This window comes from Mesorhizobium sp. M0060, assembly GCF_040323155.1.
Classification (GTDB): domain Bacteria; phylum Pseudomonadota; class Alphaproteobacteria; order Rhizobiales; family Rhizobiaceae; genus Mesorhizobium.
Window position 1 is genome coordinate 55,181 of the sequence record NZ_JAMYUP010000014.1, and the last position, 57,269, is coordinate 112,449.

Genomic DNA, 57,269 nt, shown 5'->3' on the forward strand with positions numbered 1-57,269 from the left:
CTCGCCGACCGCGCCGAGGAGGACCGGATTTCGGCAAGATTGCTGGAGGCCGAGAAGCGCAACCTTGCGGTCTACGGCTTCGGCATCAAGGGATTTACGCTGTCGATGATCGAGACGGCGATCGAGGTCACCGAAGGCCAGGTGCCGGCCTCAACCATCGCCGAAATTCTCGCCGCGGGCCGCGAGATGCTCAGCCATCCGATCGAGCCGCTTCCCCATGCGCGCGAAACCGTGGAAAAGCTGGCCGGCGCCTACCGCCTGGTGCTGATCACCAAGGGCGACCTGTTCGACCAGGAACGCAAGCTCGCGCAATCCGGACTGGGCGAGCTGTTTCATGCGGTCGAAATCGTCAGCGACAAGAGCGCTGCCACCTATAGCCGCATCTTCAGCCGCCACGGCGATGGCCCGGAAAAGAGCATGATGGTCGGCAACTCGCTCAAATCGGACGTCGTGCCGGCCATCGAAGCGGGCAGTTGGGGCATCCACGTGCCGCATGAGCTGACCTGGGTGCTGGAACATGTCGAGCCGCCGGTCACGGCACCACGCTTTCGCCAGATAGCCAATCTCGGTGAACTGCCAGGCCTGATCGAGCGTATCGGCGAGATTGATTGATCAGGTCTGCAGTCGACGCGTCGCGGTAAGAGGTCAGTTGCGGCCGAGCCCGACCAGCCGGTCGATCACCGGCTGCAGCCGTTCGGTGGTGATCGGCTTGACGACCACCGCATCGATGACGCTCGACAGGCCCAGGGTCTCCGGAGTGCCGGTCTTGACTGAAAGCAGGATTACCGACGGAAGCGATTTGCCTGACGCCCTCCGCAGTGCATCGATGCCCGTCAGCAAGGCGTCGCAGTCCCCGTTCTCCGCTCCGCCGTCGAGAACGACAGTGCCGGGAACCAGTGCGTGCAAGGCCTTTGCCGCGGTTTCGGGAGTTTCCGAGATCGGTTTGAGGCCGGACCGCTCCACGATCTTCGAAACCACGACCCGGTTGATCGGTGATTTTCCGACTACCAGCACCCGCGAGAAATCCGGGCGCATCCCGGTCTCCACGTCCCGGCTACCGAAAGCCAGCTGTTTTGCAGTGTCGATATCGCGATTCGCTGGGCACATGGAGGGCAGGCCGTTGTTCAATGTTTCAATGCAGGGTTGAAACTTGACGGGTAATTGGCGTGAGATCGCTGCTCATGTCAAGCTGAAATGGCACATGAGGAGAATATCGCAAGAAACACTAAAATTAAAATTAAGTGCTGTTCTCTGCCGCCGCTGGAAAGGCAAAGTCGACCCCACAACTGGGCAGGCCTCAGCGAAGTTTGGCTTTGAGGCGCGAACGCATCAACTCGCAGCCACAGCAGGATTGACGCAGGTTGGACGAAGGCGAGGCAAGTCGGTCGCGAGCTTGTCGTATCGCCTCGCCGGACTATCCTTCCTCGTTGGCTAAGCACGTCTCTTTGAGCGAGGGGGATGACAATGGACCTCGTGACTCACAAGAAATTTAAAAATGGCCGGTTGATGCCGTGGGGAAAGGGTACGGTCGTTACCGGCGCAAAGGGATTTGTCTACCTTTCCGGACACACTGCGACCGCCGAGAACTATGATCCGATCGGCAAAAGCGGAGGTGGCGCCGTCGGCGATGCAGCCGCGCAGTGGCGCGAAATTCTCACGAACATCAAATCAGATCTGGAGGAGCTCGGCAGTGCACTCGAATATCTCATCAGGCTGAGCTTCTTCGTTAAGGGACCATTTCCCGATGGCGGTGTTCTGAGCTCTCCCAATTTTCGCCTGGACATCTTGGACGAGTTCTTTGCCGAGCACTGCCCGAAGCACTGCAGCTACAACAACCCGCCGCCCTCGGAAGTGATTGGAGTTGCAGCGCTTGCGCATCCCGACCTTGTCATTGAAATTGTTGCACTCGCGGCTCTGCCGGACTAGGCAGAGCCGCGGCTTGTGAGGTGCGATAGCATGCGTTCAAAAGGCGCGGCGCTGTAGAAGTTCATCAGCCGTGGCTCCGTTGCGTGACGATCACCGGGATCAGCAGGTCGCCCCAGTTGCCGTCACCGCCATGGTGCCGTGCTGAGCGCACCAGCTCGACCGAGACGCCAGCCTCGACAGCCTTCATCACCGACTGATTGAGCCTGTGCAGGTCATTCGCCAGCATGCGGATGGTCGCCTGTTGGTCGACATTCATGCTGGTGGCCTGCTCTTCGGCCCGTTCCTTGACGCGGCTTATCGATGCCATTGGTCTTCTCCCTGTGTTGCCATGCCTGTTGTGTTGCCATGCCCGTTTGGGCGTTCCCTCTGTTTGTCTGCTATTCCGCTATTCCGCCGCCGGCCTGAATTGGGCGTGCTCGGTCGATCCATGCATGGCCGTGGTCGAAGACTGGCCACCGGTGATCGCCATCGAGACGGCGTCGAAATAGCCGGTGCCGACCTCGCGCTGGTGCTTGGTGGCGGTGTAGCCATTGGCTTCCGCGGCAAATTCAGCTTCCTGCAGTTCCGAATAGGCCGCCATCTGCCGCTCTTTGTAGCCGCGGGCCAGTTCGAACATGCCGAAATTGAGCTGGTGGAAACCGGCCAGCGTGATGAACTGGAATTTGTAACCCATGGCGCCGAGTTCCTTCTGGAACTTCGCTATCGTCGCGTCGTCGAGGTTCTTCTTCCAGTTGAAAGACGGCGAGCAATTATAGGCGAGAAGCTTGCCCGGATGGTGCTTGCGCACGCCCTCGGCAAACGTCCTGGCCTGCGCCAGATCGGGCTTGGAAGTCTCGCACCAGATCAGGTCCGCATAGGGCGCGTAGGCGACGGCGCGGGCGATGCAGGGCTCGATGCCGTTGCTGACATGATAGAAGCCCTCCGCGGTACGGCCGGCACCATAATCGACGAAGGGCTGGTCGCGCTCGTCGATGTCGGAGGTCAAGAGCTTTGCCGCTTCCGCGTCGGTGCGTGCCACGACCAGCGTCGGGGTGCCCATGACGTCGGCGGCAAGCCGCGCCGCGTTGAGGTTGCGGATATGTGCGGCGGTCGGGATCAGCACCTTGCCGCCAAGATGGCCGCATTTCTTCTCCGAAGCCAGCTGATCCTCGTAGTGGACGCCGGCAGCCCCTGCTTCGATGAACGCCTTCATGATCTCGAAGGCGTTGAGCGGCCCGCCGAAGCCGGCCTCCGCATCGGCGACGATCGGCGCGAACCAGGTGTCGACCGACAGCCCCTTGCTTTCGGACGTCTCGATCTGGTCGGCGCGCTGCAGGGTGCGGTTGATGCGCTTGACCAGTTCGGGCGCTGCATTGGCGGGATAGAGCGACTGGTCCGGGTACATGGCGGAAGCGGTGTTGGCATCGGCGGCGACCTGCCATCCGGACAGATAGATCGCCTTCAGCCCGGCCCGCACCTGCTGCATCGCCTGGTTGCCCGACATGGCACCGAGCGCGTTGACGAAATCCTCTTCGTGGATGAGCTGCCACAGCCGGTTGGCGCCCATTTCGGCGAGGCTCTGCCGGATCTGGATCGAGCCGCGCAGCCGCCTCACGTCCTCCGGCGAATAGGGCCGTTCGATACCGTCAAAGCGGCCTTGCGGCGCCGAGGGGACGAGGTTGTAAAAATCGGTCATTGGTAGCTCCAAACGGTTTTCGATGCCGGTTTCGGAAAACGCCGCACAGGGAAATACGTGCGCCGTGTGTGACACCATTTACATTTCAGGACGAGGACAAGCGAGATAAACCTCAGAATAGGCCGCAAAATAAGGGAAAACCTGTGTTGTGTTTGACCGATGAGAGCTGTAAATCTGTCATGATTGTAAAGACCGTCATGCCATCGGTGGATGTAAATTCCTGTCAAGGACAGTCGATTGGGCGACCATAAAATCTTCGCCGGACCGCGCATTCGTCGCATCCGCAACGCCAAGGGCCTGACCCAGACGGCGATGGCCGAAGGGCTCCGCATCTCGCCGTCTTATCTCAATCTCATCGAGCGCAACCAGCGGCCGCTGACGGTGCAGCTGATCCTGAGACTGGCATCCGTCTACAAGGTCGACCCGCACGAATTGCAAGGCGAGGCGAGGGGGTCGGTTGCCGACTTGAAGGAAGTGTTTTCAGATCCGCTGCTGGCCGGCGAACTGCCGGGCGATCAGGAGCTCATCGAGCTTGCCGAGGCGGCGCCCAACGCCTCCGCTGCTGTCATAAAGCTGTTTCGCGCCTATCGCGAGCAGGCCGAGCGGCTCTCCGACCTCAACGAGCTTCTCGCGCGTGACGGCAAAGCGACCGCGCTCTCAGGCGCCCGCCTGCCGATCGACGAAGTGCACGAGATTTTCGAGCGCCGGCCGAACCATTTTGCGCCACTCGAAGAGGAGGCCGAGGCATTCACCTCGGTGCTCGATCCCGGCGACGATCTGCTCAGTGCGCTCAAGGCCTGGCTGAGGCGTGAGTTCGGCATCGTCGTCAAGGTGCTGCCGGTCGCCACCATGCCCAACTGGCGCCGTCGCTATGACCGTCACTCGCAACGCCTGTTCCTGTCCGAACGCCTGTCGCCATTCGATCAGCTGCGCGAGGTGGCGATGGAGGCCTGCCTGATCCGCATGAGTGTCGCTGTCGCTGCCGAAATCCAGGCGCTGAAGCTGACCACGGACGAAGCCCGCCGGCTCGCCCGTTTCGAGCTCGGCCGCTATGCCGCGCACGCGCTGATGATGCCCTATCAGCTTTTTCACGCCGCAGCGGTCCGCGCCCGCTATGACATCGACATGTTGCGGTCGCGCTTCGGCGTTTCCTTCGAGCAGGCGGCCAACCGGCTGACGACCCTGCAGCGGCCGGGTGCGCTGGCTGTGCCGTTCTTCATGCTCGAGGTCGATAATGCCGGCAATCGCTTTCGCAAGGCGGGCGGCCACGGCTTTCCGCAAAGCCGTTTCGGTGGCGGCTGTCCGAAGCTGCCGGTCCATGCCGCCTTCGGTCAGCCCGGCCAAATCCTGGTCGAGGCGGTGGAAATGCCAGATGGTGCAGCGTTTCTCTGCATTGCCCGCACGCTCGAAGGGCCGCAGGGCTCGTTTGCCGAGCGACCGCGCCGCACGGCGCTGCTGCTCGGCTGCGACATCGGTTTTCGCGACGAAGTCGTCTACGGAGCGGCGTTGCCGGGGCCGGCCGCTATCGGCAAGGCCGGACAGAGCGCCACGGCGGCGGCGACGCCGATAGGCCCCGCCTGCCGGCTGTGCGAACGCATCGGCTGCCTCGCCCGCGCAGAGCCACCGGTGACACGCCCGCTCGGCCTCGACGAAATGGTGACGGGACTGAGCGCCTTCGATTTTCAGTGATTCGGCTCCAGCAATATTGCGGCTGAATCTTCGACCGAAGAACCTCATCTGTTCCTGCGGCGGCGACCAGTAAGCTGGTTCGCAGTTGCCGGCCAAAATATTGGTTCAGCCAAAATATTGACTCAGCCAAAATATTGATTCAGCCGAATATTGATTCAGCATTGACGGTACGGTATCAAAAAAAGAACTGCGCAACGGTCGGGGGATCAATGATGGGCAGGACAGTTTTTTGGTTTGGCTTGGCGCTCGCGTTTTCGGCCGATCCCGCATTGGCTGAAAAGTCCTCGGATTTCTTCAAGTCCTATCAACAGTATAATGATGCCGGCAAGGCGTTCCTGGACAAGATCGATCCGAAGACCGGCGCGATAAATCTTGCCGAAGGCATCCATCTCGACCTCAAGGACAAGTTCTATTTTCTGGACAAGAAGGACACGCTCTCCGTCCTCACCAAAGCCTGGGGCAATCCGCCCGACTCTGGTTCCGATGCCCTCGGCATGATCTTTCCAGTCTCCCATGATCCCATTGCCGACAACAATTGGGGGATAGAGCTGCGCTGGGAAAAGATCGGTTACGTCGACGACAGCGACGCCGCGTCCATCGATTACAATGAACTGCTGCGCAACATGCAGTCAGACACTCTGTCCGGCAACGATCAGAGGGTAAAGGATGGCTATGCGCCCATTACGCTGATCGGCTGGGCGTCGCCGCCGGTTTATGACGCGGCCCACAAGCGCCTGCACTGGGCCAAGGAGCTGCAATTTGGGAACGATGCCGCCCATACGCTCAACTACGACGTCCGTTTCCTTGGCAGGGAGGGCGTCTTCGTGATGAGCTATATCGCGACGATGGAACAATTGCCGGAGATAAGGCAAAGCCTGGATGAAGTGCTTGGCCTCGCGGACTTCAATACCGGCAAGACATACGCCGATTTCGTGCCGGGCGTCGATACGGTTGCGGCGATTGGCTTCGGTGGCCTGATTGCCGGAAAGCTGGCGGCGAAAGCAGGTTTTCTGGTCGTGGCGCTGATCGCGCTGAAAAAGTTTGGCCTGCTCCTGCTGGTTCCGCTGGCCGGTCTCTGGCGCTTTATCCGCGGCAACAGGGGCACGTCGTAAAGCCATCGTCGACAGGTCGCCTCGGATCATCGCCGGGCGAGGGCGAGGCGCCCTCATCAGTGCGCCAAACGGAACATTGAACTGGATCACGCCCGGCCTTCTGCTTTGCGTTACGCGAATGAGGCACGTCTCTGTCGTCCATTGCATGTCGTGCTGCTCCGAATTCGCCGACAGTCGCATCCATGACCGATACCGCATCATCTCCGGTTGCCGCTTCGCCGATCGTGTCGCCGCAAGGGGAACGCGTCGGCTTCCTGCTGGTATTCCTGTCGGCGCTAATGTGGAGTTTTGGCGGCACCATTGCGCGCTTCATCGACAACACTGACAGCTGGACGGTGGTGTTCTGGCGCTCGGTCTGGGCGGCCGCCTTTCTGCTTTGCTTCATAGTCTGGCGCGACGGCTGGCGTGGCACGCTGAAGCTGTTTCGCGACATGGGCCTTGCCGGCCTTGCCGTCGCGTTCTGCTTCGCCACGGCGTCCACCTGCTTTGTAGTGGCGCTGGCCTATACCACCGTCGCCAACATCCTCTTGATGCAGGCCGGCGTGCCGCTTCTGGCGGCGCTGTTTGCCTGGGTGCTGTTTCGCGAACGGGTGGCCGTGACGACCTGGGTGGCGATCGCCGCCGTCATTGCCGGCGTCGCCATCATGGTGTCGGAATCGCTCGATGGCGCCGTATCGCCGATCGGCGACGGGCTGGCGCTGCTCATCGCCGTCATGTTCTCGATCGCCACCGTCATCACGCGCCGCTTTGCCCATGTGCGCATGACCCCGGCGACCTGCCTCGGCACGATGCTGGCGGCCGCCTTCGCGGCATCGCAGACGTCGGCAATGGGCGTTTCCAGCCACGACATGGGCTTCCTTTTTGCCTTCGGCGTGATCAATCTGGGGATCGGTCTCGCCTTCTTCGCCACCGGCGCCCGGCTTGTTCCGGCCGCTGTGGCGGCGCTGCTCGGCACGTTCGAACCGATCCTTGGCCCGATCTGGGTCTGGCTCATCCATTCCGAGGTGCCGTCGGCGCGCACCATCCTCGGCGGTGCGGTCGTCGTCACCGCGCTGCTCGTCCATATCGGGCTCGAATTCAAGCGCCAGACGCGGCCGGGGCGGGCGGGCGTCACCGGTGTGCCGTCGCCTAATTGATGCGGCGAGCGCGCCAAAGCGAGATGAACCATTGACAATGTCGCAGCCGCGCGGGCAGGCTGCGGTCACGGCAACAACAAGACAGGCGTATCTTGCCAAGTCTCCATGCCGGCCGCATCGAGGCCGGACAACATCGTCGTCTCCCTGCCTGCGCCGTAGCGAAAGCTTCTGACGGCCCCGGAACACCACCAACGCCACGCCAAGTCTTCACTGTCGCCTCGTCGCCGAACCATAATGGCGCCGGCAATTCGCGCTTGTCGCCTGCCTGCAAGCTCAATACCCTGAAGCAAATGCCCAGCCGCGCGAACGCCGCGACGAGCTGGCGACGGAACACTCATCAAAGGAGAATAGCATGACCCGCAAAGCGCTCTGGCTTTCGGCGACTTCGGCGTTTCTGGCAGTTTTCACCTTGGGCGCGCATGCCGAGGACCGTGTCGTCAACGTCTTCAACTGGTCCGACTATATCGACAGTTCGATCATCGACGACTTCACCAAGGAAACCGGCATCAAGGTCGTCTACGACACCTTCGATTCCAACGAGATCCTGGAAACGAAACTGCTCGCCGGCGGCAGCGGCTACGACGTCGTCGTGCCCAGCGGCAATTTCCTCGCACGCCAGATCCAGGCAGGTGTGTTCCAGAAGCTCGACAAATCGAAGCTGCCCAACATTTCCAACATGTGGGACACCGTTCTGGAACGAACCGCCAAATACGACCCCGGTAACGAATATTCGATCAACTACATGTGGGGCACGGTCGGGATCGGCTACAACATCAAGAAGGTGCAGGCAGCGCTCGGCACCGACAAGATCGACAGCTGGGATGTGTTCTTCAATCCGGAAAGTCTGGCCAAGCTGAAAGACTGCGGTGTCTATGTGCTCGACTCACCGGCCGACATCATACCGGCGGCGTTGAAATATCTTGGTCTCGACCCGAACAGCACGTCCGCCGACGATATTGCCAAGGCCGAAGAAGCCTTGCTGAAGGTCCGGCCCTATGTCCGCAAGTTCCACTCCTCCGAATATATCAACGCCCTGGCCAATGGCGACATCTGCCTGGCGGTCGGCTGGTCGGGTGACGTCTTCCAGGCCCGCAACCGCGCCGAAGAGGCCAAGCAGGGCGTCGAGATCGGCTACTCCGTGCCGAAGGAAGGTGCCCAGATGTGGTTCGACCAGATGGCGATCCCGGCCGATGCACCGCATGTCGCCGAAGCGCTTGAATTCCTGAACTACATGATGAAGCCCGAAGTGATCGCCAAATCGTCAAACTACGTTCTGTATGCCAACGGCAACAAGGCGTCGCAGCAGTTCATCGACAAGGCGATCCTGGAGGATCCGGCGATCTATCCGGACGCTGCCACCTTGCAGAAACTCTACACCGTTTCGCCTTACGACCCCAAGACCCAGCGCATCATCACCCGCACCTGGACTAAGATCGTCACCGGCCAATAACAACCTGACTAGGCCCCGGCAGCCGGCTGCCGGGGTCGCTTTTCGCGGGGCAAGCAGCAGGACGGAGTGGGACATGAAATCGCTTGGCAGCATCCGCAGGGATTTTGCGCCTTGGAACGATCCTAACGCCAAGCCATACATCCAGTTCGACAACGTCACCAAAAAATTCGGTGACTTCACTGCCGTCAACAATCTGTCGCTGACCATCTTCGAACGCGAATTCTTTGCCCTGCTCGGGGCCTCAGGCTGCGGGAAATCGACGCTGCTTAGGATGCTTGCCGGTTTCGAGGAGCCGACCGCCGGCCGCATCCTGCTCGACGGCCAGGATCTGCGCGGCATTCCGCCATACCGGCGGCCGGTCAACATGATGTTCCAGTCCTATGCGTTGTTCCCGCACATGACGGTCGAGAACAACATCGCGTTCGGCCTCAAGCAGGAAGGCATGGGCAAGGCCGATGTCGAAAAGCGCGTCGCTGAGATGCTGAGACTGGTCAAGCTCGAGCAGTTCGCCAAGCGCAAGCCGCACCAATTGTCCGGTGGCCAGCGCCAGCGCGTCGCACTGGCCCGCTCGGTCGCCAAGCGGCCGAAAGTCCTGCTGCTCGACGAGCCGCTTGGCGCACTGGACAAGAAGCTGCGCGAGGAAACCCAGTTCGAGCTGATGGACCTGCAGCAGAACCTCGGCCTCACCTTCGTCGTCGTCACCCATGACCAGGAAGAGGCGATGACGATGGCCGACCGCATCGCCATCATCGATAAGGGCGAGGTGATGCAGGTGGCGACGCCGGCCGAGGTCTACGAAGCGCCGGGCTCGCGCTTCGTCGCCGGCTTCGTCGGCAACGTGAATATGTTTGACGGCAAGATCGCGCGCGGCGAGGCCGGCAGCGCAAGCATCGATGCCGGCAACGGCATCACCATCCGCACCGACAACGCCGGCAGTGCCGCCGCAGGGACTGCCGTCACCTTCGCCATCAGGCCGGAGAAGATCAAAGTGTCGTCCACAAAACCGGCCGGTGCCGTCAACGCCATCGAGGGCGAGGTCTACGACATCGCCTATCTCGGCGACATGACCGTCTATCACGTCAGGCTGGATGACGGTCAGGTGGTGCGGGCGAGTACCATGAACGCGGCACGCCTCACCGAGGATCCGCTGAACTGGAACGACCGCGCCTGGGTTTCTTTCCGCCCCGACGCCGGCATCGTGCTGACGCGGTAGGCGACGATCATGTCCGCCGTCACCGCCCCAACAAGCCCTCCGGCAAGCGCTGCCGGCAAATCCGCCTTGGCCAGGCTGGGCGCGGCTTTCGTCGGCCGTCTCGTCATCATCATTCCCTATCTCTGGCTGCTGTTCTTCTTCCTCGTTCCCTTCATCATCGTCTTCAAGATTTCGCTGTCGCAGACGGCGATCGCCATGCCGCCCTACACTCCGGTGCTCGATTTCCGCGGCGGCATTTCCGGGTTCATCTCGGGGGTTGGCGCGCTCAATTTCGACAACTACATCTTGCTGACGCGGGATGCGCTCTACTTCAACGCCTATGTGACGAGTGTCATCGTCGCCGCCATCTCGACCGTCCTGACATTGCTGATCGGCTATCCCATAGCCTATGGCATGGCACGCGCTCCGGCGACGATCCGTCCGACCTTGCTGATGCTGGTGATACTGCCGTTCTGGACCTCGTTCCTGATCCGTGTCTACGCCTGGATCGGCATCCTCAAGCCCGAGGGCCTGCTCAATCAGCTGCTGCTCGCCACCGGCATCATCAGCCAACCGCTGATCATCCTCAACACCTACACGGCGATCTTCATCGGCATCGTCTACTCCTATCTGCCGTTCATGGTGCTGCCGCTCTATTCGTCGCTTGAGAAAATGGATTATTCGCTGATCGAGGCGGCCAAGGATCTCGGCTGCCCGCCGACCAGCGCCTTCTGGAAGATCACCTTCCCGCTGTCGCTGCCCGGCGTCATCGCCGGCTGCCTGCTGGTTTTTATTCCCGCCGTCGGCGAGTTCGTTATTCCCGACCTGCTCGGCGGCTCGCAGACGCTGATGATCGGCAGGACGCTGTGGAATGAGTTCTTTGCCAACCGCGACTGGCCGGTGTCGTCCGCCGTTGCCGTCATCCTGCTGCTGCTGCTGATCGTGCCGATCATGATCTTCCAGCGAGCCCAGGCGCGCGCCCAGGAGCAGGACAAATGAACGCCACCTGGAGCCGCTTTAATATCACCTCGATCGTGCTCGGCTTTGCCTTTCTTTACCTGCCGATCGTCCTGCTCGTCGTGTTCTCTTTCAACGAGTCGAAGCTGGTCACTGTCTGGGGCGGCTTCTCGACGAAATGGTACGTCTCGCTGTTCCACAATCAGGGTCTGATGGACGCCACCTGGGTGACGGCGCGCGTGGGCGTCATCTCGGCCACCGTGGCCACCGTGCTCGGCACGCTGGCGGCGCTCGCCTTGACGCGCTACACGCGCTTTCGCGGCCGGCTGCTGTTTTCCGGCATGGTCTTTGCGCCGCTGGTCATGCCGGAAGTCATCACCGGCCTGTCGCTGTTACTGCTCTTCGTCGCCGTGGGCCTCGACCGCGGCTTTCTCACGGTGACGCTTGCCCACACCACGCTGACCATGTGCTTCGTCGCGGTGGTGGTCCAGTCGCGCCTGATCACGTTTGATCGTTCGCTGGAAGAGGCCGCGATGGACCTCGGTGCGCCACCCGTGAGGACCTTCTTCCAGATCACGCTGCCGGTCATCATGCCGGCGATCGTCTCCGGCTGGATGCTGGCCTTCACGCTTTCACTCGACGATTTGGTCATTGCCAGCTTCACCTCGGGTCCCGGCGCCACGACGCTGCCGATGAAGATCTACAGTCAGGTTCGCCTCGGCGTGACGCCGGAAATCAACGCGGCCTGCACCATCCTGATCGCCGTCGTCGCCGTCGGCGTGATCATCGCTTCGCTCGCAAACAAACGCCGCGAGGTGCAGCGCCAGCGCGACGAGCAGGCGGCGCAGCGAGGTTGAGTTCTTGCTGCCTACTCGCCTGAAACGCCGCGACTTATCGGCGAGATGAACGGCGTGCTCCACGTGCCGCCGACGAAGAACGACGACTGCTTGGGCGCCTGGCCGTTCGTCTGCGTGGCAGCCTGGCTCGGCTGGACGATGCCGCCGGACAGCGCCAACCCGCGTCCGGCATAGGATGCGATGCCGGAAAGCCAGATCTTGTATTGCGCGGAATTCACCTCGGCCTTGTCGATGCGCGCCACGCCGTTCGAAACGCTCGCCTTGAGTTCGGCCCCGTCGATCGGCAGCGTTCCGTCCGAGACGTCGTCGAGCGCGAAGAATCCGCCCTGTTCGGTGTGCTTGAGGAACGCCGGCAGGTTAAGCCGGCTCAGCGCACCCGCGCCGAACGTCGCGGACAGCGAGCCATTGGCGTTTTCGAAAATGGAGTCCCAGGTTCTGCCCGGCCCCTTGAGGATGACCGAAACGGTTCCGGTGCCGATCGGCACCAGACGCGTCATCCCGGCTGCGGTGCCGAAAGCGCCGCCGTCGATATCGGAAGCAAGCAGCCGGATCTCGACTTCCGTGCCGGCGGGCTTGCGGTCGAAACGGACGCTGCTCTGGATGTTGCCGCCAAAGGCGGATGCATCGGAGATGTCGAAGACGGCGAGGCCATTCTTGACCTGTGCGGTGGCGGCGACGTCGGCAAGCTGGATTGCGCCTGCCGTGGCATGCGCGGCCGACAGCCTGAGATCGAGATTGATCCGGTCGGCGAAGCTTGTGTCGATTTCGCCCGGGCCGGCGGCGCCGGCGGATGGCACGGGCGTAAAGGCCGAGAGAAACGATCTGAGGTCGAGCGTATCGAAGGCAAGTGTGCCGGAGATCACCGGCAGTGTCTCGCCGTAGGTGAAGTCCAGCGCGCCCATTCCGGGGTTGTTGTCGAGGGTTAGGGCCGTGTTTTCGAACTTGATGCGTCCGTCCGTCGCCGTGATCTTGCTCGAAACCGAGATCGAGCCGATTGCGGCACCGGGCGCGATGCCGGCCTGCGACCATTCGAGCACACGTCTCAGCGAAGGTGCGGCAAATTTTGCCTGGCCGTCGAAATAGCCATTCTCTGACATGCTGGCCAAGCCGTCGAATGAAAAGCTGGCAGGCGCCGCCTTGAAGGAAAAGGTGACAGGTGCTGCGCCGCCGCCAAACAGCACCAGCGGGTTCGGCGATGCGGCATCGACGGCAACGCTTTCGCCGCGCCATATCCCGGTCGCCGATAGCGTCGCATTGCTGTTCATCGCGGCCCAATTCGCCTGGCCGCTCAGGCTGCTCAATATCTCCTGGTCCTTGCCGCCGATGGCAGCCACCACGCGGCCGTCCCGGAACTCGACCGTGCCGAACGGATCTGCCGGCAGCTTGCCAAGATCCGGCTTGGCGGGATTTGTATTGATCACCGCGCGGGCAGCGTCGATCGAACGCGTAATGCGTCCGCCGGTAGGAATCGCAGGCAGGAAAAACCCACTCGCGCTACGCTGAACCCTGATCGTCGGCCGCACCAGCCGCGCCGTTGAAAACACCACGTCGCCCCGCAGCGCCGCCATCGCCGAGAGGTCGACCTCGACCCGTTCGGCCTCGACCACAGGCGGCGCATCCGTCTCTGTCCATTGCGACAGCGTCACGTCGCTCAGGATCGCCCGGAAATTCGGCCAGACCTCGATCCGCGGCGCGCCATCGATGGTGACCCTGAAACCGCTCCAAGCGCTCATTTCCCACGCGATGCGGTCACGCACGATGCGGGTCGAGGCGATCAACGGCAAAGCTGCGACAACCAGCGCGATGACGATGACGGCTGCGCCGATCGCCCATATTCCGCGTCGGATCAAAGGTGATGGCATATCGCCCCGTATGCTTCCATTCCGACAAAATCGCCCGACGGGTGTAACCGACGGCTGACGCATTTCAAGTCTTTATGGCCCGGCGATGGCATTTGCGCACACCCGGGCCGGCCCGGTCCAACAAAATCTTGCTCTGCTGCATCGCGATATGCATAAGCGATGCCAATGCATGTCGCCCAAAAGTGCGCAGCGGTTTTGGGATAAACGACATGCATAACGACAAAAGTTTAAAGCGCGTCGCGTGAATCTCTTCAAACGTGACGTGCTTTAAGGAGGAACAATGGATGGCTGACGACGCACCGCTCTGGACCCCGACGCAAGAGCAGATCGACGCTGCGCCGATGACCGCCTTCATGAACGCCGCGGCGGCCAGGTCCGGCAAGGCTTTCTCCTCCTATGCCGAACTGCATCGCTGGTCGATCGATGACCGCGAGACCTTCTGGAGCCTGGTCTGGGGCTTTTGCGGCATCGTCGGCGATAAGGGCGAACGCGTGCTGGTCGATGGCGACAAGATGCCCGGCGCGACCTTCTTCCCTGACGCGAAGCTGAACTTCGCCGAGAATCTCCTGAAGAAAACCGGGCTTGGCGACGCAATCGTCTTTCGCGGCGAGGACAAGGTCGAGCGGCGGCTGTCCTGGAACGAGCTGCATGCGCTGACCTCGCGCCTGCAGCAGCTTTTCCTGTCGCTCAAGGTGAAGAAGGGCGACCGAATCGCCGCGATGATGCCCAATATGCCGGAGGCCGTTGCAGCGATGCTGGCTGCCGCCTCGATCGGCGCCGTCTGGTCGTCCTGCTCTCCAGATTTCGGCGAGCAGGGGGTTCTCGACCGGTTTGGCCAGATCGAGCCCGTCGTGTTCATCGCGCCGGACGGCTACTGGTACAATGGCAAGGCGATCGAAGTCGCCGACAAGATCGCGGCCGTAGCGGGCAAGCTCGCCACCGTGCGCAAAGTCCTCATTGTCGACTATCTCGGCACCTCGCTCGACGTCGCGGCGACCATCGACAAGGCGGCTGCGCTGGAGGAGGCGCTGTCACCCTTTGCCGCCAGGCCTGTCAGTTACGAAAGGCTGCCGTTTTCGCATCCGCTCTACATCCTGTTTTCGTCGGGCACGACCGGCATCCCTAAATGCATCGTCCATTCGGCCGGCGGAACGCTGATCCAGCACGTCAAGGAAGAACGGCTGCATGCCGGTCTGCTCGACGGCGACCGCCTCTTCTATTTCACCACCTGCGGCTGGATGATGTGGAATTGGCTGGTGTCGGGCCTGGCGTCGGGTGCCACCTTGCTGCTCTATGACGGCTCGCCTTTCTACCCGGACGGCAATGCGCTGTTCGACTTCGCCGATGCCGAGAAGATGACGTATTTCGGCACCTCGGCCAAATTCATCGATTCCGTGCGCAAGGCCGGCCTGAAGCCGATCCACACGCATGATCTTTCCAGCGTGCGCGCCATATCCTCGACCGGCTCGCCGCTGTCGCCGGAAGATTTCCGTTTCGTCTATGAAGGCATCAAGAAGGACGTGCATCTCGCCTCGATCTCCGGCGGCACCGATATCGTCTCCTGCTTCGTGCTCGGCGTGCCGATCGAACCGGTATGGACCGGCGAGATCCAGGGGCCGGGGCTCGGCCTTGCCGTCGATGTCTGGGACGATGACGGCCGCCCGCTCCGCCAGGAGAAGGGCGAGCTCGTCTGCACCAAGGCGTTTCCGGCAATGCCGATCGGCTTCTGGAACGACCCCGAGGACAAAAAGTACAAAGCCGCCTATTTCGAACGTTTCGACAATGTCTGGTGCCACGGCGATTTCGCCGAATGGACCGCCCATGGCGGCCTGATCATCCATGGCCGTTCCGACGCCACGCTCAATCCGGGCGGTGTCAGGATCGGCACGGCGGAGATCTACAACCAGGTGGAGCAGATGCCGGAAATCCTCGAAGCGCTATGCATCGGCCAGGATTTCGACAATGACGTTCGCGTCGTACTGTTCGTGCGGCTGGCGGCCGGCGTTGAGCTCGACGCCGAGCTGGAAAAACGCATCCGCACCAAAATCCGCACCGGGGCGAGCCCACGCCACGTGCCGGCCAAGATCGTCGCCGTCGGCGATATACCGCGCACCAAATCGGGCAAAATCACCGAGCTCGCGGTTCGCGATATGGTGCATGGCCGCGCCATCAAGAACAAGGAAGCGCTCGCCAATCCCGAAGCACTCGAGCTGTTCCGCAACCTGCCGCAGCTTGCCGACTGAGCCGGATCCAAACTGAGAGCCGGTTTGGCGTCTGCCTCTCCGGCGTGGTTAACGAAATGTCTCTGCGGAATTTACCTAGATTTCATGAGTGGTACACATTGGTAAATTTTCGGACGCGCGGGTAAGGATTTGTTAAGGCCCGGCATCGATAGTCGTGCGTAACTTGAGGGAGAAATCCCGTTCCTCTAGCCCCCAGAGGATCTGATTCGCTCAAGCCCCCGTTGTGACAGCAATTCTATCATTCAAGGCGTCCTGTTGGACGCCTTTTTCTTTGGGCAGCCATAGACCTAACCGGCCAGCACGCGGGTCGAGGGAAAGGCGACTTCGACCAGGGTTCCCTCGCCGGGCGTCGAGTTGATGGTGAACCTGGCACGGTTCGCTTCGACCATCGCCTTCGTCAGCGGCAGCCCAAGACCGGTGCCGTCGCCGCGGCCGCGCTTCAGCGCGTTGATCTGCTTGAACGGCTTCAGCGCCTGCTCGATCTCGGACTGGCTCATGCCGATGCCGGTATCGCGCACGCGCATGACGACGTCGCCGGAGATCTCGTAGGCCGTCGACACGATCACCTGCCCGCCGGCCTGCGTATAGCGGACGGCGTTCGACAGGATGTTGAGCGCGATCTGCCGCACGCTGCGCAGATCGGCCACCACTTCCGGCAGCCGCGAGGCGAAGCTGGAGCGGATGATGACGCGTTCCCGATTGGCTTGCGGCTGCATCATCGCCACGGTTTCGGCTAGCGTGTCGTTGAGCGACACCGCCTCATAGGCCATCTCCTGCTGGCCGGCCTCGATTTTCGAAATGTCGAGCAGATCGTTGACCAGATCGAGCACGTGGTTGCCCGAACGATTGATGTCGCGCAGATAGTCGCGATAGCGGTCATTGGCCACCGGCCCGAATTTCTCGTCCACCATCAGCTCGGAAAAGCCGATGATAGCATTGAGCGGCGTGCGGATCTCGTGGCTGATGCGGGCCAGAAAATCAGTCTTCTGCGACGAGGCGCGCTCGGCGACCGCGCGTGCCTGGGTCAGATCCTCTTCGGCCCGCTTCCACTGGGTGATGTCGCGCACCACCGCGCAGAAGCCGCTGTCGTTGGGCAGCCTGCCGATGGTCATGAACAGTGGAATGAAGCGCCCCTGCGCCTCGCGTCCGATTACCTCGCGGCCATCGTTCATCACGCTTGCCACGCCGGGCTCCGACAGCCCGTCGAGATAGTCGCGCGCCGCGCGCTGGCTCTCGATCGCAAACAGCGAGACGAACGGTTTGCCGGTCACCTCGTCGCTGTCGAAGCCGAACAGCGCTTCCGCCGGACGGCTAATTGAACGGATCGTTCCGTTACGGCTGATCAGCACGACGCCGTCGGTGGCAGTGTCGATGATGGTGCGCATTTCGGCGATGCGCGCCTTGAGCTCGGAAACATCCGGCTGCGTTTGGTCGTCGGCGGCGCCATGTGGAATGGCTGCTGCTTCGTCGTCGCCGGAACGGCGTACGACCAGCATCAGCGCCTTGCCGTTCCGCCAGGGGACGGAGCGTAAAATCGCGTCGATCGCAAACTCCTGACCGTCGCGAGTCTTCAGCCGCAGTGCATGATCGCTGCCGTCGGAACTGCCGTCGTCGTCATAAGGATCGGCAAACAGCGCGCCGAGCCCGCCGGCCTCGTCCAGCGCGTCCAGCGTCGCATAGCCTGTCAAGCCGAGGAATTCCTCGTTCGCGTAATGCAGGTGGTCGCCGGAATGGATAAGCAACGGCACCGGCAGCTTGCCGAGGATCGAGGTATCCGGCCCCTTGTTGTCCTCTCCGGCGGCAAACGCCGACGGCACGAAGCCGTCGAGTTTGAGCGGTGGTGCCTGCGGTCGCTCGATTGGCGCCGCCGGGCCGGCATCGTCGTCGGCGGCTTCGCTGTCATCGGACCAATCTTCGCTGTCCTCGGCGTCGCGGAAATCTTCGGCCGTCATGCTGTCGTCGTCTTCGCCATCCCGCGGCGCCTCGGCGACGATCGTTGGACGGTTCGTGCTGGGCTCGACGCCTTCCTGCGCTTCGTCGCTGGGTTCGCGGTCGGCATAGTCGAGCAGCGACCCGGAGGCCGGGCGTGTGACGGGTTCGCCGGCTTGCGTCTCTTCTGCCGTCTCATCGGGCTGCTCGCCGTCGAGCCGGGCAAGGTCCTTCTGGTCCTCCGCATCAGCCTCGGGCGGTTCAGCGGCAGCTGCCTCGCTTTCCGGACCTGGCGCTGGCATTTCACCCATGTCCGTCGGACCAGCTTTCAGCTTTGGCTCGTCGGCCTTGCCGGTTGCCTCGACTTTGGTCTCGGCCTCCGCAGCCGGCTTTGGCTTCCGGGCGCTCGGCCGCTGGTCTGCCGGCTTTTCGGCCGGGGTGCTGTCCTTCTTGAGACGCTCGCCAATCTCGCGAAACGCGCTGCGTTCCAGCGTCGACAGGCCCTTGTCGTTGGCCGGCTGCCGGTGCTCGGCCAGCCGGATCACCTTGTCGGCAAAGCGCCGCTCTGGTCTTGGCACGATGGTCAGCGCCGGCACTTCGCCCCGGAACGGATCGGCGGGTTTCGGTGTCTCGGGGGCAGGTTCAACGGCTTCCGGCGCGACGGGCACGGCAGGTTCGCCGTCGGCGACAAGGGCCATACCGACCGCGTCCGGATCGACCACCGCATCGCCGCTGCGGGCAACGCCGAAACCGCGAAAGCCTTCGAAAACCCGGCTGCGGCTGTAAACCGGGAGCGCCGCCAGATCGACGGGTATCTTCAGATCGGTGCCACCGACCGGCCACAGCACGGAGCGGCCGGACCAGGTGTCGCGCCGTTCGAGCAGGCCGGCGATCTCGCCTGAAGCATCGAGGCCGTAGGCGGCCGAAACGTCCTCGAAGCGGCGGCCGATCACGTCGGCGGCAGGCTTGCCGACGAGTTCGGCAAATTCCGGCGACAAGGCACTGAACCGGCCCTCTGCGTCGGTACGCCAGACGAAACGCATGGGCGCAGCCGTGCGGTCGATCGCCGGGGCGGGGCGTTCGGCCGGGGAGGCGGCTTTGGTGGCTCGTGCAGCACTTTCCTGCGAAGCATCCGAGCCGGCCTGCGAAGCATCGGGGCCGGTTGGTGTCTCGACTTCGCCGGGCACACGGACCTGCGCGTCGTCGCCGGCATTGAAGTACCAATGGTCATGCTGCGTCGGCGTTTCGCCAACCGTGTGCTGATTGTCGGCCAAGTCGGGAGGCTCGTGCTCCGCCGCTGCGGAGGTGCCTTCGTTCGCTGGGCCGATCTCCGCCGCACCCATCCCGGCGATTGGCGGCTCGTTGTCCTGGTCCGTCGACTGGGGAAGATCGCCACCGCTCGGTGCCGCTGCTGCTTCGCTGCCGGTTTCCGCGCCGGCGCGCTCGCCAACAAGGGCCTCGCCGTCAAGCCGGTCCTCGTCGATCACCACCAGCAGGTGCCGCTCGTCCGTCAGCCGGGCAAAGCCCGCCGGATAGGAGCTGGATCCGCCCGGAACCAGGCGCTTGACGATGCGGTCGCTCTCGTTTGCCACGTCGGCGACAAGGGCAGCCAGCGTCTCAGGCCGGATGCCGAGCGACGAAAAGCCGTCCGACGCGGCGTCGATATTGCCCTTGGCGTCGACAAAGGCGATGTAGTGGCCGTCTTCGGTAAAGCCGCTGATGGCGCGATCGGCGATCTCGGCCGCGCTGCGCGAGCCGGCCTGCGCCCCCGGTAGCGCCAGCATGATTGCTTCCTCGCCATCGGGCATTGTCACTGCGCTGGCCAAGAAGCCGACCGCGCGGCTGGTCAGGCCGGTCGCCAGTCGGACCGTGATGGCACGGTCGCGGCCGACCTGCGGAAAACCGCTGGTTGCCATGATCTGGCGCCTGGCGATCAGCGGCAATCCTGTCGAGGCGCCGATGATCGCTCCGATGTCCGGATAGCCGAATACCGCAGCCCCGGGGCCGTTGGCCCAGATCACCTGCTCGAGATCTGCCGACAGAATGGCGATCGCGTCGCCGGCGGCGAAGCGCAGGCGGACCGCGTCGAGCACGGCGACATCGAGGAAGGAGTAGTTTTCAGCCGGCATGCGCTTGGCGACCCTCACAGAGCGGGCAATTTGCGGTTAACGCTTTGTTAATAAAAGCCGGCGGCGCGAAGGTCCACAAGTCATAGCGTGCAACCAGCGGAATCTCTGGGCGCGTGGTTAACGCCGCGAGACAAATAATCTATGGTGCGATGCAACAAACATGTTGCAACGCACAAAATTTGCCTTTATATTGCCATGATAGATGAACGAGACGGCTTTCTGTCAAAGCCGCTGCCGATGAAAAGGATGGAAAATGTCCAGGACCAAGACTGCCGACACGATCGAAAACGTTGAATTCCCGAGCTTCGACGCTTCCAAGGCCACCGACCAGATCCGCGCCTTCGCCGAAAAAGGCGTCGAGCAGTCGAAAGAGGCCTATGCCAAGCTGAAGACCGGCGCCGAGGAGACCCAGAAAGCGCTGGAGTCGACCTACGAGACCGCCAAGACCGTGTCCAGCGACCTGTCGCTCAAGACCATTGCCGCTCTGCGCGCCAATGCCGAAGCCGGGTTCTCACATTTCGAAGCCCTGATCGGCGCCAAGTCGCTGTCGGAAGTCGTCGAGCTGCAGACAGCATTCCTGCGCAAACAGGTCGAAATGACCGTCGAGCAGGCCAAGGACTTCCAGGCCGTTGCTGCCAAGGCGGCCGAGGACGTATCCAAGCCGATCAAGACCGCCTTCGAAAAGGCCGTGAAAGAAATTAAGATCGCCTAATATTTGGACACAGTTTGACGATGCATCAAAAGGTCGCATTTCGTCAGACAAATAGATGTGCGATATAGTCGTTCAAACGAATACCCGGCGAGTGGAACCTCCTCCCTCTGCTCACCGGGGTAACCAGCCAGCACCTCCTCCCGCTGGCTCGTAACAGGAAAAGGCCGGCACCTCCTCCCGCCGGCCTTTTCTTTGTCCGGCGAAAGCTTGCGCTGGGAGACGATCTTTTACTACAGCGCCGCGCGCCCTCTTGGATGCGCAAAAGACGCCGCAGAACTTTGGATTTGCGCATGATCCTTTCCGAAAATCGAAACTGATTTTCGGGATCATGCGCCGTCAAAAGCCTTGAATTAAGCTCCGATAGCCCGTATGGACGCATCGCCGAACGACAGAGCGGGTCCCGGAGAATAAACGTTCCGTCTGGATCTCGCTCAGGCAAGCGTGCCGTTGTAGCTCAGATGGTTAGAGCGCCGGATTGTGGATCCGGAGGTCGCTGGTTCGATCCCAGCCAACGGTACCATCAGCTTTCAGCTACATTTCTGACTGGCAAAATATCGCTAAAGCGGTCTTTACGATCCGGTCGCGGTCACCCGCGATTCCGCGCCTGACGCGTGCCGCGCAGGTGATCCACGAGAGCTCGCAGCTTCGGCGCGATATTCCGCCGGCTGGGGAAATAAAGATAGAAGCCCGCAAACGGCGGGAAGTAGCCGTCAAGGATTGGCACAAGCTCGCCGCGGTCGATCCAGGGGCGGAATGTGTCCGCCATGCCAAACGTGATCCCGGCGCCCGCAACAGCCAGCCGGATCATCAGCCACATGTCGTTGGTCGTGATCTCGGGCGCAACAGCCACGTCGAACTCGCGCCCGTCCTCGCCAAACTCCCAGCGATAAGGCGAAACTCCGGGCGCCGGCCGCCAGCCAATACAACGATGGGCCACAAGCTCACGCGGATGAGCGGGGGCTCCGAACCGGTTGAGATAGCGCGGCGCGCCGACGGCCATCTGTCGCTGATCGCCCGATACCGGCACGGCGATCATGTCCTGCTCGATCACTTCGCCGAGTCTCACCCCGGCATCATAGCCTTCGGCCACGATATCGAACTCCTCGTCGGTGACCACAATGTCCAGATGCACCTCGGGAACGTTTCCGTGAAGGACGCCAGCAACGGTCCTGACAGGAACGCCTCTGCGATCGATGAAACCGCGATCCGCAGCAGGCCGCGCGGGTGGTCCAGAAACTCCGTAGTGGCTTCGACTGCCGCGTTCACGTCGGCGATCGCCGGTGCGACGCTCGCCAGCAGTCGTTCACCCGCTTCGGTCAGGTTTACGCTGCGTGTCGTGCGCTGCAGCAATGCGATCCCCAGACGCTGTTCAAGCCTAAGGATGCCCTGGCTTACCGCCGAGCGCGTCACGCCCAGGCGGTCTGCCGCAGCGCGAAAATTGCGTTCCTCAGCCACGGTGACAAAGACGGCAATTGCATTGAGATCGACGTCCATTGGTTAGCAACACTTACCTTAGAGGTTAACAATAGGCGGGTTATCGCGACAATGCCATGCTCCTATCTCTGTCGCAACGGCAAGAAGGCTTGATCGTCTCGATCCAAACCGATGCCGGCTGACAAAGGAGATCCCATGACATCACTGCCTTCTTCCTGGAACCTGGATGGAAAAATCGCCCTCGTGACGGGCGCGGCACGCGGCATCGGTCGCTGCACCGCGGAGCTGCTGCGTGCCCGGGGTGCCCGGATCGTGGCAAGCGATCTCAGCGACACTGTACGTGAATTGGAAGCCGAGGATGTGGCAACCCTGGTCGGCGATGTCGCCGACGAGGATCTGGCGAGACGCTCGGTCGAGTTCGCGGCGAAGCGTTTCGGACGCCTCGATCGTCGTGAACAACGCCGGTCGTACGCTCAACAAACGTCTGACGGAGACCTCCGTCGACGACTATGACCGCATTCTGCAGATCAATGCGCGCGGCAGCTTCGTCACCGCCCGTGCCGCAGTGGAATTGATGGCCGCCGGTGGCGGCGGCGCGATCGTCAATGTCTCATCGATTTCGGCGGTTGCGGCCTTCGAGACGCAGGCGGCCTATGCCTCCTCCAAGGCGGCTGTCGCACAGCTGACCAAGGTGATCGCGATCGAATACGGGCGCATGGGCATTCGCTGCAACGCCGTTGCCCCTGGCGTGATCGAAACCGACATCATGGAAGGTGTGGTGGAGAATGGGCGGGAGATGCTGCGAAGCTTTGGCAACGCACATCCGATCGGCCGGATCGGGCAGCCGGAAGAAGTTGCCGAGAGCATCGTCTTTCTTGCCTCGCCGGCGTCCAGCTTCATTACCGGGACCCTGCTTCTGGTCGACGGCGGCTACACCGCCCAATGAAACGCAACCCTACCATCAGACCGGCGCGCTGCAGGATCTTAATCGCACGCCTACCCTTCACATCGTGAAAATACTCACAGGATTTCTGGAACCGAAAGGATCATTTTCATGACCATGGACAAAGTTGTTCTGATCACCGGTGCCTCCAGCGGCATCGGTGCTGGCATCGCCCGCGAACTTGGCGCGGCAGGTGCAAAGCTGATCCTCGGCGCGCGGCGTACCGACCGCCTTGAAGCTCTCGCGGCCGAGATCGAGGCGGCTGGTGGAACGGTTCGTGTGCGAGCGCTCGATGTCACCAAGAGGGCAGATGTCGCAGCGTTCGCCGATGCCGCCCGGGCCGAATGGGGCCGGGTCGATGTCATGATCAACAATGCGGGCGTCATGCCGCTGTCGGCCATGGCCGCGATGAAGGTTGGCGAATGGGAGCTGATGGTGGACGTCAACATCAAAGGTGTTCTGTATGGCATCGCGGCGGTCCTGCCCGAGATGACGGCACGCGGCTCTGGCCACATCATCAATATCGGCTCCATCGGAGCACTGGCCGTCTCGCCCACGGCTGCCGTCTATTGTGCAACGAAATACGCTGTCCGCGCGATTTCCGATGGGCTCCGCCAGGAGTGTGACGATATCCGCGTAACCTGCATTCATCCTGGCGTGGTTGAAAGCGAGCTGGCGAACACGATCACCGACCAAGCCGCCGCCACTGCCATGAAAACGTGGCGGGCAATTGCCCTGCAACCCGACGCCATCGCCCGAGCTGTGCGCTACGCAATCGAACAACCCGACGATGTCGACGTCAACGAGATCGTCGTGCGTCCGACGAAGGCGGCGCATTGATGCGGCCCCGTTTGGCCGCAGTGCTCGCTTGTGTTGCAATCGCTGCTGCGCCAGTAGGGCTGGCCCTGTTGTTAACTCCAATTCTTGCAGAGGAACCGATGACGCACCAAGATCATCCCTACGTCGGAATGTGGATCACCGAGGATCGCCATGTCCGGCACGAACTCCTGCCGAACGGCCGTTATGACGAAGCGCGCGGTGACCGCGAGAGCGCCTACCGGGGACGCTATCAAGTAGAGGGCAACCACATAGAATACTGGGACGATACGGGCTTCACCGCAGATGGTGAGTTCGTCGAAGGCGTTCTCTATCATGGCGGGATGATCCTTTATCGCCAGCGGTAGAGAGCCACCCTGAGACAAGCACTTCAGGGTTCCACCGTTACGGTTGCGCGGTATTTGATCGAAGTGCCGCCGCTCTTTTCCTCGGACACCGCCCCACTTGCCAGGAAGCTATTGCACGCCTTGCATGAGGCGCTCAGCAGTTTGCACTGCAAGGCTCGCCGCACCACATATCTCCCGGCAAGCGCGGCGGAAAGAAGCAGGATCGCGAGCGGAGTCGACATTGCAAAGGGTTGTCACTATATAGCGGCGGCTTTGACGGCTCGCCTCTTACGTGGTGCCGGCGAGAGCGCGGTAAATGTGCTAGTCATTGCGACATCTATTGTGATCCAAAACGGCTTGAAAACCAAAAAAAAGCAAATAGAAACAATAGCGCGGGTCGAACGAGTTTCGTCGAGAGAATCAGTCCTCAAGAACCAGAACGTGCTCCTTGAACCCTCCATTCCCTTCAGCTCTGTGGACCTCGGACAAGTTCGGCTTGCCGGGCGAAGCCGACTCGGCTCGAATGGCAGCACGCATCTTTTCCAAGATGCCGACGTTTATGATTACCAACCGGCATAGCCGCTAGGGAACAGCAGTATGAGTGAACACGCGATCGAGTTCTTGCGCGGGTGGATTGGCGAAAAAGTCCATTGCCAGCCCTCGCCAGCCAGAATCGAGAAGCAGGCCGAGACCCTCGCCAGGGAATGTGCGGCCAAGGCTGCCGAAGCCGGCATACCCCTGGAGGATATCCAGGAAGAGGTCGGCGACATTCAGGAGCTCATTGCTTCGAGGCTCGAAGAGGCGGCCGAGGCCGACCAGGACGAGCAGAATTCCAACAAGCCTGCCGGCTGACGGACCGCCCCCCGGCAAAACCGGCCGGGCGACCATTGGCTGTCTGATGCAGTTGCGCGGTCTATCGCCGCGCAGCCTTGCCAAATCTCTCCGTGAGCCACTCTGTCGGCAATGCCGGCACGAAATTGCCGTCGCGCCCGGTCATGTCTTCATTGGCGACCAGCGCGTTGAGGATTGCTTCCTCCACGCTCTGAACGACGGCGTCGAAGAACGGGTTGATGTCGGCATCCGGTATGTAGCCGGCGCTGACCAATTTGCCCGCCGCGCCGCGCGCCGCGTCGGGATTGGCCGTGCTGAAGGCCAGAAAGATATCGCCGGACGTATTGTATCCATAGCCGCCGGTCAGCGCCACGCCGAGCGGCACGCGTTTTGCCAGTCTTTTCAACTGATGCGGCATGAATGGCGCATCGGTGGCGACGATCGCGATGATCGAGCTCTTTTCCGCTCGCGGCGTGTTGTCCCGGACCGCCGGTTCGGCGAGTTCCGCTTCGGTCCTGACGCCACGGATGACGAGGTTCCGCCTTGCACCGAAATTCGACTGGACGAAGCAGCCGATCGTGACACGCTCTCCGTTCCAGTCGACGCTGCGCGAGGATGTCCCCGATCCCGCCTTGAAGCCGAAGGTGATCATGCCGGTGCCGCCGCCGACGCTGCCCTCTTCGATCGGCCCGCTTTCAGCCGTCTCGAGCGCCGAAAACACGTGCTCGAAGCTTACATGATGGCCGTTGATGTCGTTGAGGAAGCCGTCATAAGTCTCGCCCGCCACCGGCAGCGCCCAGGCGCTGTCGAGCGATTGCGGCAGCACCTTCTGTATCCAGCGCAGCGTTGCGTCGCGGCTGACGCCGCAGGAATGCGTGTTGGTGATGGTGATGGGAAGATTGAACGCTCCGAGTTCTTCTATCAGATGCGAGCCGGTCAGTTCGCCATTGCCATTGGCGCTGAACACGCCGGCGAACGCCGGGACGGCCAACTCGCCTCTGGGCCGTGGCAGGATCGCGGTCACGCCGGTGCGCACCGGACCTTTGCCGACAACGAGCGGCCCGTCCCCCGAGATCAGCGTCGTATAGCCGACTGTCACGCCAGGCACATCGGTGATGGCGTTTAAAGGCCCTGGCGTGCCTTCGAACGGGATCGCGAAGGCGCGTGCACGCAGTTTGCCCGAGGGCGTCGCAAGATGCGGGTCGGTCATTTCGTCCTCAGAAAGCAAGCCTTGGTCGTCCTTAGAAAAGCGAACCTTGGCCGCCCGGCGCCTTGAGCTTGGCCGCGGACTTGGCAACCGTCTTCGGCCGCGCCGTGCCACTGATGGCGACGGCATCCGCGGTGCCGTCGGCGAACTCCAGCGAAAGTGCCATTCCCGACGCGACTTCCGCCGCATGCTTGACCACCGCGCCGTCCGCATCCTTGACCAGCGCGAAGCCTCGCGCCAGCACGGCCTTATGCGACAGCGTCGCCAGCAGCCGGTCGGCCTGCGTCAGTCTTCCACGCAGACGGTCCAGCCGTCTCGAAATCGCGTGGTCCTGCCGTCGCGTCAGGGCCAGCAGGGCATCGCCTTGCAGTTTCTGCCGTCTTGCGATCGGCGCCGGTGACAGTCTGGTGGCGGTGCGCGAAAACCGCGCTCGCCGCTCGCGCACGATGGCAAAGAACGCCGCTTGCGCACGGGCGAGGTCGCGGCGGGTCAGCGTGCGGGCTTCGTTCATCCGCCGCGACAAGGTGGCCGGCGTCAGCCGCTGCCCCAGAAGCCTGGCCCGCTTGCGCTCGACGCTGACCGACAGCGCCCGGCCGAGCCGGCTCGTCGCCTCGTCGAAGCGCCGCCGCGGCAGCGCCAGCAACTGGTCGGGCGAGGGCAGCGCACGGGCGGCCGCGCGTGCTGCCTGCCGCTTGCGTTCGAAATTGCGCGACACCGCGGTCTTCAGCCGTGCGCCAAGGCCGGCAAGCGTCGCTTCGAGGTCGACTTTGACCGGTACGGCGATTTCGGCAGCGCCTGTCGGCGTCGGCGCCCGCACATCCGCCGCCAGATCGATCAGCGTCCAGTCGGTCTCGTGGCCGACCGCCGAAATCACTGGAATGCCCGAAGCCGCGACGGCCCGGGCGAGCGCTTCGTCGTTGAACCCCCAGAGGTCCTCCAGGCTGCCGCCGCCGCGCGCCACGATCAACAGGTCGGGCCGCGGGATGGCGCCGTCCCACGGCAGTGCGTTGAAGCCGTTGACGGCAGCGGTCACCTCCGCACCCGCCGTCTCGCCCTGCACCCGCACCGGCCAGACGAGTACGTGCAGCGGAAACCGGTCCTTGATGCGGTGGATGATGTCGCGAATGACGGCGCCTGTCGGCGAGGTGACCACGCCGATGACGCGCGGCATGAAAGGCAGCAGGCGCTTGCGGGCCGCGTCGAACAGCCCTTCGGCCTGCAGCCGGCGCTTGCGCTCTTCCAGCAGCGCCATCAGCGCACCGGCACCGGCCGGTTCGAGATTGTCGATAACGATCTGGTAGTTGGACTTTCCGGGATAGGTGGTGAGCCTGCCGGTGGCGATCACCTCCATGCCTTCCTCGGGACGGAATTTCAGCCGGCTCATCGTGGTCTTCCACACCACGGCATCGAGCCGCGCGCGATCGTCCTTCAGGCAGAAATAGGCATGGCCGGAGGAATGCGGTCCGCGATAGCCGGAAATCTCGCCGCGCACCCGTACATTGCCGAAGACGTCCTCGACCGTGCGCTTAAGCGCGCCGGAAATCTCGCTCACCGTATATTCGGTGGCGTTGGTGCGTGATTCGGATGCTGCGTCGCTCATCGGCCGATTGGGGGACTGTTGTTGGCCGGCGTCAAGGCGGCCGTGTTCGATGTCCGCCCCAATTGCGCGATCCTTCACCAGCCCGGCAGGATCTGGCTCGGCTTGGTCCGCTTCATCTTCGCGAAGGCGAGTGTTGCGAAGTCGAACGTGCCGGTCTCTTCCCCGAGCGGCACGGAAATATTGTCCAGGCTTTCCGAAATATGACGGGCGAGCGCGTCGACGATCTCCGGCTGCGAGGTCTGGCCGCGCATGATGCCGATGCGGCAATCGGGCAGGGCACCGAAACCGTCGGCCTCGCCCAGCACCCGCATACCGGGCCGCAGCGCGCATTCCGGCAGCACCGAGATCGCCAGGCCGGAAAGCACCGCGGCGGCGATGACGGTGGCCGAGAAGCTGGTGAACAGGATGCGGTAGTCGCGGTTCTGCTGGTCGAGCACGTCGGCGGCGGCCCGCCGCCAGATGCAGTTCGGCCGGCCGAAGGCCATCGGCAAGATCGTCTGCTCATGCGTCGCATGGTTGGCCGAGGTAACCCACAGCAGCGGTTCGCGCCGCACCACTTCCGACTGGCCGCGCGCGTCATTGTGCGTCACCAGCGCCAGGTCGAGATTGCCGCGCTTGATGTGTTCGACCAGTCCCGGCGTCGGCTCACAGATGACGGTCAGTTCGACATGCGGGTTGGAACGGGCAAACCGCGCCATGATCTCGGGCAGGAAGCGATCGGCATAGTCGTCCGGGGTGCCGATGCGGATGGTGCCTTCGAGCCGGCGGTCGTCGAATGCGGCCAGTGTTTCCTTGTTGAGATAGAGCAGCCGCCTTGCGTAGGAGAGCAGCCGGTCGCCCTCCTCGGTCAGCCTGTTGGTGCGGCCGTCCTTTTCGAACAGCGGCTTGCCGATCCGCTCTTCCAGCCGGCGCATCTGCATCGACACCGCCGACTGGGTGCGATGCACCGCTTCCGCCGCGCGGGTAAAGCTGCCGGTGTCGACAATCGAGATGAAGGTCTGCAACTGATCGAGATCGAGTGGCGCTTTCATCGGTCCAATCCATCATTGATGTTGATGCTAAAGATTAGAAACATTCGTTGGATTAATCAATCGCGCCATGGCAAATTCGCATTGTCTACATGAAGGCATGTGAATCGAAGCCGGAACGGCCGCTGTCGCCAGCGCCCGATCGACCGGTTTTGTCCGTTCGAGTCTAAAGGAGACCGACATGGCTACGTTTGATTTCGCCACCGAGACCTCGCGCATCACCTCGCGTCCGGCCGTTGCGACGCGCGTGGCCAATGCGGCTGCCAATATTTACCGCGCCTGGAAAAACCGCCGCGCCTTTTATCGCCTCGGCGAAATGTCAGATGCCGAGCTCGCCGACATCGGCCTGACCCGCGCCGACCTGCACGTCGCTATCGGTGTGCCCTTTGGCCGCGATCCGACCGAGAGGCTTCGCGTCATCGCAGTCGAGCGCGCCGAAACGATCGAGGATCTTGCCCGCAAGGTGGCCTGATCGCACAAGTTGCGATCCGGTCGCATTGAACCTTTTCGAGGCACGACGCCATCAAGTTACGCAGGCTCCCCACTCCCTGCCGGATCCCCCCGGCCGCCTGCGCGCTGCCCGGTCCTTGCAAGGACCGGGCTTTCTTTTTGGGAAATCAGGCGACGGCCGACTTTTGTGATGGCCTTGGTATCGATCTGCCAAGTTCGTGCGCAGCTTCTATCCAGGACGATATGGCGTCTTGGACATTAGCGATAGCTTCTTCAGGAGTTTCACCATCGGTGATGCAGCCTGGCAGGTCGGGGACCGAGGCCGAAAATCCGCCCCCGTCTTCTGCGGAAAGCGGTGCGATGACGACCGCATATTCAAGTCTGTCCGCCATGTCTCTTTACCTCGTCGATGAAAGCCACGAGTTTTCGAATATATACGGGTTTGATGGGGCGTTTAAAAGGCACTGTCAGAATCTCGGCCATTGCCGAATGATAGACTTTGTAATGCGACCCACCGGATCGTGGCGGCACGCATTGAACGCCTGCATCGTCACAAACTGCCCTTACATCAGCTATTGACCAATCACCGCGAGGGTTGCGGCGCATCTGTTCCAGTCTCTTGCCCACAGGACGTCGACTCGCAGCTTGTGGCGCTATCGCCGGCCCATTCCCTGTTTGAACTGGTCGAAGATCGACTCCATGCCCTTCTGGTAGTCGTCGCGTTGCTGGGCGCCCGTCTCGAACATCTTGCCGAACAGGTCGTCGAACGGATTTCTCGGCCTGCCGCTCGGATTGGTCTGCGGCTGCGGCGCCTGGGGTTGCCGCGGCGCCTGGCGAGGCTGCGGCTGAGACTGCGGCTGTTGTGCGCCGCCGAACATATCCTGCAGCACTTTGCCGAGCGGATTGTCACCATAAGGGTTCTGTGTCTGCTGCGGCTGGCTTTGCGGCTGCTGCCCGCCGCCGAACATATCCTGCAGCACCTTGCCGAGTGGATTGTCCGCTGGACCTGCAGGCTGTGGTGCCGGCGCCTGGCCGCCGCCGCCCGCCTGCCGCATCATCTGCTCGATGAGCTCGCCGAGCGGATTGCCGCCGCCGCCTGCCGCATGCATCTGCCCGCCTAGCTGGTTGGTGGTCTGCTTGAACAATCCGCCCATCATCATCGAGGCGATTGCCGGCAGCATCTGCTGCAGGACCTGCTGGCTGACGCCGCTCGCCCGCGCGGCCTGGCTGGCGACGGCGCGTGACAAATCCTTCGAGCCGAACAAATGCCCCAGAATGCCGTTGCCTTCATCGAGACCCTGCGGCGAGAAGGCCCGGCTTGCATCCTCGAAATATTTGGCGTGCTGGCCGCTGGCCATCGCCGTCATGAAGGCGCCGAGCCCATAAGGGTCCGCCGTATTGCGCTTCAGCCCCTGTGAAAAGGCCGGCAGCAGCGCCGCGACCGCCGATTGCGTCTGCTGCTGCGAAAGCCCGAACTGCTGGGCCAGCGCCTGCATGCCGGTGCCGTTCTGAGCCTGCGCCAGAATATCGAACAAGGAAGGCATTGTTTTCTCCTCCGGGAAAATCCTCGCAGGAGAAGCCTAGTTCGTTTCCATCACTGATTGAAGCGAATTTGCCGGACCATGAACCATGCGGATAGCGAAGCGTTAATACGCGTATTCCATGAACACCGGCTCGATCGAACCGCCCCAGCGCGTGTGGTAGGCGGAGAGCATCTCTTCGGCGCTTGTCGTGCCGCGCGCGACGACCTCGTCCAGCGTGTTGAGGAACGAGGTCTCGTCATAGCCGTCGCGGTTCTTGCGGCCACGGTTCTTCAGTCCCATGCGCGAGATGACGAGCACGTCGCGGGCGATCTCGCGCAATGTCGTGTTGCGGAAGGGCGCCGAAATGCCCTGTTCCGGCACCGCGTTGCGCATCGCCAGCACCTCGTCATAGCTCCAGCTCGAAGTCAGCGCCTCGGCCGCGTCGAGCGCTGCCGCGTCATAGAGCAGCCCGACCCAGAAGGCCGGCAGCGCGCAAATGCGCCGCCACGGCCCGCCATCGGCGCCGCGCATTTCGAGAAAGCGTTTCAATCGCACGTCGGGGAACAGCGTAGACAGATGGTTCGCCCAGTCGCCCATCGTCGGCAGCCCGTCCGGCAATTCGTTGCGGGCAGCGCCCGCCATGAACTGGCGGAAGGTGACGTGCGTCATGTCATGGTACTGGCCGTCGCGGATGACGAAATACATCGGCACGTCGAGCGCCCATTCGACATAATCGGCAAAGCCGAAATCGGGCGAGAAACAGAACTCGAGCAGGCCGGAGCGCTGGTTGTCGGTGTCGCGCCAGATCTCGCCGCGCCAGCTCTGCAATCCGTTCGGCCGGCTTTCGGTGAAGGGCGAGTTGGCGAACAGCGCCGTCGACAGCGGTTGCAGCTTCAGCGACACCTGCATCTTGCGGCGCATGTCGGCCTCGCTCTCGAAGTCGAGGTTCACCTGGATCGTGCAGGTCCGGTACATCATGTCGAGGCCTTTGGTGCCGACCTTGGGCATGTAGCGGGTCATGATCTCGTAGCGTGATTTCGGCATTTTCGGCGTCTCGGCCAGCGACCATTTCGGGCTGCCGCCAAGGCCGAGAAAACGAATGCCCATCGGTTCGGCGATCTCGCGTACCTGCGCCAGATGCGCATTGCCTTCGCGGCAGGTCTGGTGGATCGTCTCGAGCGGCGCGCCGGACAGTTCGAACTGGCCGCCGGGTTCCAGCGAGATCGCGCCCTGGCCGGTCGGCTCGACCAAGCCGATGATGCGGCCGGCATCCATGATCGGGTCCCAGCCGAGTTTGTCCTGCATGCCTTCGAGGATGGCGCGTATGCCGCGTTCGCCGCCATAGGGCACCGGCGCATTGCCGTCGATGTAGAACGGAAATTTCTCGTGCTCGGTGCCGATCCGCCACTTGTCGCGCGGCTTGTTGCCTTCGGCCAGGTGCTCGACGAGTTCGTCGACGCTTTCGACCGGCCGGAAATCGGTTGTATCGCGCGCCATGATAGCCCTCCGCACATGACCCCGAAAATCGGCTTCGATTTTCGGAAAGGATCATGTGCCCAATCAAAATGCTACAGCGTCCTTTGCGCGCCCGAAAGGACGCGCGGCGCTGTAGAGCGGTCGGACGACCGCCGGCGCTAGATGGACGAAATGTCAGTAGCCGATCAAGCGAAAAATCCTGAGCCAGCGGGTAACTGGAATTGATCACCAATCGCCGATTGTCGCCTGGATCAGCGCCAGTGCCGCCACCGCCGCCGTATCCGCCCGCAGGATGCGCGGCCCGAGCGGAATCGCGGTAACGAAGGGCAGCGCTCTCAGCATCTTGCGTTCCTCGTCGGAAAAGCCGCCCTCCGGCCCGACCAGCAGCCCGAGCTTCTTCTCCCGCACCGCCTGCAATGCCGGCAGGGGATTGTTGGTCGATGCGTCCTCGTCGCAGAAGATCAGCCGCCGCTCTCGGTCCCAGTTGCTGAGCAGGCGTTCGATTTTTTCCGCTTCGCGCACCTCCGGCACCGCCAATATGCCGCATTGCTCGGCCGCCTCGACGACATTGGCGCGCAGGCGCTCGATGCCGGGCCTTGCCACTTGCGTATGCTGGGTGATGACCGGCTGCAGGATGCCGGCGCCCATTTCCACCGCCTTTTGCACGAGGTAGTCGAGCCGCCCCTGCTTCAGTGGCGCGAAGCAATAGACGAGATCGGGCAGCGGTGGCTGCGGCCGCTGCAATGCCAGCACCTTCAGGCGTACAGCTTTCTTCGATTTTGCCGCGATTGTCGCCGACCACTCGCCGTCGCGGCCGTTGAACACCAGAACCTCGGCACCTTCGCCGAGCCGCAGCACATGCGAGAGATAATGGCTCAGCTGCGGGCCGACGTCGAACTCGATGTCCGGTCCAAGCCCATCCGGCACGAACAGCCGCTGCATCTTGTAATTGGCGCGCATCGCCGAGGAATGGGCGAGGCTGTCCCCGGCGTCAAGCCTCCGCGCTGACGTGCCAGACAGGTCTGTAGCCACGCTTCAGCACGGAAACAGTTGTCGCCGGCGTGAGCAGGCGGAGTGGGCGGCCGGCAAAGCTATCGAACGCTACCGGTTCGCCATAACCCGCGAACGACCAGTGCAGCGCTTTGCCGCCGCGCATCGCATAGGCATCGCTGCCGTCCGCAACCATGGAACCCTCCGCCAGGGCCATGAGGTCTTGCGCCGCGATGATCGGCGGCCGTCCGCCCGAGGCCAGGCGCTCCTTGTGCAGGCGCTTGTCGATCTGCGGCGCGCGCGGCTCGGCAATGCCGAAGGCTTCGCCGAAGCGCTGGACAAAATCCCTGGCTCGCTCGCGCCGGCAGAAGAAGCAGGGCCGATGCCCGGCCGCCAGCGCCGTCACCTCGTCGAGGAAAAACAGCTCGGTCCAGCCGGCCTTGCCGCCAGCCCGGTTGCGGCCCATCGGCTCGCGCCGCACGTCGCGGAACTCGCAGACGCAGATGATCCAGGCTTGCAGCGCCCAGCGATTCTTCAACAGCGTTCTCGTCTCGGGGTCATGGATGATGCCGCGATTGCCCATGAACAGGCCGCGCTCCGGCACGGCATGGATGGCGCCGAACGGATCGACCCGGTTCTGCAGCGGCATAGGCGTTCCTTCCTGGCTGCAATACTGGCTTGGCTGCAATGCTGGCGTCATGATATCGCTCGCTGCATCAATTTCATGTCAGCAGGTTTCGATGCGGGTCTTGGTCGTCCAGAACTTCGACAATGAGGGCCTTGGCCAGATCGGCGCGGCACTTGTCGAGGCGGGCGCCGATATCGACCTGCGCCGGCCCTATCGCGGCGACGCGCTGCCGCAAGATGGCGGCGAGCATGACGCCATGGTGGTGCTCGGCGGCGCCCAGAATGCGCTGGACGACGAGCTCTGTCCTTATTTTCCGGGCCTGCTCGACCTGACGCGCGATTTTGCCGACAGGGATCGCCCGGTGCTCGGCATCTGCCTTGGCAGCCAATTGGTCGCGCGCGCTTTTGGCGGCGAAAACCAGATAGGCGGCGCCTCGGAGTTCGGCTGGCACGAGGTGGCGCTCACCGCGGCGGCGCAGGCCGATCCGGTGCTCGCCGCCTTGCCCGAAAAATTCCCGATCTTCGAGTGGCACGACGACACCTTTGTCTTGCCTGGGACTGCCGTGCGGCTGGCCGGCAACGCCGTCGCCGAGAACCAGGCGTTCCGCATCGGCCGCGCCGTCTATGGCTTCCAGTTCCATTTCGAGGCCGACCGGCCGATGGTTCGCGACTGGAGCACAGCCTTTGCACCGCTGATCGCCGAGCGGCATCCTGAATGGAGCAGCCGGCTCGACGATGAAATGGCCCGCAACGGACCGCAAGCCGATGCCGCCGGCCTCGCCATCGCCCGCGCCTGGGTGGCGACGATCTGACGGCTCATACAGTCGACGTATTTGGCGACGTTGCATATTTGGCACGCGGCGGCAAATCCGCCGGGGAAAACGCGTTTCATCCTTGGCCTGTGTCCGTCCGCCATCCTAAAAGGCGCCCGCTCTGCATCTTCGGTGCAACCGCGATGAACCTTTCCTGTGACCCGCGCGACACACCGCCGATACAGAACATGCCTAGAAGCGCGAAACCGTCAGAGATTTGCGACGTATTTTGCGTTTCAACGCATTGGTAACCCGCTCGTGCATAGATGCAGAAAGCTCAACAAGAGATGACGTCCGTGAAAGCAGCCTTTTTGTCCTTTGCCATGTTGTCGGCTATCGTGTTGTGCGGCCTCGGCATTTATTCCGCCGACGCAGCCAACAACCACAATGCCGTCGACGGCTACGGCGTCACTGCCGCGCTTCGTTAGACCCTCTGCACATAATCCCACGCCTTCGTCACCCTCAACGCAAGGCTTCGCGATGCCCTAATCGCTCAGAGTTGATGACGAAGGAAGGGATGCTTCGGCAATCTCGAAGATTTGCAGTCCGCCACCACCGAGATTTTGGCGGCTGACAGGAACCGTCGGCGGTCGCTGCCGATCGCCCAGACCTGTCAAAACCACTGTGCAAAAAATGCCCTAAGCCCTCTCACCCGTGACCGTCAGGATGCGTTTTTCCGCACCGTCGACGACGAGCGCGGTGAGGTTTCCCGACTGCCAGGCGAGCGTGTCGACATTGACGCGGTTACCGGTGATCTCGGCCTTGGGCACCGGCGTATGACCGTGCACCACGATCTTCGGATGGAGGCCGGTGTGATCGTGGAAGACGTCGCGAATCCAGATCAGGTCCTGCGGACTCTGGCTTTCCAGCGCAATGCCGGGCCGGATGCCGGCATGACAGAAGAAGAAGTCGCCGAATGTCACTGAAAAGGGCAGCGACCGCAGGAACTCGACATGGTCCTGCGGCACGGCCTCGACCAGCGCGGCGTGACCTTGCCGCAATGCCGCATCGGCTCGGCCAAACCAGGCGCTGCCCCCACCGAGGGCCACCCCGTAGGATTGCGCCGTCTGGATGCCACCATAGCGCATGAACAGTCCGTCCGGGTCGGGGACATCGAGAAAATCGAGGAAGCCGATGTCATGGTTCCCGGCCAGCATCAGGTGACGCGGATCGCGTTTTTGGGCGTCGATCAGAAAGTCGATGACACCCTTGGAGTTCGGGCCGCGGTCGACGTAATCGCCGAGATGAATGACGCGCCAATCGGCCGGCGGCTTCTGACCGAGCTCAGCCTCGATGCGGTGGTGCAAGGCCGCCAGTAGGTCGAGCCGGCCATGCACATCGCCGATCGCGTAAAGACGCATGCCTTCCGGTCCGCGTGCGCCGAAAAAATTGATGCCGGGCTCCGTCAATGCCTGCGTCGCCTCCGTGATCATGCCGTCACGGGACTTTAGCGCCGAAGCTGATCCTTGCCCATGTCGGTGACCAGACGCTTTCCGCACAGTGCCAGCGTTATGTCCATCTCCTTGCGGATGATTTCTAACGCCTTGGTAACCCCTTCCTTGCCGAGTGCGCCGAGGCCGTACAGGAAAGGCCGGCCGATATAGGTGCCCTTGGCGCCGAGGCAAAGTGCCTTCAGCACGTCCTGGCCGGAGCGGATGCCGCCGTCCATATGCACCTCGATCGTATCGCCGACGGCGTCGGCGATCTCTTCGAGCGCCATGATCGACGACGAGGCGCCGTCGAGCTGGCGCCCGCCATGGTTGGAAACGATGATCGCGTCGGCGCCGGTCCTGGCCGCCATCAGCGCATCTTCCTTGTCGAGAATGCCTTTCAGGATCAGCTTGCCGCCCCAGCGCTCCTTGATCCAGGCGACGTCCTTCCACGACAGATGCGGATCGAACTGCTCCCTCGTCCACGACGACAGCGAGGCGAGGTCACCGACGCCCTTGGCGTGGCCGACGATGTTGCGGAACGTCCGGCGCTTGGTGCCGGCCATGCCGACGCACCAGCCCGGCCTGGTCGCCATCTGCCAGATGTGCTTTGGCGTCATTCGCGGCGGCGCCGAAAGCCCGTTGCGGATATCCTTGTGGCGCTGGCCGAGGATCTGCAGGTCGAGCGTCAGCACCAGCGCCGAACATTTCGCCGCTTTTGCGCGGTCGATCAAATCGAACACGAAATCCTTGTCGCGCAGCACATAAAGCTGGAACCAGAACGGCTTCTTGGTCACCGAAGCGACATCCTCGATCGAGCAGATGCTCATCGTCGACAGCGTGAACGGTACGCCGAATTCCTCCGCCGCCTGCGCAGCCAGCATCTCGCCATTCGGATGCTGCATGCCGGTCATGCCGGTCGGCGCCAGCGCCACCGGCATCGCCACCTTCTCGCCGATCATGGTCGATTCCAGCGAGCGGTTGTCCATGTCGACAAGCACCCGCTGGCGGAACTTGATCTTCTGGAAATCCTCTTCGTTGGCCCGGTACGTGCTTTCGGTCCACGCGCCGGAATCGGCATAGTCGAAGAACATCTTTGGCACGCGGCGGCGCGCCAGGGCCTTGAGGTCGGCGATGGTGAGAATGCTGCTCATGGATTTTTCCACTGGTTCTTCGCGGGTTCGTCGCTGAATTTTCTGGCCGGAGCCTACGGCTGTTTTCTTGCCGCCTCACCGTCACCGGGCTCGGAGCGCTGCCTGAGCCTCAGCCGCGACACGCGCTGCCAGTCGCCGCTGCGCTCGGCCTCGGCCATCGACCGTTCGACATAGGAGATGTGATCCATCGCCGCCTGCCGCGCCGCGGCCGGATCGCCGGCCTTGACCGCCGTGTAGATGGCCCGGTGCTGCGAAAGCAGCGCCTCGCGCGCGCCCGGCACGTTGAACACCAGCCGCCGGTTCTGGAACACGCCTTCCGACAGCAGCCGATAGCAGGAGCGCAGCGTATGCAGCAGGATGATGTTGTGCGCGCATTCGCAGATCGCGTGATGGAACTCGACGTCGATTTCCGCCTCGTCGTCGAAATTGCCGGTCCGGTGCGCCTCGTCCATCCGCGCCATGATGCGGTCGAGCAGCGCCAGATCGTCTGATGTGGCGCGCCGCGCCGCATATTCGGCCGCCACCGCCTCGATCTCGCGGCGGTACTCCAGATAGTCGGTCACCGCCTTGCGATGCATCGAGATCAGGTCTGTCACCGGCTTGGTGAACAGCTGGCCGATGACGTCGGCGACATGGGTGCCGCCGCCGGGCCGTGTCGTCAAAAGCCCGCGCCCTTCCAACGCCTTCAAGGCATCGCGCAGGATCGGCCGCGACACCTCGAACTGGCGCGCCAGCTCGCGCTCGCCCGGCAGCCGGTCGCCGGTGCGCAGGACGCCTTCGAGGATCAGGCTCTCGATCTGCTGCACCACCTCGTCGGCCGTGCGCGAATGCTCGATCCGGGAGAATATGTCGCTCAAACGGGCTGCCTGGGGTTGAACCGATGGTGCGCAAGATAAAGCCAGCGTCGCCAACTGGTCAAATTATTTATCCAATTCGCCTGATCGGGTCGGTTTCGAAGCCGCGGCGCCATATCATCTTCAGCTAAATTGGGCGTTTGCGTCCCCTGGCGATTGCCTCTAGAGGGACATCATTGCCAAAGGGCTCAGAGAAGCCCGGGGAACCAGCCGTGCCAGACGCCGACCCGTCCAACCTCGAATTCCAGCTACGCGCCAAAGCCGGCGTCATGGGCGGCAGCGTCATGGGCTTTCCGGCGCATGAAGGAAGGCCCGGCGCGCTCGGCGAGGTTCACGCCCGGCCGCACCCGCTGGTCGAAAAGCCGCGCGTGCTGGTGCAGCTTTCCTTCATGACCGAAGGCGGCTCGGGCGTCGATCTGGCCGTGCTTTCCGAACTGTCACAGCGTCTCGGCATCGCCGCGCCCGACCGTCATGCCCGCCATCACGCGATGAAATGGGGCAAGGGCTCGCTGCGCTGGGAACGGCACACCGAGTTCTCGACCTATCTCTGGGAAGGACCGCTTGCCGAAAACGGCAGGGGGCAAGAAGACACACCCTTTGGCAACGGGTTTTCGCCACCGGGAACGGTGATTTCCGGCATCAGGCTTGAAATTCGCAAATGGACGCCGGCCAACGAGAGGCTGATCGCCGGCTTCGACCCGACCAGCCTGTGCTATTCGCTGGTCGAGCGCGGCAACGCCGCAATCGTCACCGATTTCCGCCAGGATGGTGACGGCTTGACCCGCATTCTGGTGCTCGACCGCGGCCTGACGCCGGCGCGCACCGGCGCTCTGTCGCAACGGCTGATCGATATCGAGACCTACCGCACGCTGGCCATGCTTGGGCTGCCGCTGGCGCTGACACTTTCGGGACGCGCCCGCCGCATCGAGGACAGGCTGGCCCAGACCACGCTGGAAATGAAGGTCGCCGAAACCCGCGACAGCCAGACCTTGCTCGCTGACCTGACCGAACTTGCCGCCGAACTGGAGGCTGACGCCGCCTCCAGCCTCTACCGCTTCGGCGCCAGCCGCGCCTATGACGGCATCGTCGGCGAGCGGCTGGAGGCGCTCGATGAGGAAGCCGTGCCCGGCTACGACACCTGGGGCGGCTTTTTGCAGCGGCGCGTCGCCCCGGCTATGCGCACCTGCCGTTCGGTCGAGGAGCGCCAGGCCAATCTGTCGCGCAAGCTCACCCGCGCCACCACGTTGCTGCGCACCTGGGTCGACGTCGAGGTTGAGAAGCAGAACCGCGATCTGCTGGCATCGATGAACAATCGCGCCCGCCTGCAATTGCGCCTGCAGCAGACGGTCGAAGGTCTCTCCGTCGCCGCCGTCTCCTATTATGTCGTCGGCCTCATCGGCTACGTCGCCAAGGGCGCCTCGATCTTCGGCCATGCTTTTGCGCCGGAAGTGGTCACCGCCGCCTCGGTGCCGCTCGCCGTCCTGCTCGTCTGGTGGGGCGTGCGTCGTGTGCGCCGCATGCACTCCGAACCCGGCAAGCAGCCGGGCGAGTAGGCAGGTAATCTCCCCCCTTGAGGGGGAGATGTCGCCGAAGGCGACAGAGGGGGTTGTCCCGCATGGAGCGCCAACCTCGTTTCGCGGCGGGACACGATATCGGCGATTTACGTGAGACGACCCCCTCTGGCCGCTTCGCGGCCATCTCCCCCTCGAGGGGGGAGAAAGTCAGCGCTATCCTCGCGCCATCCCCCACCCCGCTCACTTCGTTCGCGACCCTCCCCACAAGGGGGAGGGTAGATATGCAGCGGCAGATTGCCGCTGCGGAAGGCTGTCCGGCTATAGGCCGTTCGTTCCGGCCAAAGCGGGATTTGCAACGGGCAGCTGTCGCTGGTAAAAGATTTTTACCAGTCGATCGAAGGAGGCTGTCGATGTCCGGCCTTGCCATGCCGAAACCAGACGACGCCACGCTGCGCCGGCGCGACGAGATCGTCGCCGATATGCGCATCATCGTGCCGGGTGAGGGCGTCGTCGACGCGGCCAATACCATGCGTGCCTTCGAGAGCGATGGGCTCACCGCCTACCGGCAATTGCCGCTGGTCGTGGTGCTGCCGCAAACCGTGGCGCAGGTCTCGCGCGTGCTGAAATACTGCAACGACCGCAACATCCGCGTTGTGCCGCGCGGTTCCGGCACTTCGCTGTCCGGCGGCGCGCTGCCGCTCGAAGACGCGGTGCTGCTGGTCATGAGCCGCTTCAATCGCATCCTCGAGATCGATTTTCAGAACCGCATCGTCGTCGCTCAGCCGGGCGTCACCAATCTCGGCATCACCACCGCCGTCGAGCAGGAGGGCTTTTATTACGCCCCCGATCCATCCTCCCAGATCGCCTGCTCGATCGGCGGCAATGTCGCGGAAAATTCCGGCGGCGTGCACTGCCTGAAATACGGTCTAACCGCCAATAATGTGCTCGGCATCGAGATGGTGCTGATGAATGGCGAGGTGGTGCGCCTCGGCGGCAGCCATCTCGACGCGGAAGGCTACGACCTGCTCGGCGTAATGACGGGCTCCGAAGGGCTGCTCGGCGTCGTCACCGAGGTCACCGTGCGCATTTTGAAGAAGCCGGAGACGGCGCGGGCGCTGCTGATCGGCTTCCCGACCAGCGAGCAGGCCGGCCAATGCGTCGCCGACATCATCGGCGCCGGCATCATCCCGGGCGGCATGGAGATGATGGACCGTCCGGCCATCCACGCCGCCGAGGATTTCGTCCAGGCCGGCTATCCCTTGGATGTCGAGGCGCTGCTGATCGTCGAACTCGACGGGCCGGGTGTTGAGGTCGACCATCTGATCGGCCTTGTCGAAGCCATCGCCTATAGGAACGGCTCGACCACATGCCGCATCTCGCAATCGGAGCAGGAACGGCTGAGCTTCTGGGCCGGCCGCAAGGCAGCCTTCCCCGCGGTCGGCCGCATCTCGCCCGACTATTACTGCATGGACGGCACCATCCCGCGCAAGGAACTGCCACGCGTGCTCGCCGGCATGCGCGAGTTGTCGGAGAAATACGGTCTCGGCGTCGCCAACGTCTTTCATGCCGGTGACGGCAATCTGCATCCGCTGATCCTGTATGACGCCAATGTGCCGGGCGAGCTCGACAAGGCGGAGAGTTTCGGCGCCGACATATTGCGGCTCTGCGTCAAGGTCGGCGGCGTGCTGACCGGCGAGCACGGAGTCGGTGTCGAGAAGCGCGACCTGATGCCGGAAATGTTCAACCAGATCGACCTCGACCAGCAGATGCGGGTCAAATGCGCTTTCGACCCCAACCATCTGCTCAACCCGGGCAAGGTGTTTCCGCAGCTGAGGCGATGCGCCGAGCTCGGGAGAATGCACGTGCATCGCGGGCAGGTGGCGTTCCCGGACATTCCGAGGTTTTGAGGTGATGCTTCGCTTCTCAATGTCGGCATTCCTTCGCACCCCTCTCTGTCCTGCCGGACATCTCCCCCACTTAGGGGGAGATTGGCCCTCATCGCCGCTTTCGCCAATCGCTAACGTTGCCGAACGAAGGCCGGCCGCGAAACTGCCAATCTCCCCCCTTGCGGGGGAGATGCCCGGCAGGACAGAGAGGGGCGCGAAGGATCACGGCATATCTGCATTTGGGGCTGGCGCTTTCTCCTCATGACCAATTTCACCCCCTCCACCGCCGCGGAAACTCTCTCCACCGTCGCCTGGGCAGCCGCCGAAGAATCGCTGCTCGAAATCCTCGGTCACGGCTCGAAGCGCGGCATTGGCCGTCCGCCGCAGAGCGAACATACGCTCGACCTGTCGACCCTGTCCGGCATCACGCTCTACGAGCCGGCCGAGCTGGTGCTGTCGGCAAAAGCCGGCACGCCGCTGGCCGAGATCGAAAGCCTGCTTGCCGAAAGCGGCCAGCAACTGGCTTTCGAGCCCATGGACTATGGCCCGCTGCTCGGCGGAAAGCCGGGAAAAGGCACGATTGGCGGCGTGCTGGCCGCGAACCTTTCCGGCCCGCGCCGGTTGAAGGCCGGTGCTGCGCGCGACCATATCCTCGGCATAGCGGCCGTCTCCGGGCGCGGCGAGGCCTTCAAGTCCGGCGGCCGTGTGGTCAAGAACGTCACCGGCTATGATCTGTCCAAGCTGATGGCCAACAGCTGGGGCACGCTGGCGGTCTTTACCGACGTCACCTTCAAGGTGCTGCCCTCAGCCGAGACCGAAGTCACGCTCGCCATCCGTGGCCTGCTCGACGATCGTGCCACCGCCGCCATGGCACTGGCGCTCGGCTCGAGCGCGGAAGTGTCGAGCGCCGCCCATCTTCCCGAACGAGTCGCAGCTAGGGTCGCCGGCGGCAGTCTCGGCAGCGATGCGGCGACGCTGCTGCGCATCGAGGGGTTCGGCCCGTCGGTCGCCTACCGCATCGCCGCGCTGAAAGACCTGCTGAAAAACGCCGGTCCACTGCAAGAGATTTCGGGTTCGGTCTCGTATTCGGTCTGGCGCGATGTCCGCGATTGCGCGCCGTTCGCCGACGGCAGCGAAAGGCCGGTGTGGCGCGTCTCGATGGCGCCGTCGCAGGCTCACCAAATGGTGCTGGCGCTGCGCATGCAGGCCGCGGTCGACGCCTTCTACGATTGGCAGGGCGGGCTGATCTGGCTGCGCATGCAGCAGGACGATCCCGAGGCCAGCCTGTTGCGCGGCCTGATCCAAAAACATGGCGGCGGCCATGCGACGCTGGTGCGCGCTGCCCCTTCGCACCGCGCCGCCGTGCCGGTGTTCGAACCGCAGCCGCCGCCGCTGATAGCACTGTCGGCGCGGCTGAAGGCCGAATTCGACCCGAAGAATATCCTCAATCCCGGCCGTATGGCGCCGGGCGCAGGCTCTGCTACTCTCGCCCCGACAATCGAGGGAGGAGCACAATGAGCGATATCAATCCAGGTCAAAACGATGCACCGCGCCAGACCGACCGCTGGCTGCAGCCCGGTCCGACCAACGCGCTGGTCATCTACATCTTGTACCTTGCCAGTTTTGTCATCGGCGTCACCGGTATTGCCGGCATCGTCCTCGCCTATATCAACCGCGGCAAGGCCGGCGGGTTCGTCGAGAGCCACTACACATTCCTGATCCGCACGTTCTGGATCGGCCTGCTCTATGCACTGATCTCGGCGCTGCTGATGGTCGTGGTCATCGGTGTCGTGCTGATATTCGCCGTCGCCGTCTGGTTCATCGCCCGCTGCATTCTCGGCTTGCAGGCGCTGCAGCGCGGCGAGCCGGTCAAGAACCCGGAAAGCTGGTTCCTCGGACTTTAGAGCATGATCCCGAAAAGTGGGAACCGGTTTTCGGAGAAGATCATGCTCAAACGGTAAGGACTCTTTGGCGTGCAAACCTCCTTCTCGCTTGCCCAGCTTGCCGATCCGCATGTCGCGGAATCGGAAAAGATCCTGCGCAAATGCGTGCATTGCGGCTTCTGCACGGCCACTTGCCCGACCTATGTGACGCTCGGTAACGAGCTGGATTCGCCGCGCGGGCGGATCTACCTGATCAAGGACATGCTGGAAAACGGCCGTCCGGCAGACAAGGAGATCGTCACCCATATCGACCGCTGCCTGTCCTGTCTCGCCTGCATGACCACCTGCCCGTCGGGCGTCAACTACATGCATCTGGTCGACCACGCCCGCGCCCATATCGAGGAGACCTACAAGCGTCCGCTGGCCGATCGGCTGACCCGCGCCATGCTGGCCTTCGTGCTGCCTTATCCCTCGCGTTTTCGCGCTGCCCTCAAACTGGCCAGGCTTGGCAAGCCGTTTGCCGGGCTGTTCGAGAAAATCCCGGCGCTGAAGCCGCTGGCGGCGATGCTCAGGCTCGCCCCGGCGTCGATCCCCGTCGCATCGCCGATGGCCTCCCTGGGCATCCATGCGGGGCAGGGCACGAATAAAAATGGCCGCGTCGCCATCCTCACCGGCTGCGCGCAATCGGTGCTCGATCCCGGCATCAACGACACCACGATCTCGCTGCTGACCCGGCTTGGCGTCGAGGTTGTCGTGCCCCAAGGCGAGGGCTGCTGCGGCGCACTGGTGCATCACATGGGCCGCGAGGAGGCCGCCCTGGCGTCGGCCAGGCAGAACGTCGACGCCTGGACGCGCGCCATCGACCAAGGCGGGCTCGACGCGATCGTCATCACCGCGTCCGGCTGCGGCACCACCATCAAGGATTACGGCTTCATGCTGCGCCTCGATCCGGCCTATGCCGACAAGGCGGCGCGGGTCTCGGCGCTGGCCAAGGACATCACCGAATACCTCGTGAGCCTCGAGCTGCCCGAGCCGGTTCGCAAGCCGGGCACGGTCGTCGCCTATCACTCCGCCTGCTCGATGCAGCACGGCCAGAAGATCACCCGCCAGCCGAAGGAGCTTCTGGCCAGAGCCGGCTTCGTCGTGCGCGAGCCGCGCGAAGGGCATTTGTGCTGCGGTTCCGCCGGCACCTACAACATCCTGCAGCCCGAGATTTCGGCGACGCTGCGCGACCGCAAGGTCAGGAATATCGAGGCGACCGGTGCGGAAATCGTCGCCACCGGCAATATCGGCTGCATCACCCAACTCGCTTCGGCGGCGAAGCTGCCCGTCGTGCATACGATAAAGCTGCTCGACTGGGCTTATGGCGGGTCGAAGCCGGAAGGCGTCGCCGAAGACAGGGCGGTTATCGCGGCCGAGTGATGCGCCGGTTGGTTTACTCCGCCGCCAGCCTGTCCGCGGTGCCGTAGGTTGCCTGGTAGCGGGCGCGCTGGCGGCTGAGCGCCACCATGGTGTTGCGCAGCAGGATCGCCACGGTGATCGGGCCGACGCCGCCCGGCACCGGCGTGATCCACGACGCGACATGCCTGACGCTCTCGGCATCGACGTCGCCGACGATGCGGCCCTCGCCGTCCGGCCCGATTTCCGAATTGATGCCGATGTCGATGACGGCAGCACCCGGCTTGACCATGTCGGCCTTGATCAGCCGCGGCTTGCCGACGGCGACGAACAGTGCATCGGCGCGGCGGGCGTGTGCCGCTACCGAGCGGGTCATGTGATGGCACACCGTCACCGTCGCGCCTTCGCTCATCAGCAGGAAGGCGATCGGCTTGCCGACGATCTCGGAATGGCCGACCACCACCACTTCGAGCCCCTTGAGGTCGAGCCCGGTTTCCTTGAGCAACTCGACCGAGGCCGCCGCCGTGCAGGGCGCCAGATCGAGCTGGTTGTAGACGATGTTGCCGATCGAGGCCGGATGCATGCCCTCGACGTCCTTGAGCGGATGCACAGCCGCCTGCAGCGTCTTGATCGGGATGTGCACCGGCACCGGCCGCTGGATGATGATGCCGGTGACGCGCGGGTCGGCATTGAGGCCGTGGATCGCCGCTTCCAGTTCGCCGGCAGTGATGTCGGCGCCAAAGCGCCGTTCCTCGAAGCCGATGCCGGCCAGCCCGGCCTTGGCGCGCTGGTTGCGGACATAGACGTCGACCGCCGCGGTGTCGCCGACGGTGATCGACACCAGCTTGGCCGGAAACCCTTCGGCGGTGGCGATCGCCGCGTCCTCGCGCACGCCGGCGATGATGCGTTGGGCAACCGGGCCGCCTCTGAGATAGCGGCTGTCATCGGAGAGGGACATCGAGATAGGGCCTCTGTCTGGGACTTTAGCCGCCACATAGCAACGTTACCGCGAAAAGGCAGCGCGAAAAGCGAACCGCCATGCCCGTCGCGCGACGTGCCGGCGAAATCGTCCCGTCAATTCTCGCTGGCGGAAACAAAAAGGGCAGCACGGCTTGCCGCGCTGCCCTTTCGTGACTGGCCGCATCCCCACACGGCCCGTCCCCCGTTGTCGATTCATCTGGCCTCAGAAAGCCAAAGCTAATGTCTTTCTAGACCAGATGATTCATCGCGGCAACTATATCACCACCACCGTTGTTCCGATATTCACGCGTTCGTAAAGATCGACCACGTCCTCGTTGCGCATGCGGATGCAGCCCGACGACACCGCGCCGCCGATCGTCCAGGGCTGGTTGGTGCCATGGATGCGGTATTCGGTCGAGCCGAGATAGAGCGCGCGCGCGCCGAGCGGGTTTTCCATGCCGCCGGCGAGATAGGTCGGCAGATAGCGGCCCTTGGCCGCTTCGCGGGCGATCATCACCGCCGGCGGTCGCCAGTCCGGCCAGACCCGCTTGTTGGAGATCTTGTGGGTGCCGGACCATTCGAAGCCCGGCTTGCCGGTGCCGACGCCATAGCGCCGCGCCTTGCCGTTCTTCTCGACCAGATAGAGGAAATTCTCTCTCGTATCGATGACGATCGTGCCCGGCTTCTGCGGGCCGTCATAGGCGACTTGCTGCGGCAAATAGACGGGATCGATCTGCGGCCGCATGACCAGGCGCTTGGCCGGCGCCCGCACCGCTGCCGTGCGCAATTGATCGGGTTGCGCTTGCCGCTGATAGCGCCGTTGCGGCTGCACCTCTTGCCGGCTCTGCCGAACGATGCCCGGCGCATGGCCGAGCTGCAGCACCCAGGGCGCCGAAAGGTCGGGGCTGACCACCACCGGGGGCCTCTCGGCATAGCGGTCGTTGGCATTGGCGGCGCCGGCGGCAAGCACGGCCGCGGCGCCGAACAGTGGGAACAGGAATATCTTCATCGGATCGCACCTTGATCGTCGAACATGCCGGGGCGCAAAGCCTCCCCGATTTCCAGGACATTGGGCGCGAAGCGGCAACCGAAACATGAATCGGAATGCGTAAAATGCCGATCTGTCAGTAAACCTTTTGGTGTGGTTACCGCCCGGTTCAGGAATCTGGTAAAGCCGCGGTAAAGACAGCGTCAAAACGCGTTAACGCCAAGACACATCAACGAACGGAATTCCGCCATGGATGAAAAGACAGGTCTGCTTGCCGGTCCCGACGGGGTCGCCCGCTGCTTCTGGCACGGCAATCTGCCGGATTATCTGCACTACCACGACAACGAATGGGGCCGGCCGGTCGCCGACGATCGCCGGCTGTTCGAAAAGATCTGCCTCGAAGGCTTTCAGTCGGGCCTGTCCTGGCTGACCATATTGCGCAAGCGCGACAATTTCCGCGAGGCGTTCGCCGGCTTCGATGTCGACAAGATCGCCGCCTTCACCGACGAGGATGTCGAACGCCTGCTCGGCAATGCCGGCATCATCCGCCATCGCGGCAAGATCGTCTCGACCATCAACAACGCCAAACGCGCCCGCGAACTCATCGACGAGGCCGGCTCGCTGGCCGCATGGTTCTGGAAGTTCGAGCCCGGCCCAGGCGAGCGGCCCGAGATCGTCGATCTCGCCCATCTGCGCGCCAATCCGACGACGGCGGTCTCGGTCCGCATTTCGAAGGAGTTGAAGAAGCGCGGCTGGAGCTTTGTCGGCCCGACCACCGTCTACGCCTTCATGCAGGCCATGGGGCTGGTCAACGACCATCTCGAGGGCTGCGTCTGCCGCGAGCCGGTCGAGGCGGAGCGCAAAGCGTTCAAGCGGCCGAAGTGAGCGCCCCTTGCCTTCTCCCCTTGTGGGAGAAGGTGGATCGGCGCGTAGCGCCGAGACGGTTGAGGGGTGTTGGAAGGAATGAGGCGTTGGCGTTCGCTGGAACACCCCTCATCCGACCGAGCTTCGCTCGGCCACCTTCTCCCACAGGGGGGAGAAGGAAGAGGCGCTGTCAGACGCCGCCGATGCCGGCCAGGAAAAGCCCGGCGAGGATGGCTGCCAGCGCAGCGAACACCGGATAGATGACCAGCAGGCCGGTCATCAGAACGTCGCGCATGGTCGGCCCGTTGCGCTGTTGCGCCGCGATCTCGAACGGTCCTGCGATTTGCTTCGTCGTCTTCGGCGCATGACCATCGGCCGGCCGCAGCCGGACCGGGACTTCGCGTGCGCCGCTATCGATGATGTCGAACTTTTGTAGCGTGGCCATGGCCCCGAACCCCTTGTTTCGGCGCGCTTATCGGCCCGGATTGTGTCGGCACGATGCCGCGCGCATGGCGCAATTGTTTCAGCTTCTTGCCTTCTCCCGCGACGAGGGGAGAAGGAAGAAGTGCAAACGCTTGCCTTCTCCGGGCTGCATCGGTAGGACACGCCCACCCGAAATAAGTCATCGATTGCTTTAGCAAAGTACCCCATCCCATGGCCGACAAATCCGAAAAGATGAAAGCGCGGCTGCCGCGTGGTTTTGTCGACCGCAGTGCCGACGACATTCGTGCCGTCGAGAAGATGATGGCGACGATCCGCTCGGTCTTTGAGCTGTACGGTTTCGAGCCGGTCGATCAGCCGCTGATCGAATACACCGATGCGCTGGGCAAATTCCTGCCCGACCAGGACCGGCCGAACGAGGGCGTGTTCTCGTTCCAGGACGATGACGACCAATGGCTGTCGCTGCGCTACGACCTGACCGCGCCGATGGCGCGCTTCGTTGCCGAAAATTTCGAGCGCCTGCCGAAGCCGTATCGCAGCTATCGCTCCGGCTGGGTGTTCCGCAACGAGAAGCCCGGCCCCGGCCGCTTCCGCCAGTTCATGCAGTTCGACGCCGACACGGTCGGCACCCCGGGCGTCGCCGCCGATGCCGAGATGGCGATGATGATGGCCGACGTGATGGAGGCGCTGGGGATCAAGCGCGGCGACTACGTCATCCGCGTCAACAACCGCAAGGTGCTCGACGGCGTGCTGGAGGCGATCGGGCTTGGTGGCGACGAGAACGCTGGCCGCCGGCTGCAGGTGCTGCGGGCGATCGACAAGCTGGACAAGCTGGGCGTCGGGGGGGTTCGTCTGCTTTTGGGCGCCGGGCGCAAGGACGAGAGCGGTGATTTCACCAAGGGCGCCGGGCTGGATAATGCGCAAATCGACGTTGTCATCAGCTATTTCACAGTCATGGCGCAGCATGATCCCGAAAAAATTGTCCAGACACTGGGATCTATCACCCCAGGGCTCAGCAATCTTGTCGAGGAAAGGAAACTCGAACATCTGGGCATAACGAATGCCTCGTTTGTTGAGGGTCTTGCGGAGTTGGAGCAGATAAGAACCATGGTCGCCCAAAGCGGCTACGGTGAGGATCGCATCCGCATCGACCCCTCCGTCGTCCGTGGCCTCGAATATTACACCGGCCCGGTCTACGAGGCCGAACTGCTGGCCGAAATCCCCAATGAAGAGGGAAAAATCGTCCGCTTCGGCTCGGTCGGCGGCGGCGGCCGCTATGACGGGCTCGTCTCGCGCTTCCGTGGCGAGCCGGTGCCGGCGACCGGCTTTTCCATCGGCGTCTCGCGCCTGATGACGGCGCTGAAGAACCTCGGCAAGCTCGACACGTCGGATGTGATCGCGCCGGTCGTCGTGCTCACCATGGACAAGGACACCGAAAGCCTCGGCCGCTACCAGAAGATGGTGGCCGAGTTGCGCGCCGCCGGCATCCGCTCCGAAATGTATCTCGGCGGCGCCGGCATGAAGGCGCAGCTGAAATATGCCGACCGCCGCGGCAGCCCGGTCGCCATCATCCAGGGCGGCGACGAACGCGCCAAGCGCGAGGTGCAGATCAAGGACCTGATTGAAGGCGCGCGGATGTCGGCCGAGATCGCCGACAACGCCGAATGGCGCGCGGCACGGCCGGCGCAGGTGACGGTGGCGGAAAGCGAGCTGGTCGCCGAGGTGAAGAAGATACTGGCGGCGCAGTCCGGGGAGCCGGCGCGTGGCAAGTAGGGCGCCGCTCCCTTCTCCCCTTGTGGGGTCCGAAGGACGGGGCGAGACACGTGGCTCGCCCCAGGGCGGTGGCCGAGCGAAGCTCGGTCGGATGAGGGGTGTTCCAGGGGACGCCAACGCCTCATTTCTTCCAGCACCCCTCATCCGTCTTGGCGCTGCGCGCCAATCCACCTTCTCCCACAAGGGGAGAAGGGAAGGGCGCCTGCCATGACCTCCCGCCCCGCCATCGCATCCGACATCGCCAAGCTCTTCGCCGCGCGCAACACCCATGCCGTCGAGGTCGCGGTGCTGCAGCCGGCCGATCCCTTCCTCGACATGGCCGGAGAGGATTTGCGGCGCCGCATCTTTCTCACCGAAAGCGAGACCGGACAGACGCTTTGCCTGCGGCCGGAATTCACCATTCCGGTCTGCCTCGACCACATCGCCAGCCAGGCCGGTACGCCGCGCCGCTATTCCTATCTCGGCGAAGTGTTTCGCCAGCGCCGCGAGGGCGGCAACGAGTTCTTCCAGGCCGGCATCGAGGATCTTGGTGACCGCGACACGCCGCAGGCTGATGCCCGTTCGCTGGCCGATGCGCATGCGCTGCTTTCGCTGGTGCTGCCCGGCCAGGAACTGGCGGTCACGCTCGGCGACCAGACCATTTTCGAGGCGGTGCTTGCAGCGCTTGGCCTGCCGCGCGGCTGGCGCATGCGGCTGGCGCGGGCCTTCGGCTCGGCGCCGATGCTGGAAGCAGCCCTTGCCGACCTCGCCAATCCGCCGCGCAACAGCCAGCTGGCAGGCGCGGTGGCTGCGCTTGTCCTCGACGGCGATCTGGAAGCTCTTTCGGCCCATATCGCCGGCGGCATGGAACAGGCCGGGCTGTCGGCATCGGCCGGGCGTTCGCCGTCCGAAATCGCGCGGCGGCTGATCGAGAAGGCCGAGCTGCGCAGCGTGCGGCTGTCGAACGAGGCGTTTGCGGCGCTGAAGAGTTTTCTGGCGATCGACGTGCCGCTCGATAACGCCGCCCAGGCGCTCGAAAGCTTTGCAGCCGATGCCGGCCTTTCGCTGGGGGCTGCGCTGGAGAATTTTTCGGCACGCGCCGCGGCAATCGAAGCGCTCGGCCTGCCGGCGAAAACAATCCGCTACGACGCCGCCTTCGGCCGCCCGCTCGATTACTATACCGGCCTGGTTTTCGAGGTCGCGGCGAAGGGCGGCGACCGGCCGCGGGCCGGCGGCGGCAGCTACGACCGGCTGCTGACGCTGCTCGGCGCAAAAACACCGATCCCCGGCGTCGGCTTTTCCGTCTGGCTCGACCGCATCGAGGCACTGCGGGAGAAGGCGCCATGATCACGCTGGCGCTGCCGTCGAAAGGCCGGCTCAAGGAGCAGGCGCTGCAAGTGCTGGCCAAGGCCGGGCTCGCCGTCAGCCTGCCCGGCGACGAGCGCAAATACCGCGCCCGCATCGAAGGCATGGACGGCGTCGAAATAGCGTTCCTGTCCGCCTCAGAGATATCAAGCGAAATCGGCCAGGGCTCGGTCGATCTCGGCATCACCGGCGAGGATTTGTTGCGCGAAAACCTTGCCGATTGCGAGACGCGCGCCGAAATCATCGCCCGCCTCGGTTTCGGCAATGCCGATGTCGTCGTCGCCGTGCCCGACATCTGGCTCGACGTCGACACGATGGCCGACCTCGACGACGTCGCCGCCGATTTCCGCCAGCGCCATGGCCGGCGGCTCCGCATCGCCACCAAATACTGGCGCCTGACCCAGCAGTTCTTTTCGCAAAAGCACGGCATCCAGGTCTACCGCATCGTCGAGAGCCTCGGCGCCACCGAAGGCGCGCCGGCGGCCGGATTGGCCGATATCGTCGTCGACATCACCACGTCAGGCTCGACGCTGCGCGCCAACCATCTCAAGGTGCTGGCCGACGGCCTTATCCTGCGGTCGCAGGCTTGTCTCGTCGCTTCGAGAAAGCAGCGTTCGGCGGCCGACGAGGTGACTTTGCGCGATATTGCGGCCAGGATGGCATCGGTGGAGAGATAGCTTTCGCCGTCGGCGAAGCTGCTTATCTCCCGCCTTGAGGGGGAGATGTCGCCGAAGGCGACAGAGGGGGTCGGTACGTCTTGACGCGACTCTCCTAACGAACAGAACAGGCTGGAGCTCCACGCGAGACGACCCCCACTGGCCAGCCGGCCAAATACCCCACAAGGGGGAGATAAGCAGCTTGGCCGCTGGCGCCAGAAGCAATTTTATAAAAAGCGCAGCAACGTTGTTATTTCTTTGTTCCGGCAGCTATGCTACTAATCTCGCTATGGTGCCAATTGGCGCCGACGACCCGCCCGCCGAGGCGGGTTTTTTATTTTCGGCGCCATCCCTCACGTTCCAACCTCCCAACCGTACCATCGACGGGATTTCCACCGTCCTGCCGGGCTGATAGGCTCGGCCTGTCTGCGGAGGACACGGCGATGCCGATCAATCTCGACGAGTTGAAGAATGCAACCAACCTGCGCGGCAAGCGCAGTGGCGGCTCGTTCATTGCGCCGGTCGACGGCACGGCGCATGTCTCGGGCGAGCGCAGCGTGCCGCTGCTCAACCTGACGATCCCGGCGCTGTTTGCCGATACGGTCGGCAAATATGGCACGCTGGATGCCGCCGTCTTCGTCGATCAGGACAAGCGCTTTACCTGGGACGAACTGTCCGAGACCGTCGATGCCCTCGCCGCCGGCTTCCTGGCGCTCGGCCTCGAGAAAGGCGATCGCGTCGGCATCTGGTCGCCGAACCGCTGGGAATGGCTGGTGACGCAATTTGCCACCGCGCGCATCGGCCTGATCCTGGTCAACATCAACCCGGCCTACCGGCTGGTCGAACTGGAATATGCCTTGAACAAGGTCGGCTGCAAGGCGCTGGTCACCGCCGCCACATTCAAGAGTTCTGACTATCTCGGCATGATTGAGACGCTGGCGCCGGAGATCGCAAAGGCTGCGCCCGGCAAGCTCGACGCCAACAAGCTGCCGGCGTTGAAGATCGTCATCCGCATGGACGAGGAGAATTCTGCGGGCATGTTCAATTTCGCTGACGTGCTGGCGATGGCCGGGCGCGACGAGCATGACAAGCTCGACCGGATATCCGGAGGGCTGAAACCGGACGACGCCATCAACATCCAGTTCACCAGCGGCACAACAGGTGCGCCCAAAGGCGCGACGCTGACCCACAACAACATCGTCAACAACGGCAATTTCGTCACCTCGGCAATCAGGCTCACCGTTGACGACCTGCTGTGCATCCCGGTGCCGCTCTATCACTGCTTCGGCATGTCGATGGGCACGATGGGCTGCGTCACCAAGGGCGCGACCATGGTTTTCCCCAGCGAGGGCTTCGATGCTGGCGCCACGTTGAAGGCGGTAGCGACGGAAAGCTGCACCGCGCTTTACGGCGTGCCGACCATGTTCGTCGGCCTGCTCGACCATCCGGATTTCGCCTCCTTCGATCTCTCCAGCCTGCGCACCGGCATCATGGCCGGCTCGCCATGCCCGATCGAGGTGATGAAGAAGGTGGTGTCGCTGATGCACATGGCTGAGGTGACCATCGCCTATGGCATGACTGAGACCAGCCCGGTCTCGTTCCAGAGCAGCGTCGACGATCCCTTGGAAAAACGCGTCTCGACCGTCGGCCGCGTCCATCCTCATGTCGAGGTCAAGGCCATCGACGCCGATGGCGCCACCGTTGCGGTCGGCGCGCCGGGCGAGCTCTGCACGCGCGGCTATTCCGTGATGAAGGGCTATTGGGACGACGAGCAGAAGACCCGCGAGGCGATCGACGCCGACGGCTGGATGCACACCGGCGACCTCGCCACCATCGATACAGAGGGCTATTGCAACATCGTCGGCCGGGTGAAGGACATGGTTATCCGCGGCGGCGAGAACGTCTATCCGCGCGAGGTCGAGGAGTTCCTCTATCGCCACCCCAAGGTCAAGGAGGTGCAGGTGTTCGGCATTCCCGACTCGAAATATGGCGAGGAGCTTTGCGCCTGGATCGTGCTCAAGCCGGGCCAGATCACGACGGAGCAGGAGATCAAGGCGTTCTGCGCCGGCCAGATCGCCCATTTCAAGATCCCGCGCTACATCCGCTTCCGCACCGAGTTGCCGATGACGGTGACCGGCAAGCCGCAGAAATTCCTGATGCGCGAGGCCATGGTGGCGGAGCTTGGGCTGGTAACGCAGAAGACGGCTTGAGCGGGCAGCGCTTCAGGCTTTTCGCAGGGTTCGCAGAAGGGGCTTGCGAAACGGGGTTTGCAAAGGGGCTTGAATGAGTGGTTTCGCACGATCGGCGGTTTCCTATGGAATGCCGCTGGCCGCCCTGGCGATGGCTGTCGCGGTCAAGGCCAGCGGGGTCTCGGTAGACGAAGGGTCGCTGAGCACCAGGATATTTATCGGCGCGCTTTCGAGCGCGATCATGTTCACCACGATTTTCGTGGTGCTCGACCACGCCGAGGCGGTGGCTCGGCGTGTAGGCGAGCCGTACGGCACGTTGGTGCTGACCATTGCGGTGACGGCAATCGAAGTGTCGATCATCGTTTCCATAATGCTGCATGGAGCGAACAACCCGACGCTTGCACGCGAGTCCGTCTTCTCGACGGTGATGATCACCTCCACCGGCGTTGTCGGCATGTGTCTCACGCTTGGCGGCTGGCGTCATCGCAAGCAGGCAATCGTCCGCCAGGGGACCAGCGCCTATCTGGCGGTTCTGGTCGCGCTCAGCGTCATGACGCTTATTCTGCCGACCTACACGCGAACCACGGATCCTGGCACATTCTCGGCGGCTCAACTTGGCTTTGTCAGCGTCCTTTCAGTGCTGCTTTATGCCGGTTTTCTGTTCGCGCAGACTGTCCGCCACCGGGACGATTTCATCGACGGACAAGCGCACGGCATTTCGACGCGAACCGACGCTCACGAAAGCCTCGCCGCCAGCGCCGTGCTCCTGCTGATCGGGCTGATCGGCATTGTCATGCTGGCCGAGCAAGTCGCCGCAAGCGTCGAAGATGCGCTCATCGCCTACCAGGTGACCCAGGCCGACGCCATTGTCGGCGCAATGATCGCCGGGCTGGTCTTGATGCCGGAGGCCATTTCAGCGGTTCGTGCCGCACTCAACAACGAGCTGCAGCGCGGCTTGAATGTCGCGATGGGTTCGGCTTGCGCCACAATCGGTTTGACAATACCGGGAATCGCCGCCGCCAGCCTGCTGACCGGAAGAGGGCTGACCCTGGGGCTGCCGTCGACCGACACGGTGCTTTTGATTCTGGCGCTTTTCATATGCAATGTAAGCTTTAGCACGGAGAGAACGACGTTCTTGACCGGCTTGGTGCATCTGGTGGTGTTTTTTACTTATGTGTTTTTGATATTTGTGCCGTGAGGGCGTGGGGCGAGGTGAGCTTGCCCGCTCAATGTGCGGTCGAACACGCCGCTGTCATGCATGGATTAATGTAGCACAACGTCAGAAGAACAAGGCCGCCAGACGTTAGAAACAGCTAATGACAGGACCGAGCCAGAAGCCGTGCTAGAGATCGCTATCGATTGAATGTCGCCTACTGTTGCGAGGCCCCATTGACTCAACGATTATCGGATTTCGACATTGGCTTGCTGCTGACACTAGACGCGCTGTTGAAGCACCAGAACGTCACCCATGCGGCGTCGAGATTGAACATCACCCAATCCGCTTTGTCGGCCCGCCTGACCCGGCTGCGCCAGTTGCTGAACGATCCACTCTTCACCACGGCGGCGTCCGGACGGGGGATGACCCCCACGCCTCACGCCCTGGCGCTTGAGGCCGAACTCACGCGCCTGCTCGAGCGGTTGAGCGATTTTGTGAATACCGCCCATCTGTTCGACCCTGCGACAAGCAAACGTGTCTATCGCATTGCCGCAACGGACAATCCGGCGGCGATCCTGGCTCCGGACCTCATTCCGCGGTTCAAATCCCAAGCTCCCAACGCAAAGGTCGCTTTTACAGTGCCCAACAAGCCGAGGATCGTCGAGCACCTGGAGCAGGGCGACGTCGATCTCTTCATCGGGGCCGCGGAAGACGGCTCGGGTGGTCTGATCGGGCAAAAACTGTTCGAAGAGGAATTCGTCACGGCCCAGCGGCACGGCCATCCACGGGGCAAGGGACCAATTGCCTTGGACGAGTTCTGTGCCCTCGACCATCTGCTCATTTCGACGAGCGGCGGGCACTTTGCAGGGATGATCGATGACGCGCTTGCGGAGATTGGCCGCGAGCGCAACGTGACGGTCTCCATCCAGAGCTACGCCCTGGCCCCCCTCGTTCTGGCGAACAGCGATCTGATCTGCACTCTGCCCCGGCGTTTCCTGAGGCGCTTCGCTCAGGTCCTTGATCTGTTCGAAGCGCCCTTGGTACTTTCGCCGTTCGCCATGAACCTGTTCTGGCACCCGAGGATGCGCAGTGACCTTGCGCACATGTGGCTGCGCAAGCTGGTGATGCAAAGCGCTCGCAGCAGTCACGAAGAGTAGTGGCCGGACGCCGCGCACCCGTTCCGGCCACCCCATGTCGTGCAATCAGAATTTTTGAAGCAGGTAGTCGCCGACCTTGTCGGCAGCGGGGTCGAACAGTGTATCGAGTCGCGAGTTCAGCACGTAGATGTCATCGCCCACAATCGCGGCGGCCGTCGGCATCGACATGATGCTGGCTTCCTGCCGGACGACTGTTGCCGAGGCCCACCCGTCGGTGGAAACCAGTTCGACGGTACGACCCACGCCAAGGTTCTGCACGATGACGAGGTGCTGGTCATCGATCAGCTGAATGCCATCGGCACCCGTCAGGGGCTCGGGCAGTTTCACCAGTTCGACCTTGCCGGGATCGGCGATACTGACGCGAAACAGCTCACCCGTATTGTATTTGCCAACGAGCAGATAACCGTCCTTGTGCCAGGCGATGCCATTCAGGTTGAAGCCATCGCCATCCTTGAAGCGCGGGTCCTGCGCAAAGGTCGTCGCCTTGCCTGCCGTATCGATCCGGTAGATGATCGGGGCAAAGCTGTCGGTCACATAAGCGTTTCCATCGGCGTCGAGCGCGATATCATTGGCAAAATGCGTGCCTTCGCTAAGGTTGCCTAGATCGTAGTAGGCCCGAGGCTGGCCGGTCGTGGCATCGTATGTGGCCACCCCCGCAAGCTTGCCCTG

At 63.0% G+C, this 57,269-nt stretch carries 50 protein-coding genes, 1 tRNA gene and 2 pseudogenes (2 of these 53 running past the window's edge); 32 read left to right on the plus strand and 21 right to left on the minus strand.

Going from position 1 to position 57,269, the window contains the following annotated elements; genetic code table 11:
* On the plus strand, positions 1-612 hold the 3' portion of the coding sequence (locus NKJ94_RS15965) for an HAD family hydrolase (protein ID WP_352526322.1). Its footprint begins 105 nt before the window's first position; only the last 612 of its 717 coding nucleotides appear in the window; its start codon lies off the left edge, out of view; it ends in the stop codon at positions 610-612.
* 33 nt (positions 613-645) lie between these two features.
* Here the strand turns inward: NKJ94_RS15965 and NKJ94_RS15970 are convergent, their stop codons facing one another.
* Positions 646-1,035 carry an ANTAR domain-containing protein gene (locus NKJ94_RS15970; protein WP_352526324.1) on the minus strand — a complete coding sequence of 130 codons (390 nt, stop codon included), beginning with the start codon at positions 1,033-1,035 and terminating at the stop codon, positions 646-648.
* Positions 1,036-1,464: 429 nt separating this feature from the next.
* Here NKJ94_RS15970 and NKJ94_RS15975 point away from each other — a divergent pair, with 429 nt between their 5' ends.
* Positions 1,465-1,926 carry a RidA family protein gene (locus NKJ94_RS15975; RefSeq protein ID WP_352526325.1) on the plus strand — a complete coding sequence of 154 codons (462 nt, stop codon included), beginning with the start codon at positions 1,465-1,467 and terminating at the stop codon, positions 1,924-1,926.
* Positions 1,927-1,990: 64 nt separating this feature from the next.
* On the opposite strand, the gene NKJ94_RS15980 is transcribed toward NKJ94_RS15975, so the two are convergent.
* Together NKJ94_RS15980 and aceA are read right to left on the minus strand one after the other, a co-directional pair.
* A complete protein-coding gene (locus NKJ94_RS15980; protein ID WP_352526326.1) occupies positions 1,991-2,233 on the minus strand; it encodes an SMc00767 family acetate metabolism repressor in 243 nt (80 codons plus the stop codon).
* A gap of 78 nt (positions 2,234-2,311) precedes the next feature.
* On the minus strand, positions 2,312-3,601 hold the full coding sequence (gene aceA / locus NKJ94_RS15985) for an isocitrate lyase (protein ID WP_352526327.1): 1,290 nt from the start codon (positions 3,599-3,601) through the stop codon (positions 2,312-2,314).
* A 237-nt stretch (positions 3,602-3,838) separates the two neighbouring features.
* Between aceA and NKJ94_RS15990 the strand changes: the two genes are divergently transcribed.
* From NKJ94_RS15990 to NKJ94_RS16020, 7 genes are all read left to right on the plus strand, one after another.
* Positions 3,839-5,290, plus strand: coding sequence for a helix-turn-helix domain-containing protein (locus tag NKJ94_RS15990; protein WP_352526328.1), 1,452 nt, complete (start codon positions 3,839-3,841; stop codon positions 5,288-5,290).
* A gap of 134 nt (positions 5,291-5,424) precedes the next feature.
* Complete coding sequence (locus tag NKJ94_RS15995) at positions 5,425-6,402, plus strand: DUF2167 domain-containing protein (protein WP_352526330.1); 978 nt, start codon at positions 5,425-5,427, stop codon at positions 6,400-6,402.
* 182 nt (positions 6,403-6,584) lie between these two features.
* Complete coding sequence (locus tag NKJ94_RS16000) at positions 6,585-7,538, plus strand: DMT family transporter (protein WP_352526331.1); 954 nt, start codon at positions 6,585-6,587, stop codon at positions 7,536-7,538.
* A 352-nt stretch (positions 7,539-7,890) separates the two neighbouring features.
* Positions 7,891-8,988: a polyamine ABC transporter substrate-binding protein gene (locus NKJ94_RS16005; RefSeq protein ID WP_352526333.1), complete on the plus strand. Its 1,098-nt coding sequence runs from the start codon at positions 7,891-7,893 to the stop codon at positions 8,986-8,988.
* A 73-nt stretch (positions 8,989-9,061) separates the two neighbouring features.
* Positions 9,062-10,201 (plus strand): ABC transporter ATP-binding protein, encoded by a 1,140-nt coding sequence (locus NKJ94_RS16010; RefSeq protein WP_352526334.1) that lies wholly within the window; start codon positions 9,062-9,064, stop codon positions 10,199-10,201.
* Positions 10,202-10,210: 9 nt separating this feature from the next.
* Positions 10,211-11,179 (plus strand): ABC transporter permease subunit, encoded by a 969-nt coding sequence (locus NKJ94_RS16015; RefSeq protein WP_352526335.1) that lies wholly within the window; start codon positions 10,211-10,213, stop codon positions 11,177-11,179.
* Entirely contained in the window at positions 11,176-11,994 is an 819-nt protein-coding gene (locus NKJ94_RS16020; protein WP_352526337.1) for an ABC transporter permease, read from the plus strand. The genes NKJ94_RS16015 and NKJ94_RS16020 overlap by 4 nt, the downstream gene beginning before the upstream one ends.
* 11 nt (positions 11,995-12,005) lie before the next feature.
* Here the strand turns inward: NKJ94_RS16020 and NKJ94_RS16025 are convergent, their stop codons facing one another.
* Positions 12,006-13,856, minus strand: a complete 1,851-nt coding sequence (locus NKJ94_RS16025) for an AsmA family protein (RefSeq protein WP_352526338.1) — start codon at positions 13,854-13,856, stop codon at positions 12,006-12,008.
* Between the two features lie 284 nt (positions 13,857-14,140).
* Between NKJ94_RS16025 and NKJ94_RS16030 the strand changes: the two genes are divergently transcribed.
* Positions 14,141-16,099: an acetoacetate--CoA ligase gene (locus tag NKJ94_RS16030; protein ID WP_352526339.1), complete on the plus strand. Its 1,959-nt coding sequence runs from the start codon at positions 14,141-14,143 to the stop codon at positions 16,097-16,099.
* A 287-nt stretch (positions 16,100-16,386) separates the two neighbouring features.
* Here NKJ94_RS16030 and NKJ94_RS16035 read toward each other — a convergent pair whose 3' ends face one another.
* Positions 16,387-20,157: a PAS domain S-box protein gene (locus NKJ94_RS16035; RefSeq protein WP_352526340.1), complete on the minus strand. Its 3,771-nt coding sequence runs from the start codon at positions 20,155-20,157 to the stop codon at positions 16,387-16,389.
* A 253-nt stretch (positions 20,158-20,410) separates the two neighbouring features.
* Here NKJ94_RS16035 and NKJ94_RS16040 point away from each other — a divergent pair, with 253 nt between their 5' ends.
* On the plus strand, positions 20,411-20,869 hold the full coding sequence (locus NKJ94_RS16040; protein ID WP_352526342.1) for a phasin: 459 nt from the start codon (positions 20,411-20,413) through the stop codon (positions 20,867-20,869).
* A gap of 443 nt (positions 20,870-21,312) precedes the next feature.
* A tRNA-His gene (locus tag NKJ94_RS16045) sits at positions 21,313-21,389 on the plus strand.
* Positions 21,390-21,455: 66 nt separating this feature from the next.
* Here NKJ94_RS16045 and NKJ94_RS16050 read toward each other — a convergent pair.
* Positions 21,456-22,363, minus strand: a pseudogene (locus NKJ94_RS16050) (LysR family transcriptional regulator).
* A 135-nt stretch (positions 22,364-22,498) separates the two neighbouring features.
* On the opposite strand from NKJ94_RS16050, the pseudogene NKJ94_RS16055 reads away from it, so the two are divergent.
* From NKJ94_RS16055 to NKJ94_RS16070, 4 genes and pseudogenes are all read left to right on the plus strand, one after another.
* A pseudogene (locus NKJ94_RS16055) lies at positions 22,499-23,249 on the plus strand (SDR family NAD(P)-dependent oxidoreductase).
* Between the two features lie 108 nt (positions 23,250-23,357).
* Complete coding sequence (locus tag NKJ94_RS16060) at positions 23,358-24,086, plus strand: SDR family oxidoreductase (protein WP_352526343.1); 729 nt, start codon at positions 23,358-23,360, stop codon at positions 24,084-24,086.
* Positions 24,086-24,430, plus strand: a complete 345-nt coding sequence (locus NKJ94_RS16065) for an Atu4866 domain-containing protein (RefSeq protein WP_352526415.1) — start codon at positions 24,086-24,088, stop codon at positions 24,428-24,430. The genes NKJ94_RS16060 and NKJ94_RS16065 overlap by 1 nt, the downstream gene beginning before the upstream one ends.
* Before the next feature lie 576 nt (positions 24,431-25,006).
* Positions 25,007-25,261, plus strand: a complete 255-nt coding sequence (locus NKJ94_RS16070; RefSeq protein ID WP_023719384.1) for a DUF768 domain-containing protein — start codon at positions 25,007-25,009, stop codon at positions 25,259-25,261.
* A 61-nt stretch (positions 25,262-25,322) separates the two neighbouring features.
* On the opposite strand, the gene NKJ94_RS16075 is transcribed toward NKJ94_RS16070, so the two are convergent.
* The 3 genes from NKJ94_RS16075 to NKJ94_RS16085 all read right to left on the minus strand — a co-directional run bounded on the left by NKJ94_RS16075 (position 25,323) and on the right by NKJ94_RS16085 (position 29,078).
* Positions 25,323-26,450, minus strand: a complete 1,128-nt coding sequence (locus NKJ94_RS16075; protein ID WP_352526344.1) for a DmpA family aminopeptidase — start codon at positions 26,448-26,450, stop codon at positions 25,323-25,325.
* 31 nt (positions 26,451-26,481) lie between these two features.
* The gene (xseA, locus tag NKJ94_RS16080) at positions 26,482-28,047 is read right to left on the minus strand and encodes an exodeoxyribonuclease VII large subunit (RefSeq protein ID WP_352526345.1); all 1,566 of its coding nucleotides are present in this window, start codon (positions 28,045-28,047) and stop codon (positions 26,482-26,484) included.
* A gap of 74 nt (positions 28,048-28,121) precedes the next feature.
* Positions 28,122-29,078, minus strand: a complete 957-nt coding sequence (locus NKJ94_RS16085; protein WP_352526346.1) for a LysR substrate-binding domain-containing protein — start codon at positions 29,076-29,078, stop codon at positions 28,122-28,124.
* 178 nt (positions 29,079-29,256) lie between these two features.
* Between NKJ94_RS16085 and NKJ94_RS16090 the strand changes: the two genes are divergently transcribed.
* On the plus strand, positions 29,257-29,547 hold the full coding sequence (locus tag NKJ94_RS16090) for a DUF1127 domain-containing protein (protein WP_352526347.1): 291 nt from the start codon (positions 29,257-29,259) through the stop codon (positions 29,545-29,547).
* A 145-nt stretch (positions 29,548-29,692) separates the two neighbouring features.
* Here the strand turns inward: NKJ94_RS16090 and NKJ94_RS16095 are convergent, their stop codons facing one another.
* The 5 genes from NKJ94_RS16095 to NKJ94_RS16115 all read right to left on the minus strand — a co-directional run bounded on the left by NKJ94_RS16095 (position 29,693) and on the right by NKJ94_RS16115 (position 34,163).
* Complete coding sequence (locus tag NKJ94_RS16095; RefSeq protein ID WP_352526349.1) at positions 29,693-29,917, minus strand: type II toxin-antitoxin system HicB family antitoxin; 225 nt, start codon at positions 29,915-29,917, stop codon at positions 29,693-29,695.
* A gap of 261 nt (positions 29,918-30,178) precedes the next feature.
* Positions 30,179-31,069, minus strand: coding sequence for a DUF937 domain-containing protein (locus NKJ94_RS16100; RefSeq protein WP_352526351.1), 891 nt, complete (start codon positions 31,067-31,069; stop codon positions 30,179-30,181).
* A 102-nt stretch (positions 31,070-31,171) separates the two neighbouring features.
* Complete coding sequence (locus NKJ94_RS16105; RefSeq protein WP_352526352.1) at positions 31,172-32,545, minus strand: glutamate--cysteine ligase; 1,374 nt, start codon at positions 32,543-32,545, stop codon at positions 31,172-31,174.
* A gap of 204 nt (positions 32,546-32,749) precedes the next feature.
* A complete protein-coding gene (locus NKJ94_RS16110) occupies positions 32,750-33,484 on the minus strand; it encodes a 16S rRNA (uracil(1498)-N(3))-methyltransferase (protein WP_352526416.1) in 735 nt (244 codons plus the stop codon).
* Between the two features lie 31 nt (positions 33,485-33,515).
* Positions 33,516-34,163, minus strand: coding sequence for a hypothetical protein (locus NKJ94_RS16115; RefSeq protein ID WP_352526353.1), 648 nt, complete (start codon positions 34,161-34,163; stop codon positions 33,516-33,518).
* Between the two features lie 91 nt (positions 34,164-34,254).
* Here NKJ94_RS16115 and NKJ94_RS16120 point away from each other — a divergent pair, with 91 nt between their 5' ends.
* Both NKJ94_RS16120 and NKJ94_RS16125 read left to right on the plus strand, forming a co-directional pair.
* The gene (locus NKJ94_RS16120) at positions 34,255-34,953 is read left to right on the plus strand and encodes a type 1 glutamine amidotransferase (RefSeq protein ID WP_352526355.1); all 699 of its coding nucleotides are present in this window, start codon (positions 34,255-34,257) and stop codon (positions 34,951-34,953) included.
* 296 nt (positions 34,954-35,249) lie between these two features.
* Positions 35,250-35,381, plus strand: a complete 132-nt coding sequence (locus NKJ94_RS16125; protein WP_280952144.1) for a hypothetical protein — start codon at positions 35,250-35,252, stop codon at positions 35,379-35,381.
* Between the two features lie 210 nt (positions 35,382-35,591).
* On the opposite strand, the gene NKJ94_RS16130 is transcribed toward NKJ94_RS16125, so the two are convergent.
* The 3 genes from NKJ94_RS16130 to NKJ94_RS16140 are packed head-to-tail and all read right to left on the minus strand — an operon-like array spanning position 35,592 to position 38,394.
* Positions 35,592-36,362 (minus strand): metallophosphoesterase family protein, encoded by a 771-nt coding sequence (locus NKJ94_RS16130; protein WP_352526417.1) that lies wholly within the window; start codon positions 36,360-36,362, stop codon positions 35,592-35,594.
* Between the two features lie 38 nt (positions 36,363-36,400).
* The gene (locus NKJ94_RS16135) at positions 36,401-37,537 is read right to left on the minus strand and encodes an alpha-hydroxy acid oxidase (protein WP_352526356.1); all 1,137 of its coding nucleotides are present in this window, start codon (positions 37,535-37,537) and stop codon (positions 36,401-36,403) included.
* Between the two features lie 53 nt (positions 37,538-37,590).
* A complete protein-coding gene (locus NKJ94_RS16140) occupies positions 37,591-38,394 on the minus strand; it encodes a FadR/GntR family transcriptional regulator (protein ID WP_352526358.1) in 804 nt (267 codons plus the stop codon).
* A gap of 266 nt (positions 38,395-38,660) precedes the next feature.
* Here NKJ94_RS16140 and NKJ94_RS16145 point away from each other — a divergent pair, with 266 nt between their 5' ends.
* From NKJ94_RS16145 to glcF, 5 genes are all read left to right on the plus strand, one after another.
* Positions 38,661-39,944, plus strand: coding sequence for a DUF3422 family protein (locus NKJ94_RS16145; protein WP_352526419.1), 1,284 nt, complete (start codon positions 38,661-38,663; stop codon positions 39,942-39,944).
* 371 nt (positions 39,945-40,315) lie between these two features.
* Positions 40,316-41,812: an FAD-linked oxidase C-terminal domain-containing protein gene (locus NKJ94_RS16150; RefSeq protein ID WP_352526360.1), complete on the plus strand. Its 1,497-nt coding sequence runs from the start codon at positions 40,316-40,318 to the stop codon at positions 41,810-41,812.
* Between the two features lie 240 nt (positions 41,813-42,052).
* Positions 42,053-43,309: an FAD-binding protein gene (locus NKJ94_RS16155; RefSeq protein ID WP_352526362.1), complete on the plus strand. Its 1,257-nt coding sequence runs from the start codon at positions 42,053-42,055 to the stop codon at positions 43,307-43,309.
* The gene (locus NKJ94_RS16160; RefSeq protein WP_352526364.1) at positions 43,306-43,695 is read left to right on the plus strand and encodes a DUF4870 family protein; all 390 of its coding nucleotides are present in this window, start codon (positions 43,306-43,308) and stop codon (positions 43,693-43,695) included. The genes NKJ94_RS16155 and NKJ94_RS16160 overlap by 4 nt, the downstream gene beginning before the upstream one ends.
* A gap of 69 nt (positions 43,696-43,764) precedes the next feature.
* Entirely contained in the window at positions 43,765-45,096 is a 1,332-nt protein-coding gene (gene glcF, locus NKJ94_RS16165; RefSeq protein ID WP_352526366.1) for a glycolate oxidase subunit GlcF, read from the plus strand.
* 13 nt (positions 45,097-45,109) lie between these two features.
* On the opposite strand, the gene NKJ94_RS16170 is transcribed toward glcF, so the two are convergent.
* Both NKJ94_RS16170 and NKJ94_RS16175 read right to left on the minus strand, forming a co-directional pair.
* Positions 45,110-46,030, minus strand: coding sequence for a bifunctional 5,10-methylenetetrahydrofolate dehydrogenase/5,10-methenyltetrahydrofolate cyclohydrolase (locus NKJ94_RS16170; RefSeq protein ID WP_352526368.1), 921 nt, complete (start codon positions 46,028-46,030; stop codon positions 45,110-45,112).
* Between the two features lie 276 nt (positions 46,031-46,306).
* Positions 46,307-47,041 (minus strand): L,D-transpeptidase, encoded by a 735-nt coding sequence (locus tag NKJ94_RS16175; protein ID WP_352526369.1) that lies wholly within the window; start codon positions 47,039-47,041, stop codon positions 46,307-46,309.
* Positions 47,042-47,269: 228 nt separating this feature from the next.
* Here NKJ94_RS16175 and NKJ94_RS16180 point away from each other — a divergent pair, with 228 nt between their 5' ends.
* The gene (locus NKJ94_RS16180; RefSeq protein WP_352526371.1) at positions 47,270-47,905 is read left to right on the plus strand and encodes a DNA-3-methyladenine glycosylase I; all 636 of its coding nucleotides are present in this window, start codon (positions 47,270-47,272) and stop codon (positions 47,903-47,905) included.
* A gap of 169 nt (positions 47,906-48,074) precedes the next feature.
* On the opposite strand, the gene NKJ94_RS16185 is transcribed toward NKJ94_RS16180, so the two are convergent.
* Positions 48,075-48,329 (minus strand): hypothetical protein, encoded by a 255-nt coding sequence (locus tag NKJ94_RS16185; protein ID WP_352526373.1) that lies wholly within the window; start codon positions 48,327-48,329, stop codon positions 48,075-48,077.
* 209 nt (positions 48,330-48,538) lie between these two features.
* On the opposite strand from NKJ94_RS16185, the gene hisS reads away from it, so the two are divergent.
* From hisS to NKJ94_RS16220, 7 genes are all read left to right on the plus strand, one after another.
* Positions 48,539-50,098 carry a histidine--tRNA ligase gene (gene hisS, locus NKJ94_RS16190; RefSeq protein WP_352526375.1) on the plus strand — a complete coding sequence of 520 codons (1,560 nt, stop codon included), beginning with the start codon at positions 48,539-48,541 and terminating at the stop codon, positions 50,096-50,098.
* A gap of 207 nt (positions 50,099-50,305) precedes the next feature.
* The gene (locus tag NKJ94_RS16195) at positions 50,306-51,424 is read left to right on the plus strand and encodes an ATP phosphoribosyltransferase regulatory subunit (protein WP_352526377.1); all 1,119 of its coding nucleotides are present in this window, start codon (positions 50,306-50,308) and stop codon (positions 51,422-51,424) included.
* Positions 51,421-52,119, plus strand: a complete 699-nt coding sequence (hisG, locus tag NKJ94_RS16200) for an ATP phosphoribosyltransferase (RefSeq protein ID WP_352526379.1) — start codon at positions 51,421-51,423, stop codon at positions 52,117-52,119. Before NKJ94_RS16195 ends, hisG begins: the two co-directional genes overlap by 4 nt.
* A 181-nt stretch (positions 52,120-52,300) precedes the next feature.
* The gene (locus NKJ94_RS16205) at positions 52,301-52,510 is read left to right on the plus strand and encodes a hypothetical protein (RefSeq protein WP_352526381.1); all 210 of its coding nucleotides are present in this window, start codon (positions 52,301-52,303) and stop codon (positions 52,508-52,510) included.
* 31 nt (positions 52,511-52,541) lie between these two features.
* On the plus strand, positions 52,542-54,308 hold the full coding sequence (locus tag NKJ94_RS16210) for an AMP-binding protein (RefSeq protein ID WP_352526382.1): 1,767 nt from the start codon (positions 52,542-52,544) through the stop codon (positions 54,306-54,308).
* Positions 54,309-54,381: 73 nt separating this feature from the next.
* Entirely contained in the window at positions 54,382-55,485 is a 1,104-nt protein-coding gene (locus NKJ94_RS16215; protein WP_352526384.1) for a calcium:cation antiporter, read from the plus strand.
* Positions 55,486-55,676: 191 nt separating this feature from the next.
* On the plus strand, positions 55,677-56,600 hold the full coding sequence (locus NKJ94_RS16220) for a LysR family transcriptional regulator (protein ID WP_352526385.1): 924 nt from the start codon (positions 55,677-55,679) through the stop codon (positions 56,598-56,600).
* Positions 56,601-56,645: 45 nt separating this feature from the next.
* Here NKJ94_RS16220 and NKJ94_RS16225 read toward each other — a convergent pair whose 3' ends face one another.
* Positions 56,646-57,269: the 3' portion of a hypothetical protein gene (locus NKJ94_RS16225; RefSeq protein WP_352526386.1), read on the minus strand. Its footprint extends 270 nt past the window's final position; only the last 624 of its 894 coding nucleotides appear in the window; the start codon falls outside the window, past its right edge; it ends in the stop codon at positions 56,646-56,648.

Coding starts and splice junctions, on each gene's coding strand:
- NKJ94_RS16195 (WP_352526377.1), top strand. CDS start 50,306: ATGACCTCCCGCCCCGCCATCGCATCCGACATCGCCAAGCTCTTCGCC.
- NKJ94_RS16030 (WP_352526339.1), top strand. CDS start 14,141: ATGGCTGACGACGCACCGCTCTGGACCCCGACGCAAGAGCAGATCGAC.
- NKJ94_RS16180 (WP_352526371.1), top strand. CDS start 47,270: ATGGATGAAAAGACAGGTCTGCTTGCCGGTCCCGACGGGGTCGCCCGC.
- NKJ94_RS16155 (WP_352526362.1), top strand. CDS start 42,053: ATGACCAATTTCACCCCCTCCACCGCCGCGGAAACTCTCTCCACCGTC.
- NKJ94_RS16135 (WP_352526356.1), bottom strand. CDS start 37,537: ATGAGCAGCATTCTCACCATCGCCGACCTCAAGGCCCTGGCGCGCCGC.
- NKJ94_RS16105 (WP_352526352.1), bottom strand. CDS start 32,545: ATGGCGCGCGATACAACCGATTTCCGGCCGGTCGAAAGCGTCGACGAA.
- NKJ94_RS15980 (WP_352526326.1), bottom strand. CDS start 2,233: ATGGCATCGATAAGCCGCGTCAAGGAACGGGCCGAAGAGCAGGCCACC.
- NKJ94_RS16150 (WP_352526360.1), top strand. CDS start 40,316: ATGTCCGGCCTTGCCATGCCGAAACCAGACGACGCCACGCTGCGCCGG.
- hisG (WP_352526379.1), top strand. CDS start 51,421: ATGATCACGCTGGCGCTGCCGTCGAAAGGCCGGCTCAAGGAGCAGGCG.
- NKJ94_RS16070 (WP_023719384.1), top strand. CDS start 25,007: ATGAGTGAACACGCGATCGAGTTCTTGCGCGGGTGGATTGGCGAAAAA.
- NKJ94_RS16145 (WP_352526419.1), top strand. CDS start 38,661: ATGGGCGGCAGCGTCATGGGCTTTCCGGCGCATGAAGGAAGGCCCGGC.
- hisS (WP_352526375.1), top strand. CDS start 48,539: ATGGCCGACAAATCCGAAAAGATGAAAGCGCGGCTGCCGCGTGGTTTT.
- NKJ94_RS16175 (WP_352526369.1), bottom strand. CDS start 47,041: ATGAAGATATTCCTGTTCCCACTGTTCGGCGCCGCGGCCGTGCTTGCC.
- NKJ94_RS16020 (WP_352526337.1), top strand. CDS start 11,176: ATGAACGCCACCTGGAGCCGCTTTAATATCACCTCGATCGTGCTCGGC.
- NKJ94_RS15975 (WP_352526325.1), top strand. CDS start 1,465: ATGGACCTCGTGACTCACAAGAAATTTAAAAATGGCCGGTTGATGCCG.
- NKJ94_RS16160 (WP_352526364.1), top strand. CDS start 43,306: ATGAGCGATATCAATCCAGGTCAAAACGATGCACCGCGCCAGACCGAC.
- NKJ94_RS16110 (WP_352526416.1), bottom strand. CDS start 33,484: ATGCGCGCCAATTACAAGATGCAGCGGCTGTTCGTGCCGGATGGGCTT.
- NKJ94_RS16210 (WP_352526382.1), top strand. CDS start 52,542: ATGCCGATCAATCTCGACGAGTTGAAGAATGCAACCAACCTGCGCGGC.
- NKJ94_RS16170 (WP_352526368.1), bottom strand. CDS start 46,030: ATGTCCCTCTCCGATGACAGCCGCTATCTCAGAGGCGGCCCGGTTGCC.
- NKJ94_RS16040 (WP_352526342.1), top strand. CDS start 20,411: ATGTCCAGGACCAAGACTGCCGACACGATCGAAAACGTTGAATTCCCG.
- xseA (WP_352526345.1), bottom strand. CDS start 28,047: ATGAGCGACGCAGCATCCGAATCACGCACCAACGCCACCGAATATACG.
- NKJ94_RS16120 (WP_352526355.1), top strand. CDS start 34,255: ATGCGGGTCTTGGTCGTCCAGAACTTCGACAATGAGGGCCTTGGCCAG.
- NKJ94_RS16015 (WP_352526335.1), top strand. CDS start 10,211: ATGTCCGCCGTCACCGCCCCAACAAGCCCTCCGGCAAGCGCTGCCGGC.
- NKJ94_RS16010 (WP_352526334.1), top strand. CDS start 9,062: ATGAAATCGCTTGGCAGCATCCGCAGGGATTTTGCGCCTTGGAACGAT.
- NKJ94_RS16065 (WP_352526415.1), top strand. CDS start 24,086: ATGCGGCCCCGTTTGGCCGCAGTGCTCGCTTGTGTTGCAATCGCTGCT.
- NKJ94_RS16035 (WP_352526340.1), bottom strand. CDS start 20,157: ATGCCGGCTGAAAACTACTCCTTCCTCGATGTCGCCGTGCTCGACGCG.
- NKJ94_RS16075 (WP_352526344.1), bottom strand. CDS start 26,450: ATGACCGACCCGCATCTTGCGACGCCCTCGGGCAAACTGCGTGCACGC.
- NKJ94_RS16000 (WP_352526331.1), top strand. CDS start 6,585: ATGACCGATACCGCATCATCTCCGGTTGCCGCTTCGCCGATCGTGTCG.
- NKJ94_RS16005 (WP_352526333.1), top strand. CDS start 7,891: ATGACCCGCAAAGCGCTCTGGCTTTCGGCGACTTCGGCGTTTCTGGCA.
- NKJ94_RS16095 (WP_352526349.1), bottom strand. CDS start 29,917: ATGGCGGACAGACTTGAATATGCGGTCGTCATCGCACCGCTTTCCGCA.
- NKJ94_RS16085 (WP_352526346.1), bottom strand. CDS start 29,078: ATGAAAGCGCCACTCGATCTCGATCAGTTGCAGACCTTCATCTCGATT.
- NKJ94_RS16215 (WP_352526384.1), top strand. CDS start 54,382: ATGAGTGGTTTCGCACGATCGGCGGTTTCCTATGGAATGCCGCTGGCC.
- NKJ94_RS16025 (WP_352526338.1), bottom strand. CDS start 13,856: ATGCCATCACCTTTGATCCGACGCGGAATATGGGCGATCGGCGCAGCC.
- NKJ94_RS15970 (WP_352526324.1), bottom strand. CDS start 1,035: ATGCGCCCGGATTTCTCGCGGGTGCTGGTAGTCGGAAAATCACCGATC.
- aceA (WP_352526327.1), bottom strand. CDS start 3,601: ATGACCGATTTTTACAACCTCGTCCCCTCGGCGCCGCAAGGCCGCTTT.
- NKJ94_RS16090 (WP_352526347.1), top strand. CDS start 29,257: ATGGCTACGTTTGATTTCGCCACCGAGACCTCGCGCATCACCTCGCGT.
- NKJ94_RS16115 (WP_352526353.1), bottom strand. CDS start 34,163: ATGCCGCTGCAGAACCGGGTCGATCCGTTCGGCGCCATCCATGCCGTG.
- NKJ94_RS16185 (WP_352526373.1), bottom strand. CDS start 48,329: ATGGCCACGCTACAAAAGTTCGACATCATCGATAGCGGCGCACGCGAA.
- NKJ94_RS16060 (WP_352526343.1), top strand. CDS start 23,358: ATGACCATGGACAAAGTTGTTCTGATCACCGGTGCCTCCAGCGGCATC.
- NKJ94_RS16100 (WP_352526351.1), bottom strand. CDS start 31,069: ATGCCTTCCTTGTTCGATATTCTGGCGCAGGCTCAGAACGGCACCGGC.